This window comes from Deinococcus sp. Leaf326 (assembly GCF_001424185.1).
Lineage (GTDB): Bacteria > Deinococcota > Deinococci > Deinococcales > Deinococcaceae > Deinococcus.
The window spans coordinates 221,598-276,778 of record NZ_LMOM01000021.1 but is presented as its reverse complement, the minus strand read 5'-3'; the positions used below and the strand labels follow the sequence as shown (position 1 = coordinate 276,778).

The 55,181-nt window shown below is 71.4% G+C and carries 53 protein-coding genes and 2 tRNA genes (2 of these 55 cut by a window edge); 33 read left to right on the top strand and 22 right to left on the bottom strand.

Annotation, left to right across the window (positions count from 1 at the left end; translation table 11 throughout):
- The 3 genes in view from ASF71_RS08310 to ASF71_RS08300 are tightly spaced (at most 48 nt apart) and all read left to right on the top strand, a layout consistent with a single transcriptional unit that may run on beyond the window.
- Window positions 1-94: the 3' portion of a cytochrome c4 gene (locus tag ASF71_RS08310; protein ID WP_056297861.1), read on the top strand. Its footprint begins 602 nt before the window's first position; 94 of the gene's 696 nt are visible here — the last part of the coding sequence; its start codon lies off the left edge, out of view; it ends in the stop codon at window positions 92-94.
- A gap of 48 nt (window positions 95-142) precedes the next feature.
- Entirely contained in the window at window positions 143-1,060 is a 918-nt protein-coding gene (locus ASF71_RS08305; RefSeq protein WP_056297858.1) for a rhodanese-related sulfurtransferase, read from the top strand.
- A gap of 19 nt (window positions 1,061-1,079) precedes the next feature.
- The gene (locus ASF71_RS08300) at window positions 1,080-1,727 is read left to right on the top strand and encodes a histidine phosphatase family protein (protein WP_056297853.1); all 648 of its coding nucleotides are present in this window, start codon (window positions 1,080-1,082) and stop codon (window positions 1,725-1,727) included.
- A 57-nt stretch (window positions 1,728-1,784) separates the two neighbouring features.
- Here ASF71_RS08300 and ASF71_RS08295 read toward each other — a convergent pair whose 3' ends face one another.
- A complete protein-coding gene (locus tag ASF71_RS08295) occupies window positions 1,785-2,279 on the bottom strand; it encodes an Hsp20/alpha crystallin family protein (protein ID WP_056297849.1) in 495 nt (164 codons plus the stop codon).
- 340 nt (window positions 2,280-2,619) lie between these two features.
- Between ASF71_RS08295 and pyrR the strand changes: the two genes are divergently transcribed.
- From pyrR to ASF71_RS08270, 5 genes are all read left to right on the top strand, one after another.
- Complete coding sequence (pyrR, locus tag ASF71_RS08290) at window positions 2,620-3,168, top strand: bifunctional pyr operon transcriptional regulator/uracil phosphoribosyltransferase PyrR (protein ID WP_056297846.1); 549 nt, start codon at window positions 2,620-2,622, stop codon at window positions 3,166-3,168.
- The gene (locus ASF71_RS08285; protein WP_235514240.1) at window positions 3,165-4,124 is read left to right on the top strand and encodes an aspartate carbamoyltransferase catalytic subunit; all 960 of its coding nucleotides are present in this window, start codon (window positions 3,165-3,167) and stop codon (window positions 4,122-4,124) included. The genes pyrR and ASF71_RS08285 overlap by 4 nt, the downstream gene beginning before the upstream one ends.
- Window positions 4,124-4,522, top strand: a complete 399-nt coding sequence (locus ASF71_RS08280; RefSeq protein WP_056297845.1) for a hypothetical protein — start codon at window positions 4,124-4,126, stop codon at window positions 4,520-4,522. The genes ASF71_RS08285 and ASF71_RS08280 overlap by 1 nt, the downstream gene beginning before the upstream one ends.
- Window positions 4,523-4,529: 7 nt before the next feature.
- Window positions 4,530-4,892, top strand: a complete 363-nt coding sequence (locus ASF71_RS08275) for a hypothetical protein (RefSeq protein ID WP_056297842.1) — start codon at window positions 4,530-4,532, stop codon at window positions 4,890-4,892.
- A gap of 136 nt (window positions 4,893-5,028) precedes the next feature.
- Window positions 5,029-6,294 carry a dihydroorotase gene (locus ASF71_RS08270; RefSeq protein ID WP_056297839.1) on the top strand — a complete coding sequence of 422 codons (1,266 nt, stop codon included), beginning with the start codon at window positions 5,029-5,031 and terminating at the stop codon, window positions 6,292-6,294.
- A gap of 75 nt (window positions 6,295-6,369) precedes the next feature.
- Here the strand turns inward: ASF71_RS08270 and ASF71_RS08265 are convergent, their stop codons facing one another.
- Both ASF71_RS08265 and infC read right to left on the bottom strand, forming a co-directional pair.
- Entirely contained in the window at window positions 6,370-6,615 is a 246-nt protein-coding gene (locus tag ASF71_RS08265) for a glutaredoxin domain-containing protein (protein ID WP_056297834.1), read from the bottom strand.
- Window positions 6,616-6,764: 149 nt separating this feature from the next.
- Entirely contained in the window at window positions 6,765-7,406 is a 642-nt protein-coding gene (gene infC, locus ASF71_RS08260) for a translation initiation factor IF-3 (RefSeq protein WP_056297832.1), read from the bottom strand.
- A 261-nt stretch (window positions 7,407-7,667) separates the two neighbouring features.
- Between infC and ASF71_RS08255 the strand changes: the two genes are divergently transcribed.
- The 5 genes from ASF71_RS08255 (at window position 7,668) to ASF71_RS08235 (ending at window position 10,685) form a co-directional block, all read left to right on the top strand.
- Complete coding sequence (locus tag ASF71_RS08255; RefSeq protein WP_056297829.1) at window positions 7,668-8,351, top strand: NUDIX domain-containing protein; 684 nt, start codon at window positions 7,668-7,670, stop codon at window positions 8,349-8,351.
- Between the two features lie 167 nt (window positions 8,352-8,518).
- Window positions 8,519-8,809, top strand: a complete 291-nt coding sequence (locus ASF71_RS08250) for a YbaB/EbfC family nucleoid-associated protein (RefSeq protein WP_056297826.1) — start codon at window positions 8,519-8,521, stop codon at window positions 8,807-8,809.
- A gap of 25 nt (window positions 8,810-8,834) precedes the next feature.
- Window positions 8,835-9,449: a recombination mediator RecR gene (gene recR, locus ASF71_RS08245; protein ID WP_056297823.1), complete on the top strand. Its 615-nt coding sequence runs from the start codon at window positions 8,835-8,837 to the stop codon at window positions 9,447-9,449.
- Between the two features lie 121 nt (window positions 9,450-9,570).
- Complete coding sequence (locus ASF71_RS08240) at window positions 9,571-10,185, top strand: GNAT family N-acetyltransferase (protein WP_056297820.1); 615 nt, start codon at window positions 9,571-9,573, stop codon at window positions 10,183-10,185.
- 53 nt (window positions 10,186-10,238) lie between these two features.
- On the top strand, window positions 10,239-10,685 hold the full coding sequence (locus ASF71_RS08235; protein ID WP_056297818.1) for a hypothetical protein: 447 nt from the start codon (window positions 10,239-10,241) through the stop codon (window positions 10,683-10,685).
- Between the two features lie 59 nt (window positions 10,686-10,744).
- Here ASF71_RS08235 and ASF71_RS08230 read toward each other — a convergent pair whose 3' ends face one another.
- The gene (locus ASF71_RS08230) at window positions 10,745-11,536 is read right to left on the bottom strand and encodes a hypothetical protein (protein ID WP_056297817.1); all 792 of its coding nucleotides are present in this window, start codon (window positions 11,534-11,536) and stop codon (window positions 10,745-10,747) included.
- Window positions 11,537-11,566: 30 nt separating this feature from the next.
- The gene (tdh, locus tag ASF71_RS08225) at window positions 11,567-12,634 is read right to left on the bottom strand and encodes an L-threonine 3-dehydrogenase (RefSeq protein WP_056297814.1); all 1,068 of its coding nucleotides are present in this window, start codon (window positions 12,632-12,634) and stop codon (window positions 11,567-11,569) included.
- A 222-nt stretch (window positions 12,635-12,856) separates the two neighbouring features.
- Here tdh and ASF71_RS24710 point away from each other — a divergent pair, with 222 nt between their 5' ends.
- The 3 genes from ASF71_RS24710 (at window position 12,857) to ASF71_RS08215 (ending at window position 16,130) form a co-directional block, all read left to right on the top strand.
- Window positions 12,857-12,997 (top strand): hypothetical protein, encoded by a 141-nt coding sequence (locus ASF71_RS24710; RefSeq protein WP_200939679.1) that lies wholly within the window; start codon window positions 12,857-12,859, stop codon window positions 12,995-12,997.
- Window positions 12,998-13,050: 53 nt separating this feature from the next.
- On the top strand, window positions 13,051-13,470 hold the full coding sequence (locus ASF71_RS08220) for a hypothetical protein (RefSeq protein WP_056297811.1): 420 nt from the start codon (window positions 13,051-13,053) through the stop codon (window positions 13,468-13,470).
- A 458-nt stretch (window positions 13,471-13,928) separates the two neighbouring features.
- Window positions 13,929-16,130, top strand: coding sequence for a hypothetical protein (locus ASF71_RS08215; RefSeq protein ID WP_056297808.1), 2,202 nt, complete (start codon window positions 13,929-13,931; stop codon window positions 16,128-16,130).
- A gap of 55 nt (window positions 16,131-16,185) precedes the next feature.
- On the opposite strand, the gene ASF71_RS08210 is transcribed toward ASF71_RS08215, so the two are convergent.
- A complete protein-coding gene (locus tag ASF71_RS08210; RefSeq protein WP_056297803.1) occupies window positions 16,186-17,037 on the bottom strand; it encodes a M55 family metallopeptidase in 852 nt (283 codons plus the stop codon).
- 110 nt (window positions 17,038-17,147) lie between these two features.
- Window positions 17,148-17,426 (bottom strand): 30S ribosomal protein S20, encoded by a 279-nt coding sequence (gene rpsT, locus ASF71_RS08205; RefSeq protein WP_056297800.1) that lies wholly within the window; start codon window positions 17,424-17,426, stop codon window positions 17,148-17,150.
- Between the two features lie 253 nt (window positions 17,427-17,679).
- Here rpsT and ASF71_RS08200 point away from each other — a divergent pair, with 253 nt between their 5' ends.
- The 3 genes from ASF71_RS08200 to ASF71_RS08190 all read left to right on the top strand — a co-directional run bounded on the left by ASF71_RS08200 (window position 17,680) and on the right by ASF71_RS08190 (window position 19,282).
- A complete protein-coding gene (locus ASF71_RS08200; protein ID WP_056297798.1) occupies window positions 17,680-18,267 on the top strand; it encodes a RecX family transcriptional regulator in 588 nt (195 codons plus the stop codon).
- Window positions 18,268-18,381: 114 nt separating this feature from the next.
- Window positions 18,382-18,458, top strand: a tRNA-Pro gene (locus tag ASF71_RS08195).
- A gap of 101 nt (window positions 18,459-18,559) precedes the next feature.
- Window positions 18,560-19,282: a metallophosphoesterase gene (locus ASF71_RS08190; RefSeq protein WP_056297795.1), complete on the top strand. Its 723-nt coding sequence runs from the start codon at window positions 18,560-18,562 to the stop codon at window positions 19,280-19,282.
- Window positions 19,283-19,343: 61 nt separating this feature from the next.
- Here the strand turns inward: ASF71_RS08190 and ASF71_RS08185 are convergent, their stop codons facing one another.
- Complete coding sequence (locus ASF71_RS08185) at window positions 19,344-19,883, bottom strand: hypothetical protein (RefSeq protein WP_056297791.1); 540 nt, start codon at window positions 19,881-19,883, stop codon at window positions 19,344-19,346.
- A 274-nt stretch (window positions 19,884-20,157) separates the two neighbouring features.
- Here ASF71_RS08185 and pdhA point away from each other — a divergent pair, with 274 nt between their 5' ends.
- The 5 genes from pdhA (at window position 20,158) to ASF71_RS08160 (ending at window position 25,917) form a co-directional block, all read left to right on the top strand.
- Entirely contained in the window at window positions 20,158-21,288 is a 1,131-nt protein-coding gene (pdhA, locus tag ASF71_RS08180; RefSeq protein ID WP_235514239.1) for a pyruvate dehydrogenase (acetyl-transferring) E1 component subunit alpha, read from the top strand.
- 41 nt (window positions 21,289-21,329) lie between these two features.
- Window positions 21,330-22,295, top strand: a complete 966-nt coding sequence (locus ASF71_RS08175; protein ID WP_056298390.1) for an alpha-ketoacid dehydrogenase subunit beta — start codon at window positions 21,330-21,332, stop codon at window positions 22,293-22,295.
- A 118-nt stretch (window positions 22,296-22,413) separates the two neighbouring features.
- Window positions 22,414-23,658 (top strand): Glu/Leu/Phe/Val dehydrogenase, encoded by a 1,245-nt coding sequence (locus tag ASF71_RS08170; RefSeq protein WP_056297787.1) that lies wholly within the window; start codon window positions 22,414-22,416, stop codon window positions 23,656-23,658.
- A gap of 136 nt (window positions 23,659-23,794) precedes the next feature.
- A complete protein-coding gene (locus ASF71_RS08165) occupies window positions 23,795-25,123 on the top strand; it encodes a Glu/Leu/Phe/Val dehydrogenase (protein WP_056297784.1) in 1,329 nt (442 codons plus the stop codon).
- Window positions 25,124-25,236: 113 nt separating this feature from the next.
- On the top strand, window positions 25,237-25,917 hold the full coding sequence (locus ASF71_RS08160; RefSeq protein ID WP_056297782.1) for a hypothetical protein: 681 nt from the start codon (window positions 25,237-25,239) through the stop codon (window positions 25,915-25,917).
- 40 nt (window positions 25,918-25,957) lie between these two features.
- Here the strand turns inward: ASF71_RS08160 and ASF71_RS08155 are convergent, their stop codons facing one another.
- The 3 genes from ASF71_RS08155 to ASF71_RS08145 all read right to left on the bottom strand — a co-directional run bounded on the left by ASF71_RS08155 (window position 25,958) and on the right by ASF71_RS08145 (window position 28,123).
- Entirely contained in the window at window positions 25,958-26,647 is a 690-nt protein-coding gene (locus ASF71_RS08155) for a phosphatidylserine decarboxylase (protein WP_082505702.1), read from the bottom strand.
- Window positions 26,648-26,693: 46 nt separating this feature from the next.
- On the bottom strand, window positions 26,694-27,560 hold the full coding sequence (locus ASF71_RS08150; protein WP_369814973.1) for a peptidylprolyl isomerase: 867 nt from the start codon (window positions 27,558-27,560) through the stop codon (window positions 26,694-26,696).
- Between the two features lie 80 nt (window positions 27,561-27,640).
- Window positions 27,641-28,123: an Lrp/AsnC family transcriptional regulator gene (locus ASF71_RS08145; RefSeq protein ID WP_056297776.1), complete on the bottom strand. Its 483-nt coding sequence runs from the start codon at window positions 28,121-28,123 to the stop codon at window positions 27,641-27,643.
- Window positions 28,124-28,281: 158 nt separating this feature from the next.
- On the opposite strand from ASF71_RS08145, the gene ald reads away from it, so the two are divergent.
- A complete protein-coding gene (gene ald / locus ASF71_RS08140; protein ID WP_056297773.1) occupies window positions 28,282-29,391 on the top strand; it encodes an alanine dehydrogenase in 1,110 nt (369 codons plus the stop codon).
- Window positions 29,392-29,449: 58 nt separating this feature from the next.
- On the opposite strand, the gene ASF71_RS08135 is transcribed toward ald, so the two are convergent.
- On the bottom strand, window positions 29,450-30,625 hold the full coding sequence (locus ASF71_RS08135; RefSeq protein WP_235514238.1) for a hypothetical protein: 1,176 nt from the start codon (window positions 30,623-30,625) through the stop codon (window positions 29,450-29,452).
- Window positions 30,626-30,691: 66 nt separating this feature from the next.
- Window positions 30,692-30,985 (bottom strand): hypothetical protein, encoded by a 294-nt coding sequence (locus tag ASF71_RS08130; RefSeq protein WP_056297767.1) that lies wholly within the window; start codon window positions 30,983-30,985, stop codon window positions 30,692-30,694.
- A 188-nt stretch (window positions 30,986-31,173) separates the two neighbouring features.
- Here ASF71_RS08130 and ASF71_RS08125 point away from each other — a divergent pair, with 188 nt between their 5' ends.
- Window positions 31,174-32,478, top strand: a complete 1,305-nt coding sequence (locus ASF71_RS08125; protein WP_056297764.1) for a replication-associated recombination protein A — start codon at window positions 31,174-31,176, stop codon at window positions 32,476-32,478.
- Window positions 32,479-32,817: 339 nt separating this feature from the next.
- On the opposite strand, the gene ASF71_RS08120 is transcribed toward ASF71_RS08125, so the two are convergent.
- From ASF71_RS08120 to ASF71_RS08105, 4 genes are all read right to left on the bottom strand, one after another.
- On the bottom strand, window positions 32,818-33,273 hold the full coding sequence (locus tag ASF71_RS08120; RefSeq protein ID WP_056297760.1) for a DIP1984 family protein: 456 nt from the start codon (window positions 33,271-33,273) through the stop codon (window positions 32,818-32,820).
- Between the two features lie 79 nt (window positions 33,274-33,352).
- Complete coding sequence (locus ASF71_RS08115) at window positions 33,353-34,207, bottom strand: cytochrome c oxidase assembly protein (RefSeq protein ID WP_056297756.1); 855 nt, start codon at window positions 34,205-34,207, stop codon at window positions 33,353-33,355.
- Window positions 34,204-34,800: an SCO family protein gene (locus ASF71_RS08110; RefSeq protein ID WP_056298383.1), complete on the bottom strand. Its 597-nt coding sequence runs from the start codon at window positions 34,798-34,800 to the stop codon at window positions 34,204-34,206. The genes ASF71_RS08115 and ASF71_RS08110 overlap by 4 nt, the downstream gene beginning before the upstream one ends.
- A gap of 106 nt (window positions 34,801-34,906) precedes the next feature.
- Window positions 34,907-35,431 (bottom strand): copper chaperone PCu(A)C, encoded by a 525-nt coding sequence (locus tag ASF71_RS08105; RefSeq protein ID WP_056297753.1) that lies wholly within the window; start codon window positions 35,429-35,431, stop codon window positions 34,907-34,909.
- A 191-nt stretch (window positions 35,432-35,622) separates the two neighbouring features.
- On the opposite strand from ASF71_RS08105, the gene ASF71_RS08100 reads away from it, so the two are divergent.
- Window positions 35,623-36,615 (top strand): LacI family DNA-binding transcriptional regulator, encoded by a 993-nt coding sequence (locus ASF71_RS08100; protein ID WP_056298379.1) that lies wholly within the window; start codon window positions 35,623-35,625, stop codon window positions 36,613-36,615.
- A gap of 50 nt (window positions 36,616-36,665) precedes the next feature.
- Here ASF71_RS08100 and ASF71_RS08095 read toward each other — a convergent pair whose 3' ends face one another.
- On the bottom strand, window positions 36,666-37,307 hold the full coding sequence (locus ASF71_RS08095; RefSeq protein WP_369814971.1) for an MOSC domain-containing protein: 642 nt from the start codon (window positions 37,305-37,307) through the stop codon (window positions 36,666-36,668).
- A 60-nt stretch (window positions 37,308-37,367) separates the two neighbouring features.
- On the opposite strand from ASF71_RS08095, the gene ASF71_RS08090 reads away from it, so the two are divergent.
- From ASF71_RS08090 to ASF71_RS08070, 5 genes are all read left to right on the top strand, one after another.
- On the top strand, window positions 37,368-38,909 hold the full coding sequence (locus ASF71_RS08090) for a phospholipase D-like domain-containing protein (protein WP_235514237.1): 1,542 nt from the start codon (window positions 37,368-37,370) through the stop codon (window positions 38,907-38,909).
- A gap of 111 nt (window positions 38,910-39,020) precedes the next feature.
- Complete coding sequence (locus ASF71_RS08085; protein ID WP_056297750.1) at window positions 39,021-39,473, top strand: hypothetical protein; 453 nt, start codon at window positions 39,021-39,023, stop codon at window positions 39,471-39,473.
- Window positions 39,470-39,814, top strand: a complete 345-nt coding sequence (locus ASF71_RS08080) for an RNHCP domain-containing protein (RefSeq protein ID WP_056297747.1) — start codon at window positions 39,470-39,472, stop codon at window positions 39,812-39,814. Before ASF71_RS08085 ends, ASF71_RS08080 begins: the two co-directional genes overlap by 4 nt.
- Before the next feature lie 154 nt (window positions 39,815-39,968).
- Window positions 39,969-40,142 (top strand): hypothetical protein, encoded by a 174-nt coding sequence (locus ASF71_RS24705; protein ID WP_200939678.1) that lies wholly within the window; start codon window positions 39,969-39,971, stop codon window positions 40,140-40,142.
- 218 nt (window positions 40,143-40,360) lie between these two features.
- Window positions 40,361-50,551: a translocation/assembly module TamB domain-containing protein gene (locus tag ASF71_RS08070; RefSeq protein WP_235514236.1), complete on the top strand. Its 10,191-nt coding sequence runs from the start codon at window positions 40,361-40,363 to the stop codon at window positions 50,549-50,551.
- Between the two features lie 67 nt (window positions 50,552-50,618).
- Here ASF71_RS08070 and ASF71_RS08065 read toward each other — a convergent pair whose 3' ends face one another.
- Window positions 50,619-51,068 carry a hypothetical protein gene (locus ASF71_RS08065; RefSeq protein WP_056297741.1) on the bottom strand — a complete coding sequence of 150 codons (450 nt, stop codon included), beginning with the start codon at window positions 51,066-51,068 and terminating at the stop codon, window positions 50,619-50,621.
- 133 nt (window positions 51,069-51,201) lie between these two features.
- On the bottom strand, window positions 51,202-53,352 hold the full coding sequence (locus ASF71_RS08060; protein WP_056297737.1) for an ABC-F family ATP-binding cassette domain-containing protein: 2,151 nt from the start codon (window positions 53,350-53,352) through the stop codon (window positions 51,202-51,204).
- A 141-nt stretch (window positions 53,353-53,493) separates the two neighbouring features.
- Here ASF71_RS08060 and ASF71_RS08055 point away from each other — a divergent pair, with 141 nt between their 5' ends.
- A complete protein-coding gene (locus tag ASF71_RS08055; RefSeq protein WP_056297734.1) occupies window positions 53,494-53,871 on the top strand; it encodes a hypothetical protein in 378 nt (125 codons plus the stop codon).
- 128 nt (window positions 53,872-53,999) lie between these two features.
- Here ASF71_RS08055 and ASF71_RS08050 read toward each other — a convergent pair.
- Window positions 54,000-54,074 (bottom strand) — tRNA-Val (locus ASF71_RS08050).
- 188 nt (window positions 54,075-54,262) lie between these two features.
- Window positions 54,263-55,181: the 3' portion of an amidase family protein gene (locus ASF71_RS08045; protein WP_056297731.1), read on the bottom strand. It continues 551 nt past the right edge of the window; only the last 919 of its 1,470 coding nucleotides appear in the window; the start codon falls outside the window, past its right edge; the stop codon is at window positions 54,263-54,265.

Below are 55,181 nucleotides of genomic sequence, written 5' to 3'. Positions count from 1 at the left end.
CGTGCCGCACCCCGACGCCATGCGCATCGCCCTCAAGCCCCTCACCGATGACGACCTGAAGGCCCTGGCCGCCTACATCAGCAGCATGAAATGACCCGCGCGACATGATCCGGCCGGGCAGCGGCGGCTAGACTGGGCGGCGATGTCGGTGCCGCCCTTTCCCTTCCCGTCCGTCTCCGCCTCTCCCGTTCCCGGCTGGGTGGTAGCCGCCCTGTATGAATTCCGGACGCTGGACAATCCGGCGGCGCTACGGCACCACCTGTCGGCCCTGGGCACCCGGCTGGGTCTGTGCGGCACCCTGATCGTGGCGCCCGAGGGCATCAACGGCACGGTGGCGGGGTCGCGCGCGGCCATCGACGAGCTGCGTGCCGCGCTGCAGGACGCCGGCTTCACGCGGCTGGAATACAAGGAGTCGGGGGCGCCGGAACAGCCCTTCAAGCGGTTCAAGGCGCGCCTGAAGGCCGAAATCGTGACGCTGGGCGTGCCCGTCGCGCCGCGCGAGCAGGTCGGCCATTACGTGGAGGCCGGGGACTGGAACGCCCTGATCGACGATCCCGAGGTGGTCGTAGTGGATACCCGCAACCGCTATGAGGTCAAGGCGGGCACCTTCCAGGGCGCGCTCGATCCGGAGCTGGACAGTTTCCGCGAGTTTCCGGCGTGGCTCGACGCCCACGCCGCCGAGCTGCGCGGCAAGCGGGTCGCCATGTTCTGCACCGGAGGAATCCGCTGCGAGAAGAGCACCAGCCTGCTCCTGGAGCACGGATTCACCGACGTGCTGCACCTGCGCGGCGGCATCCTGAACTACCTCGAACAGGTTCCCGAGAGAGAGAGCCGCTGGGAGGGCGAGTGTTTCGTCTTCGACGGCCGGGTGGCGGTCGGCCACGGCCTGCGGGGCGGCACAGCCGTGATGTGCCACTCCTGCGGCTGGCCCCTGACCCCGGAGGAACAGACGCACCCCGAGTACGAGGAGGGTGTGAGCTGCGAGCACTGCGCCGCCCGAACCACCCCGGCGCAGAAGGCCGCCTTCCGCGAGCGGCAACGGCAGGTCTATGGAGGCTGAGCGTGGAACACTGGCGCCTATGACTCCGCCCGATCCCGCCGCCGCCCGCATCATCCTGGTGCGCCACGGCCAGACCGCCCACAACCTTGAGCGACGTATTCAGGGCCACAGCGACATTCCGCTCGACGAGACCGGGCAGGGTCAGGCCGCGCAACTCGCCCGGCATCTGGGGGCGCAGGGCGTGCGAGCTGACCGCATCCACAGCAGCGACCTCAGCCGCGCCTACGCCACCGCCGAGGCGCTACGCGCCGAGATCGGCGGCGTCCATGAGAGCTTTCCGGCGCTGCGCGAGATTTTCCTGGGGGACTGGGAGGGCCAGCCCATCGACGATGTGTCGCTGCGCGAGGCGGCCCTGAGCGCGCAGTTCTGGGACGGCGACCCCGAGTGCTGCGCCCCCGGCGGCGAGACCCCGGCGGCCGTCGGCGCGCGGATGCTCGCGCATGTCTACGCCCACTGGCCGGGCGAGGGCGAAACGCTGGTGGTCGTCTCGCACGGCATCGCCCTCTGGTCGCTGCTCTCGCACCTGCTGGAACTCGATTACCAGACGCACTGGCGCGGCGGCACCTACATGCACCGCAACACCGGCTACTCGGTGCTGGAGGTCGGCCCGGACCGGCAGATTCGGGGGGCGCGTCTGGCCCAGGCCGATCACCTGCCGCCGCGGTAGGTCACAACGAACGAGCGCCCCAGCCGGAGCCGGGGCGCTTGCGTGGGCAAAGGAACTTCAGGCCTGCTGGGCCGGGGCGTTGCGCTCGCTGTGGTCGGGCAGAGCGCCGGCCTCCACCGTCTTGCCGGAGGTGAGCTGACCGCCGCTGCGGACGCTCACGCTCCGCTTCTGGGCCGCCTCACTGCGGGGCACCCGCAGCACCAGGGTGCCGTGGTCGAAATCGGCTTCTACCTTCGTCAGGTCGTACTTGGCCGGCACGCTGAAGGTCCGGCTCAGGGTGCCGTAGGCCCGCTCGACGCGGTGGGCCGTGCGGCCGTCCTCGCGGGCGTACCGGCGCTCGGCCTGCACGCTCAGGGTCTGGTGTTCGGCCTCAATCTGAATATCTTCGGGCTTCACGCCGGGCAGGTCCAGCGTCAGTTCGAGCCCGTCGGCGCTCTCGTGGACATCCACCGGGGGCGCGAGGCGGGCGGTCTGGGCGGCTGGGCCACCGAAGGCACGGTCCATGCGCTGGGTCAGTTCTTCAATCTCGCGGAAAGGATCAAATCGCATCATGCAGGAACCTCCTGAAGGGTGATGTGCCGGGAGCGGCGATGTTCAGGCCGTTTTTCCCGATGACTTCAGTATAAAACCTGAGTGCTTTAGTGTCAAGTTTAGTGCTTCCTCAACCGCCCAGTCTTCTCTGCCGGACACGGCCCAGGGCACAGGCCCGGAAGTCTGTTACACTCCCGGACGGCTGAGGCCCCGGCAGGATTAGGCCCTCACCCTCTCTCGGCAGTCCTGTGAGGCTGTACCCGCCCCGTGAGGCAGGAGAAGGAGTCGTCATGTTCAGAACCGTCATTGGCCCTCAGCGCGCGCTGAGCGGCGTTTTTTTTGGATTTGTGGGAGTCGGCGCATGACCCCCAAGGCCACCATCCTCAGCGGAGACGAGGTGCGCCGGGCGCTGACCCGCATCGCCCACGAGATCGTCGAGCGCAACCGGGGCGCCGAACAGCTGGCCCTCATCGGCATCCACACGCGCGGTATTCCACTCGCGGCGCGGCTGGCCGCCAAGCTCAGCGAACTCGAAGGCGTGGAGGTCCCCACCGGCCGGCTGGACATCACGCTGTACCGCGACGACCTGACCGAAATCGCGCAGCAGCCGATCATCCGCGACACGCAGGTGCCCTTCGATCTGCGCCGCCGCCGCGTGGTGCTCGTGGACGACGTGCTGTATACCGGCCGGACCGTGCGGGCCGCGCTCGACGCCCTGATCGACCTCGGGCGGCCCGAGAGCATTCAGCTCGCCGTGCTCGTCGACCGGGGACACCGCGAACTGCCCATCCGCGCCGACTACGTGGGCAAGAACCTGCCGACCGCCCGCAGCGAGCAGGTCAAGGTGAAGTTGCAGGAGAGTGACGGCGAGGACGTGGTAGAGCTGTGGGACCGCGAGGAGCAGGCGTGAGCACCCTGGCCTCCAGCACCAGCACCTCGCCCTCCGGCCGCCCCCGGCACCTGCTGGATTTCCAGGACTGGACGCCCGAGCGCCTGGACAGCGTGCTGAACAACGCCGACACCATGCTCCAGGTCCTCGACCGCCCCGTCAAGAAGGTGCCTGCGCTGCAGGGCCTGACGGTCTGCAACGCCTTTTTCGAGAACAGCACCCGCACCCGCACGAGCTTCGAGCTGGCTGCCCGACGCATGAGCGCCGACGTGCTCACCTTCGCGGCGGGCAGCAGCAGCGTGAGCAAGGGCGAGTCGCTGCGCGACACCGTCGAGGTGCTCACCGCCTACAAGGTGGACGCCTACATCGTGCGCCACCACGCCGCCGGGGCCGCGCATCTGGTCGCGCGCTACAGCGGCAAGCCGGTCATCAACGCGGGCGACGGCCGCCGCGCCCACCCCACCCAGGCGCTGCTCGACGCCTATACCGTGCGCCAGGAATACGGCTCACTGGCGGGCAAGAAGGTTGCCATCATCGGGGACGTGCGGCACTCGCGGGTCGCGCGCAGCAACGCCGAGCTGCTGCCCAAACTGGGCGCCGAGGTCGTGCTGTGCGGCCCCGCTACCCTGCTGCCCGAGGGCCTTGCTGGGCTGCCGAGCGTGCGCCTGACCAGCGACCCCAAAGAAGCCGTGCGCGGCGCCCACGCGGTCATGGCCCTGCGGCTCCAGCAGGAGCGCATGTCGGGCGGCTACCTTGCCAGCCTGCAGGAGTACGCCGACACCTTTCAGGTCAACGAGCGCCTGATGCGGGAGGCCGAGAGCGGGGCCATCGTGCTGCACCCCGGCCCCATGAACCGCGACCTGGAAATCAGCAGCGAGGCCGCCGACGGCCCGCGCAGCCGCATCCTGAAACAGGTCGAGAACGGGCAGGCCATCCGCATGAGCGTGCTGTACCACCTGCTGGTGGGACGCGACTGATGCCGGGGCGGGTCCTGCCGGCCCTGCTGGCCGGGACGCTGCTGCTGGCCGGAGCGGGAAGTGCGGGGGCCAGCGCCCCCACGCGGCTCCAGCAGGCCTATACGCGCGCCGTTGCCGCCGAGGCCTACAGCTACGTCCTGCAGGTCCGAACCGCCCTGATGGTGGCTTTTCTGGACAACGGCCAGCGCCCCCTGAGCCTGACCCGCTGCGACGACGAGCGGCTGGCGATGTTCGTCACGCTCCGGTTCAACCAGACCGAGTCCTGCTCGGCCACCATCCGCAGTGAGGACGACTACCGCGCCGAGGTGCGTTTCTCCGGCGGTCCGGCCTTCGTGGTGGACCAGGACGGGGTGCGCCCGCTGGACCCGGCATCTTCTGCGCCGAAAGGCGGAAAATAGACCCGCCATGCCCAGAGTTCCTGCCTTTTCCCTGCTGCTCGCCCTTGGAGCGGCCCTGCCGGCCCACGCTGTGGCCGTTCCCCACCCCGACGCCGTGCTGGCCGAGGCCCGTGCCTACGCCTACACCGCCGCCCTGAGCCTGCCCGTGGCGATGGTGAACAACGAGGGCGAGCGGATCGAGGCTGCGGGCTGCAACGACCCCCGGCTCGTCATTCCGGTGACGCTGCGCCTCAACCAGATCGAGTTCTGCGCGGCCAGCGTTTCAGGCGAGAACGAGTACGAGGTGCAGGTCCGCTTCAAGAACGGGCTGGCCTTCATCGCCGACCAGAACGGCGTGCGGCAGGTCGACGCCGCGCAGGTCGTCCCCTAAAGCATTTGCCCTGAAGAGTTCTTCAGGGCCGAGCGAAGCGAGTGAATTTGACCGGAGCATTGGGAAGAATGGAGGCATCTGGGACGCCGTTCGCCAGAGGCCGTAATTTTCCCAATGCTCCAATCCAAGGAGTTCCATGACCCTGACCATCACCAACATCAAGCGTCCCGGCAGCGACCGACCCGAAAGCGTGACCCTCGAAAGCGGCGTCATCAAGGGCTGGAACCTGCCGCCCGAAGGCGAGGTTCTCGACGGCCAGGGCGGCACGGTCGCCCCCGCCTTCACCGAGCTCCACGCCCACCTGCGCGAACCCGGCCAGACCGAGAAGGAAGACCTGCGCTCGGGCCTCGCGGCGGCGGCGGCGGGCGGCTACGGCACCGTCGTCTCGATGCCCAACACCTCGCCCGTCGTGGACGACCCGGCCACCGTGCGCGCCCTGACCGAGAAGGCGAGTACGCTCGGCACCGCACGCCTGCGGCCCGCCGCTGCCCTCACGCGGGGCCAGCAGGGCGAGGCGCTGGCCGAGCTGAGCTACCTGAAGGACGCGGGCGCTGTCATGTTCACCGACGACGGCCGCACCAACGAGGACGCGCGGGTGCTGCGCCTGGGCCTGGAGTATGCCGGCAGCCTCGGCATGGTCGTCAGCGTGCACGCTGAGGACGCCTCACTGCGCGCCAACGGCGTCATGAATGAGGGACCGGTCTCCGAGGCCCTGGGACTGCCCGGCAACCCGGCCGCCGCCGAGGCGGCGCGCGTGGCCCGTGACCTCGAAATTCTGGCCGGCCTGCACGCGCAGGGGCGGCCGGCGCGGCTGCACATCCAGCACCTCAGCACGGCGCGCGCGCTGGACCTCGTGCGCGGGGCCAAGGCGCGCGGCCTGAGCGTGACCTGCGAGGTCTGCCCGCACCACCTCACCCTCACCGACGAGGCGCTGCGGTCCTTCGACGCGGTCTACAAGGTCGCGCCGCCGCTGCGCACCCAGGCCGACGCCGATCACCTGCTGGCAGGGCTGCTCGACGGCAGCGTGGATTGCCTCGCCACCGACCACGCCCCGCATACCCGCGCCGAGAAGGAGCGCGACCTGCTCGACGCGCCCAGCGGCATCGCCTACATCGAGCTGGCCTTCCCGCTCATGTGGACCCGCTTCGGCGAGACGCTGGGGCTGGAGAGACTGCTGGACCTCATGACGGCCGCCCCGGCGCGCGTCATGGGCTGGCCCGAGCCGTCGCTGGATGCGGGCGCCCCCGCCGACCTCGTGGTGCTGGACCTGGAAACCGGGCGCGCCGTGAACCCGGCCGAGTTCAGGAGCAAGGCCAAGTTCACCCCCTGGGACGGCGAGACGCTGCGCGGCTGGCCGCTACTGACCGTTGTGGACGGTCAGGTGGCCTACCGGCGCGACTAGAGTCCCCAGACAATAAGGCGGGCGGCCCTCCGGTGTGAGGGCCGCCCGCCTCTGCACCGTCTACAGGTTCGCGGCTTACAGGCCGGCTTCGGCCAGGAAGGCGTCGAGCTTCTGAGGCCGGAATCCGCTGAGGCTGTGGGCCACGTCGCCGCTCACCAGCGTGGGCACGCTGCGCCGGCCGCCGTTGACGCTCATCACGTACTCGGCCGCCTGGGCATCCTGCTCGATGTTGATTTCCTCGTAGGCGAGGCCCTTGCTGCTCAGGGCGCGCTTGGTCGCGTGGCAATCGGGGCACCAGCTCGTCGTATACATCTTGATCATGGCGAAACCTCCATAGGGCCTTCGGCCCGGTGTCTCTAGTTTATAAAGTAAAGTGGCGCTACACAACATGGGCCTGTTCACGAACGCCATAGAAAAGCGGCCCGCTGCCGCGTGGGCAGGGGCCGCCGGAACATCCGGGCGAAATACGCTCAGGCGTTCGCGACCGCGTTGGGCTCGGCAGAAGCCGGCGCCACTTCGGCGGGTGCTGTATCAGCGTCACCGTCGGCCAAGTCTGCGGCAGGCATGTCGGCGCGTTCCTTCTTGGGAACGGGCGGCGCCTTGGGGGTCATGATCATGTTCATGTCCATGCCCATCATGCTCGGGGTGCCTTCGGGCGCGCCGATGTCCGCGAGGGTCTCGGCCACGCGCACCAGGATGCGCTCACCCAGCTCGGGGTGCGTGCGTTCACGGCCACGGAACATGATGGTGACCTTGACCTTGTGACCTTCTTCGAGGAAACGCCGCACGTGGCCCGCTTTGGTATTGAAGTCGTGGTCGTCGATCTTGACCCGGAACTTGATCGCCTTGACTTCCTGCGAGCGGGCACGCTTGCGGTTTTCCTTCTCGTTCTGCTGCTGTTCGTAGCGGAACCGGCCATAGTCGAGTAGGCGGCAGACCGGCGGAACGGCCTGCGGACTGACCATCACGAGGTCCATGGCCTTCTCGCGCGCCATGTTCATGGCGTCACGGGTGTCGATAATGCCGATCTGCTCGCCCTCCGCCCCGATCAGACGAATCTGCCGGACGCGAATCTGCTCGTTGACCTTGTGTTCTTTCGCTATGTTCATCACCTCCGCCGCGCCCCGCGCGCGCTGGCGTCGTGGGCGGCTTCAGCACCCGGGCCGGGCCGCTGTGGCCTCGCCGTCTGGCGCTGGCCCTCGTTCTGTGATTGAAGTCGGGCAGTCCCCAGTCTACCACGCCCAGGGAGTTCCCGCAGACCCCAGGCCGGTTGAGCAAGCGTTGGGAGAAGGCCCGTCCCGCAGACAGCGCCTGACCCGTCACCCGCCCCGGCACACTTGACGTACCAGAGACACAAAGTCTAGCATCGGGACATGATCCGCACGGCCCCGTCCCTGCCGGCCCAGGCCACCCAGGTCGGGCTGGCCGTGGACGTGGCCGCTTTCGCCATGCACGGCGGCGAGTTGCAGGTGCTTCTGGTCGAGCGCGGCGAGTTGCCCCATGCCCGTGACTGGGCGCTGCCCGGCGGCTTCGTTCAGCCCGGCGAGGAGCTGCATGAGGCCGCCCTGCGCGAACTGCGCACCGAGACCTCGGTGGACCTCGAGCCCCGGCACCTCGAGCAGTTCTACACCTTCGGCGAACTGGGGCGCGACCCCCGGGGGCGGGTGGTCAGCGTGGCCCACCTCGCGGTGCTGCCGCACGGCACGGTCCGGGTCACGGCCGGGGGGCACACGGTCGGCGCGGCCTGGCAGCGCGCCCACCACCTGCCCCGGCTAGCCTTCGACCACCGCGCCATTCTGGACCGGGCGCTGGGGCGGCTGCAGCTGCGGCTGGAGTACGCCAATCTCGCCCTGGACTTTTTGCCTGACACCTTCACGCTGCCTGAGCTCCAGACAGTCCACGAGGCGATCTTGAACCGCAAGCTCGACAAACGCAATTTCCGCAAACGTCTGCTTGCTCAGGGCACCCTGGTCCCGAGTGGCGAACGCCGCAGCGGAGTGGGCCGCCCGGCGCAGCTCTACCGCCGGGCGAAGAACGTGCGCTCGGCCGCGTTGTAGGACACCTCCGGGGTCTCCGTAGCGGCGCGGGCACGGAAAGCCGCGCCGCTGTGAGTTCGGCCGGAGTGTCCCCCGCCCGGTCCACGCTAGACTGCCCAGACGACCCGTTGCGGGGGCTGCTCCTCCAAGGACACCGGCCGCGCGGCGACCACAGAGGGGTGACACGAATGGATATGAAGAAGCTCATGAAGCAGATGCAGCAGGCGCAGGCGGCCGCCGGCAAGATTCAGGACGAACTCGCCGCACAGATGGTCGAGGGCACGGCCAGCGGCCTGGTCACGGTGACGATGAATGGCCACGGCAAGGTGCAGACCCTCAAGATCAAGCCCGAAGCGGTGGACGGCGACGACGTCGAGGCGCTCGAGGACCTGATCCTGGCGGCCATCAACGACGCCTCGGGCAAGGCCGACGACCTGCAGCGCGACGCCACGCGCGGCCTAGGCATTCCCGGATTTTGACTTCCCCCCCGCACCAGGAGGCGCCATGAAATATCCCCCCTCGCTGGTCGCGCTCATCCGTGAACTCTCGCGCCTGCCGGGCATCGGCCCCAAGAGCGCGCAGCGGCTGGCCTTTCACCTGTTCGAGCAGCCGCGCGAGGACATTGAGCGCCTCGCCTCGGCGCTGCTCTCGGCCAAACGCGACCTGCACACCTGCCCGATCTGTTTCAACATCACCGACGCCGACACCTGCGACGTGTGCAGCGACCCCTCGCGCGACCGGCAGCTCATTGCGGTGGTCGAGGAGCCCGGCGACGTGATCGCCATCGAGCGCAGCGGCGAGTACCGTGGGCTGTACCACGTCCTGCACGGCGTCCTGAGCCCGATGAACGGGGTTGGCCCCGAGAAGCTGCACATCCGGCCCCTGTTGCCGCGTGTGCAGGGGGACATGGAGGTCATCCTGGCGACCGGCACCACAGTCGAGGGCGACGCCACCGCCCTGTACCTGCAACGGCTGCTGGAGCCGCTCGGCGCCGCCGTGAGCCGCATCGCCTACGGCCTGCCGGTGGGCGGCGCGCTGGAATACGCCGACGAGGTCACGCTGGGCCGCGCCCTCACCGGCCGCCAGCGGGTTGGCGGACCGGTAGCGAACAAAAGCTGACGCGCAGCCAACTGCTGCGCCCGTCGCCTCCGGCTCAGCAGGGCCGGAGGCGACATCCTTTTTGAAAGCTGGTCCAGAGCGCCGCGCCGCCGCCCACCCTGGCCAGTGATCTACTGACGACATGACCGACCCTGTCTCCCCTGCCCCGGCCCCGGCAAGCGAGTGGCTGCGCGCCCCCACGCTGACGGGACCTTCGATCGTGCTGGCGGCCCTTTCCGAAGATCACGCGGCCGACCTGCACGCGGGCGCCGACGAAGCCACCGTGCAGTTCCTGTCCCGCGGGGGGCCGGCCCACCACACCCCGGAGGCCTGGGCCACCTACGTCGCTGACCTGAACGCCCTGCCGAACCGGGTGAACTGGGCCGTACTGCGCGGCGGGGTGGCCGTGGGCCGCATCAGCTTCAGCGAGGTGCGCGCCGACGACCGCTGGGCCGAAATCGGGACCATGCTGCTGCCCGCCGCGCAGGGCGTGGGCGTGAATCCCGAAGCCAAGTGGCTCCTGATGACCCGCGCCTTCGAGGTCCTGGGCGCAGGCCGCGTGCAGTTCAAGGTGGACGCCCGCAATGCCCGCAGCCTGCGCGCCACCGAAAAACTCGGGGCGGTACGCGAGGGCACCCTGCGGCAGTACCAGGTGCGCCCCGACGGCTACGCCCGCGACAGCGTGATGTTCAGCGTGCTGCGAGACGAGTGGCCGCAGGTCCGAAGTGGACTGCTGGCCCGGCTGGGGACGGCCTGACTCCGGAGGCCGGCGCTCAGTTTTGCCACCCACGCCCCTGTTAGCCTGCCCGGATGAGACGCTTCCTGATGCTCCTGGCCCTGCTGTGCGGCCTTGCTCCGGCCCTGGTCGTGCCCCTGCGCGGCTGGACGCCCATCGCGGGCGACGCGTCGCGCTGGCAGGGCGGCGGCGGCGAGTGCCTGATCCGCGAGATGCGCCACACCCAGGCCTTCCCGGCGCTGCCCACCCAGCAGAGTGCGACGGCGGTGGCCAACCGTCTGCGCGCCTCGCTGAGCAAGGCCAGCCTGAGCGAAGTCACGACCCAGGCGGTCGATCGCGGCGCCACCTGGGCCGTCCTCGCGGGCTACGTGTACGCGGAGGGCGGCGCGCGGTACCGCGTCTCGCAGCTCTACCTCAGCGACGGCGGCAAGCTGCGTACTATCAGCGGTAGCAGCGCGGCCGGCACGAGCAGCCCCTGCGCGGCGAGTATGCGCGAATTCATCCGCTATCAGGCCGAATAGACAGCTTCCGGCCCGCTCCCCGCAGGCAGACACTGCGCGGGAGGCGGGCCGGGCGGTGTTCAGAAGCCGAGTTCGGTGCGCGGCCGCTGAAGCTGGGCGAGGCGCTCGGGCGTCCACAGTTCGTAGGCGTACATCGGGTACTGGCGCTTGAAGCGCCCCACCCGGTCCCACACCTCGCGCGACTCATGCGGTACGACCAGGATCAGCCGGATGACGCTGTCCTCGGCGTCGTAGATGTAGAAGTCGAAGTGAAAGCTCTGCTCGTTGCCCTTGTCCGTGAACAGCGGAAAGCTGAACGGCCGGTAGCGCCAGGCCTTGCGCCGCGTCTGGAGAATGTCGGCCGCCACACGCTTGAGGTTGCTGTCCCCGAAGGTCTGCTTTTCGCCGTCGCGGTCCACGAACACCGTCGTGGGAGCGGGCGCTTCGAGCTGCACGCGCTTGAGCTCCGGCAGGGGCTTTTTCTTGACCCCGCGCGGGGCGGCCCGGCGCTCGTCGCCGGAACGGCTGCCCGCCGCGCCGCCGGAAGCCGGGCCCCCCGACGTGGCCGAGCCGAAGCGGCGAGGGCCGCTCTTGCTGCCACTGCCCCCGGCCGAGCCGCGTTCGCCCGGACCCCGGCTTCCCGAGTTGCTCCGCGCACCCTGGCCCCCGGCCGGCCGAGCGCCGGACCGCTGTGTGGACGAGCCCGAACGGCCCTGGCCCTCGCCGCGGGGCTCCGTCTGGCCGCCCTCACCACTGGCACGCACCGGCCGGGTGGTGTCGCGCGTGGCGCCGCCCCGGCCCTGTGCCATGTTCTTCTTGGGGCCATGGCCCCGTGATCCTCGTGCGGCTGCGCCGCGTTTAGGCCCCGTCATACCGGCCAGAATACGACGCCCGGCCCGGGCCTATGCCCCTGCCGGTTCCTTTTGCACCTCCGTGGCGGGCGCGTCCCAGTCCAGGATCACCTTGCCGCTCTGGCCCCCCAGCATGGCATCGAAGCCCTGCTGGAAGTCACGAATGCCGAAATGATGCGTGATGACCGGGCGCAGGTCCAGGCCCGACTGGATCAGGGCGGCCATCTTGTACCACGTCTCGAACATCTCGCGGCCGTAGATGCCCTTGATGGTCAGCATCTTGAAGATCACGCCGTTCCAGTCGATGTCCACCCGGCCCGAGGGAATCCCCAGCAGCGCGATCTTGCCGCCGTTGTTCATCGTCTCGACCATCTGCGCGAAGGCGGGACCCGAGCCACTCATCTCCAGGCCCACGTCGAAGCCCTCGGTCATGCCCAGCTCATTTTGCGCCACCGACCACAGGTCCTCGCGGGCGACGTTCACGGCGCGGGTCACACCGACCCTGCGTGCGAGGTCCAGGCGGTAGTCGTTCACGTCGGTGATGACCACGTTGCGCGCGCCGACGTGCTTGGCCACCGCCGCCGCCATCACACCGATGGGCCCGGCCCCGGTAATCAGCACGTCCTCGCCCACGAGGTCGTAGGTCAGGGCGGTATGCACCGCGTTCCCGAAGGGGTCGAAGATCGCCGCAATATCGTCCGGGATGTCGTCGGGAATCTTGAAGGCGTTGAAGGCCGGCAGTGTGAGGTACTCGGCGAAGGAGCCGGGCCGGTTGACGCCCACGCCCTGCGTGTTGCGGCACAGGTGGCGGCGGCCCGCGCGGCAGTTGCGGCAGTGCCCGCAGGTGACGTGGCCCTCGCCGCTCACGCGGTCGCCGATCTCGAAGCCGCGCACCTCGCTGCCAACCCCCGCCACCACGCCCACGTACTCATGGCCCACGACCATCGGCACAGGAATGGTCTTGCTGGCCCACTCGTCCCACTTGTAGATGTGCACGTCGGTGCCGCAGATGCTGCTCTTGCGTACGCGGATGAGCAGGTCGTTGGGGCCGGGCGTGGGCACCGGCACGTCGATCATCCACAGGCCCTCGCGGGCCTCGCTTTTGCTCAGGGCGCGCATGGTCGGAGCATCTGGGGCGGCATCTGAAAAGGGGGAGGCGGTAGACATGTCCTGCCGTTCTACGTCGCCGGACACGGCCCGCGCAACAACGCCGCGCTCAGTCGCGCCCGGGTGTCCGGCCTGATGGGTCAGGCCCGGCCCAGGCGTGACTGGATAAGGCCGGGCCGTCCATTAAGTTCGGGGGGCTGTCGCGCCCCCAGCCCCCCCCTTTAGGCTGGGGCCATGATCAAGTACCGTAAGCAGAACGCGCTGGAACCTGAGAAGGACGCCGAGCTCAGCGTCAACCTGACCCCTCTGCTGTTCTTCGCCGTCGGCTTCCTGACCATGAAGGCCGTGTTGGGCAGCGTGCTCTCCAACCGCTGAGCCCCGGGCGTTCCTCTACCCAGCAAGCCGCTCTCCAGGATAAGGTGGGCGCCATGACCAATCCCGGTGAACAGTTCAAAAGCCTCAACAGCGGCCGTTTCGTGGTACCCGGCTGGACCAATCTTGTCCCTGGTAAGCCGGACGCCGTAGAGCTGCAACTTGACCTCGACGAAGCCGACGCCGGCCGCGAACAGGCCCTGCTTCTCGTCGAATACTGGGCTGACGGGCAGGAACTGACTCTTCAGAGCCTTCTGCCGGTGCGGGCCTTCCGTGCGGCGAGCGAGGGAGGCCCAGGCTGGTGCGTGTTCGTGCCGGCGCAGGGCCGCGTCCTCGTGCGCGCCATTGATGCTCAGCCCGACCCGCCCGTCCTGGCAAGCCACTGGATCAACGTCGAGCCGAACACGGTACCCGGCACGGTGGTTCACATCGACGTGAAGTTCCCCGACGGCGCGGTGGCCCCCGCCGAGGCCTGAGCCTCTTCACAAAACTGCCCGGACGTGCGCCGGCCCGGAGGCTCAGGACAGCAATCCTGAGCCTCCAGGCCGGCGCACTTCTGCCATGTCAGGGCTCCTATGTCCCCCCAGCCTATGCCCCTATCGGCGTAGACAGGCCGCTATGGCACAATGGTTGAACCGATCTGGTTTTCATCTGGCCTGCGTAGTTTTCCGGCCGGTCCATCTCAGGAAAACCGAGCGGTCCGGCCCGGCGGATTTGACATAACGCTCATGTAACGCCGAATTTCATACAGTGTCTTTCGGAAGGTATTCGGAGAAAAGCTGCCGCTTAGATGTAGTTTCTACGATTTGCCTTCCGGCGGGATGTTCACTTCCTGCGCCATGCCAGTACGGCCACTTGCCTCAAAACACATCATTCTCATCATCTAAACACGATCTGCTATTCAGACGTTTCTTGGAGCCTCGGGGGGGGAACCATGCCAACGCTGCATCTGCTGGGCCGGGTCTACATGACCCAGGACGATCAGGCCCTCAGCCTGTCGCACAAGGCGGCGGCCCTCCTCGCCTATCTTTCGCTGGAAGGCCGCCCACATCACCGCGAACACCTCGCCGAACTGCTGTGGAACCACAGCGGCGCCCTGCGCAACCTGCGGGTCGAGCTGACCCGGCTGCGCCAGCAACAGCTCGCGCTGTTCCCCGAACGCCAGCCCATGCTCGCCCTGAACTGTGACACCGACCTCGCGCGCCTCGTGGCGGCCGCGCCGGGACTGAGCGAGCGGCAGCTGCCGGCCTGGCTCGCGCAGTTGCGTGGCCTGCCGCTGGGCGACCTCGACGACCTCGGCTCGCCCGCCTTTCAGGACTGGGTCACGCGCCAGCGCCTCTGGCTGTGCGAGCGCCTGGAAGACCTGCTGGGCGAGGTGCAGCTCCGCTTCGCCCAGCGCGGCCAGATGCAGGCGGTCGATCAGATCCGGGAGCGCGCCGCGCAGCTCGACCTGCAGCTGCCGCCCATTTCGGCCGGGGACGCCCCCGCCGCGCGCGGCAGCCACTTCGCCTTTCCCGCGCAGGAGGCCGAGCTGCGCCGGGTCCTGGACCGCAGCGACCGCAGCCCGCAGATCGTGTACCTGAGCGGTCCCAGCGGAGCCAAGCGCTCCATGATCGACGCGGCGGCCCGCGGCAGCGAATGGAAGGTCCTGCACCTGCAGGTGACGGGGGACCCCAGACTGTTTCAGGCGACGCTCGTGCAGCAGCTGGCCCAGGCGCTGCCCCGACTCTCGGGAGCGCTGCTGGACACGCTGGAGCGGCTCCAGCGCCACCAGAGTCTGGACCTCATCCGGCTGGCCCAGGTCCTCATGCAGTCCGACACACCCCTGCTGCTCTCGCTGAATCTCAACCAGGCCGAGCCGTGGTTCGCCGGCGGCCTGCACTTCGCCCTGAACGGCCGCTGCCCGGTGACGCTGGTCCTGACTTCCGGTTCGACCGACGTGCTCGAGGACGTGCGCCAGCAGCTCGGCCCCGTCAATCTGGAGCGCATGCACCGGCTGTCGCTCCCCCCGGTGGGAACTGCCGGGCTGCTGCCGGCGCTGGCCGAACAGGCCACGCCAGGAAGTAGCGGGCCTAGCGAGGACGACCTGTACGGCTGCGCCGCACGCCTCAGCGCGCGCACCGAGGGCTGGCCGCTGTACCTGCGCAGTCTGCTCGGCAGCGCCGCAGGGGGCGACCCAACACCCAGCGCCGCCCAGACCTCCGAGATGGCGAGTGCCCGACTGGCCGAACTGCAGCACCTCGGCGCGCCGGTCCGCCGAGGCCTGAGCGTGCTCGCGCAGGTCCACGACCGCTTCGACCTGGCAATGGCGCGCGAACTGCTTGGCCCACTGGCCGAGGAAGTCATGCATGTCGGGGCGCAGCAGGGCGTACTGGTGCCTGCCCAGCTTGAAGAGGAGGTCCAGCTGCCGGGCCTGCTGACCTGGGTCAGCGACGCCGAGCCGCACGTCTCGTTTGCCTCCGAGATCACCCGCGCGGCGCTGGCCGGCCGCCTAACCCCTGCCGAACGCCAGGACCTGCGCCGCCGCCTAGCCGACCTGGCGTGGCCGACCTCACCCGCCCTGGCCGCCCACTACGCCGAGCGCGCGGGCTTGCAGGACCTCGCTGCCCAGGCCCGCGCCGCACTGGGTAGCCCAGCCGTTTCGCCGGCCCGGCTACCGGCTCCCCAGCCCGCCACTGGCCCGCTGGGCAACGCCGCGCCCCGGCGCGAGGTCCGTACGCCGGGCGGTTACCGCGTGGCGCTGGAACATGGCCGACTGGAAGTGCTGCGCCGCGGCCGCCCCGGCCCCACCCCCCGGTTGCGGCTGAACTTCGGGGAGGTCAGCGCCGGGCCCTGGAGCATGACCCTGCGCCTGGACCTGTATACCCACCTGCTCCCCGGCGAGGTAACCGGCCCCTATGCGCTGGGCCTGGGCCTGGGGCACGAGCCGCAGAAGGTCTACGCGCCCGCCCCTCTGAGCACGCCCATCGCCGCTGGCCTCGACCCCTGCCTGGGTCTGTTGCCCGTGGGCCACTGGGTGCAGATCAGCGGACAGGGCGGCGCCGGGCGACTGACCCTGAGCACCCGCGCCACCGACCTCGCCCTGACGATCGGCGCCCTGAGCTGGAACGGTCAGCACTTCCTGCCCGAGCGCTGAGCCCCGGGGGGCGGGAAAGGAACACTCATCGGGGCCCTTTCCCGCCCCCTCTTGCCTAGCCGTCTAGCCGGACTTCGGCCACCTTGGCGAGCATCCGGAAGGTCTGGAACAGGTGGTAGGCGTCGGGGCTCTCCCAGCCCACCGTCAGGGGGTCAAGCCGGGTGACCCCCGGCACACGCTCCGCAGCGTCGGCGCGGGCCTGATGGTTGAGCGACAGCTGACAGGTGGCCGGCCAGCGGGTCGTGTAGGGCCTGGCCTGGGCCGCGGCCCGCACGGCGGCCTCGGCTCCGGCACGGATGCGGCGCTGCGCCTCACGCGGATGCAGGTGGATCGCCGCGAAACTGCTCAGTCCCTCCTTGACGGCCACACATACGACCTCCTCGCCCAGCTCGGCACGGATCTCGGCCATCGCCACGTCGTCGCCGCTGGCGAACACCACTGGCACGCCGTAATGCCCGGCCAGCAGCGCGTTGAGGCCGTACTCGCCGGTGTCGCGGCCGTTGATCCGCACGTTGCGCACGAAACCGTTCCAGGTGTGCGCCAGCGGGCCACGTGGGCTGCCGGCGCGGGCGTGGTAACCCACGAAGAGCAGCGCGCCCACCTCCCCTTCCTGCACGCCCTGCACCATGCTCAGCGGTTTGTCGTTGCCGCTGGTGAAGCGCGCCGCCTCGGGCAGTAGTTCGGGAATGAGGTTACGCATGGTGTCGTGACTGTCGTTGACGAGCACGCCGGTCGCTCCAGCTGCCAGCGCGCCCTCGGCGGCGGCGGCGGCTTCCAGGGTCATGCGCTCGCGGGCGGCCTGGTACTCGGCGCCGTTGACCAAGCCCCCAAACTCGGGTGGGCTGACCTGCACCCACGACGCCACGCCGCACACCCCTTCCATATCCACACTGATGACCACGTTCATGCACCCAGGGTAGACGCACCGGGGAACACGTGGCGCATACCGGCGCCGGGGCGGGCTCCGGCGCCACGAAAAAGCCGCCCCGAAGAGCGGCTCAGCGTGAGGCGTAAGCCTCAGCCCTGCTGCGTGGCCTTGGCCCTGTTGATGGCGCGGGCGAGGCGGCTCTTGCGGCGCGCGGCGGTGTTCTTGTGCATGGTGCTGCCCTTGGCGGCCTTGTCGATCAGGCTCTCGGCCTTGCTCTGGGCAGCGGCCACATCTTCGGCGCCGGTCGTGGCAGCGATCATGGCCTTCTTGGTGAAGGTCTTGATGGTGCTCTTGCGGCTGCGGTTGATCAGGCGGCGCTTGAGGCTCTGGCGGTGGCGCTTCTGGGCGGACTTGTGACGTAAGGCCATGTTCGTAACTCCTTTGTTCTCCCGCACGTGCGGGGCGGTTTCGGGCCTGTTCCTGCCCGGTGAAGCGCGGGGGTGGCAGGGGGCCGGCAAAACGCGATGCGTCCTTCACCGCTTGCGGCGAGGCGCGCCTGCGCCGGCTTGGCGCCGGGGACAGGGTCGGTCCACCTGAAGTGGGCAACCTGCACAGTATGCCCGCGCCCGGGCTGCCCGGTCAAGCTGTGGGAAGCGGACCGGGGGTGACATACTGCCGGCCATGACCCGAGCACGTCGTCCCCGCCCTGGCCCGAGACCCAGTTCTTCCGGGGACGGCGCGGAAACGGACGCCGCGCCGCGCGCTCCCCGCCGCGAGCGCACACCCGAGGAGGAACGTGAGGCGCTGCTGGCCTACGCGTTCCGGGCATTGGGGGCCAGGGCGTTGAGTGCCGCCGAACTGCGCGCCCGGCTGGAAAAACGCAGCGAGCAGCCCGAACTGATCGAAGAGGTGCTGCGCCGCGTGCAGGAACTCGGCTACCAGAACGACGAGCAGGTGGCCCAGATCGAGGGCAAGCGCCGGGGCGTGGGCACGTTCCGCGTGCGCCAGACGCTACGGCGCCGGGGCCTGGACAGCGAGTTGATCGAGGAGACGGTCCAGGCCCGCGACCCGGACGAGGACACCCGGTCGGCGACCGACTTCCTGATGCGGCGCTGGCCCGCGCTGGCCCGCAAACGCGATCCGCGGGCGAGCGCCTACGCCCTGTTGGCCCGCCGGGGTTTTGGGGGCGCCGCCATCCGGGCCGCCATTGAGGAAGTGCAGCAGGCGCAGGAGTCGCCTGGGGACGAAGAGGAGTCGCCCGAGGATTGAGCAGGACCGCCCCGGAGTACGGAGCGTGCGGCGCGGGACGTGGCCTTGCTTGACACCCCGGGACCGTGGCCCGTAAACTACCGCCTGCCCCACTTTGGCGGGGTCGTGGTTCGGCGGGGCGTAGCGCAGCCTGGTAGCGCACGTCGTTCGGGACGACGGGGTCGGAGGTTCGAATCCTCTCGCCCCGACCACGTTCAAAGCGGCCTCTCCTTCGTGAGAGGCCCTTTTTTTGTGGCCCTCCGTCGCCCCGCCCTCATGCCGACCGCCCTGTCCCCGCCCTCTAGGAGCCTCCATGCGCGTCTTTGCCATTGCCGACCTGCATCTGTCCAGCGTGACGCCCAAACCCATGACGGTGTTCGGCACCGGCTGGGCCGGGCACCCGGAGGCCATCTGGGCGCAGTGGCGCGAGGTGGTGGCGCCCGGCGACCTCGTGCTGCTGCCCGGCGACCTGTCGTGGGCCATGCGCCTGCCCGACGCCCTGGTAGACCTGCGGCTACTGAGCAGCCTGCCCGGCACCAAGGTGCTGCTGCGCGGCAACCACGACTACTGGTGGCCCACCGCCAGCCGGCTGCGCGCCGCCCTGCCGCCAGACCAGTTCGCGGTCGTCAACGACGCCGTGCGCATAGGCAACGTCGTGGTGTGCGGCTCGCGCGGCTGGACCACTCCCGGGCACGAGGCCCTGGGCGCTGAGGACACGCGGCTGCTGGCCCGCGAGGGCGAGCGTCTCTCCCTGAGCGTGGAGGCGGCCCAGAAGCTGCGGCGGCCCGGCGACCACCTCATCCTGATGCTGCACTACCCGCCCGCCTCGCCGCCCTATCCGGCCAACCCCATCACGCAGGTCATCGCGCAGGCGCGGCCCGATATGGTGCTATACGGCCACCTGCACGGCGTTCCGCCCGAGCGGGCCATGAGTCATGTGGGCGGCGTTCCGGCGTATCTGGTGGCAGCCGACGGCCTGCGGTTCCGGCCCAAGCTGGTGCTGGACACAGGGAGGGCAAACAGCGCGGAGAGCTGAAGCCCGGCCGGCGGGGCCAGCACGCCTACGACTGGGCTTTTTTCTGGCCCTGCCGCCTACTCTATTTCGCCTTGTGCGTCGCCTTCCAGGCGAGCGCGAAGGCCTCGTAGTACTCCCGGGCCTGCGTGGCCGCGGTATCCTCGATATTCGCGCGGCTGATCAGGCCGTAGCTCTGGTCTCCCCACAGGCGCAGCCGCTCGGCGGTCAGGGTGCGGGCAGCGGGCGCCGCCTGTGGGCGGGCGGGAATGGGGGCAGAGGCCGGGGGGCTCAGCGTGACGCGGGCTTCGCCGCGCAGTTCGAGCTCGAAAGCGGCCGTGAACACGTACCGGCCACCCGCCGCCTTGAAGGTGTCCACCGTGAAGGTCTGGTAGACCGTGCAGGTGCGCGGGTCGCCGTAGCTCAGGCCGTACAGGGCGGCGTATTTGTCGAGCTGGGCGTCCAGGGCGGCGGCGAAGTCCCCGTCCTCCTTCTCGTCCACGTAGACGTAGGCCTGGGGCGGGCAGAGATCGGCGTTGCCCAAGCCCCGCAGGTTGCCCTGCGCGTCCTGGGCGGCCGCCGCCCCCAGGACCAGCAGCAGCGGGGCCAGGCGGGGACGGGTCATGTCGCCAGTGTACGCGGCCCCCAGCGGTGGGCCGGGCATCTGCGCGGCATCTGCTAGGCTGAGGTCACCTAGTCATCCCGGTGGCCGCACGCAGTGGCCGACCGACCCCGGAGCGCCGTGCCCATGCCTGCCCCTGCCCTGCCCCGTCATGCCCATCATCTGCCCCGAGCAGAGGGCGCAGACAGGCTCCTGAACCAGCGTCGCGCGCCCTGAGACCTGAACACCGGCCCCGCTCCTTTTTTCCCGCTCCACTCCGTGTACCCCAGGAGGGTCCATGACACTGTCTTCCGATTCTCTGCCCCAGGCGGGCCTCTCGGCCGAAGGCGCCGCCGCCTCCGAAGCCGCCTACGACGCGGGTCAGGCCGCCGGCCTCTTTCAGATTCTCGCCCCGGACGGCGAGGTCGTGCGCCCCGACCTGATGCCCGACGCCGACACGCAGCTGCGGCTGTACCACCAGATGCGCCGCGCTCGGCACTTCGACGAGCGCGGCTGGGTGCTCTACCGCCAGGGCCGTCTGGGCGTCTTTCCGCCCTTCGGCGGGATGGAGGCCAGCCAGGTCGGCACCGCCGCCGCCCTGACGGCGGACGACTGGCTCTTTCCAACCTACCGCGACACGGGCGCGGCCCTGACGCTGGGGCTGCCTATCGCCCGCACGCTGGCCTACTGGCGCACGAGCCCGCACGGCTGGGCCATGCCTGAAAACCTCAAGGTGCTGCCCTTCTACATTCCTATCGCCACCCAGTACCCGCAGGCGGTGGGCGCCGCCCTCGCCGAAAAACGCAAGGGCACCCGCAACGTGGCGCTGGCCTACATCGGGGACGGGGGCAGCAGCGAGGGCGACTTTCACGAGGCGCTGAATTTCGCGGGCGCGCTCGACGCCCCGTGCGTGTTCATCCTCCAGAACAACGGGTGGGCCATCAGCGTGCCGACCCGCAGCCAGACGCGCGCCGTAGACCTGTCGCGCCGCGCCGCGGGCTACGGCCTGCCCGGCGTGCGCGTGGACGGCAACGACGTACTGGCGACGTGGCACGTGACCGCGCAGGCGGTCGAACGCGCCCGGAACGGCGGCGGCCCGACCCTGATCGAGACCGTGACCTACCGCGTCAAGCCGCACACCGTCGCCGACGACCCCAGCCGCTACCGCACTGAGGAAGAGAGCGCGCCCTGGCGTGAAAAGGACCCCGTGACCCGCCTGCGCGCCCACCTGCTGCGCACCGGCGTGCTGAACGAGGAGAGCGACGCCGCGCTGCTGGCCGAGGTCGCCGCCGAGTTCGAGGCTGCGCTGCAGGAGGCCGACACCTACCCCGACCCCACGCCTGCCGAGATTCTGGACCACGTGTTCGCCGAGCCGACGCCGCAACTCCGGCGCCAGCGCGAGGAACTGCTCGCGGAGGTGGAGGCGTGAGCGCTCCGGTGACTCCCGAATCCGCGACCCGCACCCTGACGATGGTCGCGGCCATCAACGACGCGCTGGACATGGCCCTGGCCCGCGACCCCGACGTGCACATCTTTGGCGAGGACGTGGGCGTGATGGGCGGCGTGTTCCGCGCGACCGACGGCCTCCAGGCCAAGTACGGCGTGGACCGGGTCTTCGACACCCCGCTGGCCGAGGCCGGCATCGTGGGCATGGGCATCGGCATGGGGCTGGCGGGCCTGAAACCGGTGGCGGAAATCCAGTTCGCGGGGTTCCTGTACCCGGCGCTCGACCAGATCCTCTCGCACCTGGGGCGGTTCCGGCACCGCACGCGCAGCCGCTATCACCTGCCGATGGTCATCCGCGCGCCCTACGGAGGTGGGGTCCACACGCCCGAGCAGCACGCCGACAGCCCCGAGGCGATCCTGGCGCACACGCCGGGCGTCAAGGTGGTCATTCCGAGCACCCCGGCCGACGCGCGCGGGCTGCTGCTCTCGGCCATCGCGGACCCCGACCCGGTGTTCTTTTTCGAGGCGATCAAGCTGTACCGCTCGGTGAAGGAGGAGGTGCCGACCGACTACGTGACGGTGCCCCTGGGCAAGGCCCGCCACGTCACGCGCGGCGACGACGTGACGGTGGTGTGCTACGGCGGCATGGTCGAGGTCGCCACCCGCGCGGCCGAGGCGGCGGGAGCGGCGGGCATCGGGGTGGAGGTCATCGACCTGCGCACCCTGGTCCCGATGGACACCGACACCGTGCTCGAAAGTGTCGAGAAGACCGGCCGCGTGGTCGTCGTGACCGAGGCCCCGCGCACCGGGGGATTCCACAGCGAGATCAGCGCGACCATCGCCGAGGAAGCCATCGAGTTCCTGCGCGCGCCCATCGTACGCGTGACCGGCTACGACGCGCCGTACCCGCCCTTCACGGCCATCGAGGACGTGTACCGCCCGAGCGCCGTACGGGTGGCGCGGGCCATCCGGAAGGTCATGGCGTACTGACCCCAGGCCAGAGGTGTCCCGGCCGCGTAGACGTCCGGGACCCGGCGGCGGCCCGCAGTTGTCTATGCGTGTATGCTCGGCGCATCAAGGTTTTCGCACGTCTCAAGGAGAAGAACGGATGAGGGCAGCAGGACTCAACTGGCAGGGACTCATGGAGCAGCTCCAGGGGGCCCTTCCGTATGCCGAAGTGACCGAGGCGTCGCTGGCGTACTTCAAATACCCCAAGCGCACGGTGAGCGTGAATCTGCCGGTGCGCATGGACGACGGCCGCGTGCAGGTGTTCCGGGGCTACCGCACGGTCCACAGCACGGCGCGCGGCCCCAGCATGGGCGGGGTGCGCTTCAAGGTAGGCGTCAGCGCCCACGAATGCGAGGTGCTCGCCGCCATCATGACCCTCAAGGCGGCGGTGGCCGACCTGCCGCTCGGCGGCGCCAAGGGCGGCGTGGACGTGGACCCCGACCTCCTGAGCCCGCACGAGCTTCAGGGCCTGACGCGGCGCTACACCTCCGAACTCGTCGAACTGATCGGCCCGGGCGAGGACGTTCTGGCCCCTGACGTGGGCACCGACCAGCAGGTCATGGCCTGGGTGCTTGACGCCTACGCCGAGAACACCGGCGAGACGCAGGGCGGCGTGGTGGTCGGCAAGCCGATCATCCTGGGCGGCAGCTACGGCAGCAAGGACGCCCGGGGCCGCAGCGCCGCGCTCGTCGCCGCGCGTGTGCTGGAGCACAACGGAGTGCCCCTGCACCGCTCGCGCGCCGCCGTGTACGGCTTCGGGGACGTGGGCCGCAAGGCCGCCCAGACCCTGGCCGACCAGGGCGCCCTGGTGGTCGCGGTCAGTGACCAGCACGGCGCGGCTTACGCCAGCGGCGGCCTCGATCTCGACGCCCTTTCGGCGTGGCGCGAGGAGCGCGGCAGCGTAGAAGGCTTCGGCACAGCCATCACGCCCGACGAACTGCTCGGCCTGGACGTGGACGTTCTGATGCTCGCCTACGACTACGGCACCATCAACGCCGGCAACGCCCACGCGGTGCGCGCACGCTACGTCGTCGAGGCGACCAACCGCGCCGTACTGCCCGAGGCCGAGCGCTTTCTGGCCGAGGAGGGCGTGACCGTGCTGCCCGATCTCGTCGCCTCCATCGGCGGACTGGTCGTCAATTATCTCGAATGGGTGCAGGACGCCAGCAACTTCTTCTGGACCGAGGAGGAGATCGAGGCGGCCATCGACCAGCGCGTGAACGCCGCCGTGGACAGCGTGACCGAGTTCATGCGGACGCGGCAGGTCGGAATGCGCACGGCCGCCTACGCCATCGCCCTGAACCGCCTGCACGGCGCCACGGTGATGCGCGGGGTGTACCCATAAGCGCGTCCCCGGCCCCTGCCCTCCTGCCGACCCGGAACTCTGCCGCAGGCGTGAGAGGGCCGAGCCGGCAACGTACAGCCCAGGTCCTCTCCGGACCGATGACCCACTTTCCCTACCCCTCCGAAGGAGGCCAGACGTGACCACCACCCCGGAACCGGCCAACCTCACGCCGGATCAGAAAAAATACGGCGCCCACGACATTCCCAGCTACCTCGACCCCAACAACATCGGGCCCTACGAGATCTATCTCGAACAGGTCGAGCGCGTCACGCCGTACCTGGGCAAGCTGGCCTACTGGGTCGAGACCCTCAAGCGGCCCAAGCGCATCCTGGTCGTGGACGTGCCGGTGCACCTCGACGACGGCAGCGTGGCCCACTTCGAGGGCTACCGCGTGCAGCACAACACCTCGCGCGGCCCCGCCAAGGGTGGCGTGCGCTACCACCAAGACGTGACCCTCTCGGAAGTCATGGCCCTCTCGGCCTGGATGACGGTCAAGAACGCCGCCGTGAACCTGCCCTACGGCGGCGGCAAGGGCGGCATCCGCCTCGACCCGCGCAAGTACAGCCAGGGTGAACTGGAGCGCGTGACGCGGCGCTACACCTCCGAGATCGGGCTCATCATCGGGCCGGAAAAGGACATCCCCGCGCCGGACGTGAACACCGGCCCGCAGACGATGGCCTGGATGATGGACACCTACTCGATGAACGTGGGCCGCACGGCGACCGGCGTAGTGACGGGCAAGCCGGTCGCGCTCGGCGGCTCGCTGGGCCGCAGTGACGCCACCGGGCGCGGCGTGTTCGTGGCCGGCGCCGAAGCGATGAGCAAGCTGGGGATGCCACTGGAAGGCGCGCGCATCGCTGTGCAGGGCTTCGGCAACGTGGGTGAGGCCGCCGCACGCATCTTCCACGAACACGGCGCGAAGATCGTGGCGATCCAGGACGTGACCGGCACCATCTACAGCGACGCCGGTATCAACCCGGCCGTGGCGCTGTCGCACCTGCGCGCGACCGGCAGCATCCTGGGCCTGAGCGGCGCCGAGGAAGTGACCCGCGACGAGTTCTGGGGACTGCCCTGCGACGTCCTGATTCCGGCCGCGCTCGAAAAGCAGATCACGCTGGCGAACGCCGGGCGCATCCAGGCCCGCCTGATCGTCGAAGGCGCCAACGGCCCGACCATTCCCGCCGCCGACGACCTGTTGGCCGGCAAGGGCGTGACCGTGGTTCCCGACGTGCTCGCCAACGCGGGCGGCGTGACGGTCAGCTACTTCGAGTGGGTACAGGACTTCAGCTCGTACTTCTGGACGGAAGACCAGATCAATGAGCGGCTCGACCGCATCATGCGCGACGCCTTCCGCAGCCTGTGGGACGTCAAGGAACGCCACGGCGTCACCCTGCGCACGGCCGTGTACATCGTGGCCTGCACGCGGGTGCTCGAAGCGCGCGCGCTGCGCGGCCTGTACCCCTGAGCTCCTGAACCGGGGCATCTCCTGTCCCGCCGAGCGAGGCCCTCTCCCCCTGTGGGACGGGGCCTTTCGCGTTTTCCCACTCGGGGGCGCGGGCCAGGCCCTACCCTGGGGCCGTGCCCGACCTCGCCCCCGAACTGACCGAACTGCTGGAGTATTTCGAGCCGTTTTCTCTTCTTCGGCGCGACCTGCGCGGAGTGGCGACGCTGCTCACGCCGGGAGTGAACGTGCTGGCCCTGAACGCGGCGTATCTGCCGGCAGGCGGCGAGGCTCTGCTGTCCCTGCTGGGTGTCTGGCAGCGCGAGCACGGCACACCGCCGCTCGTCGCCTCGGTCACGGCGCTGCCCGGCGAGGACCTGGGCGGCGTGCGGGTCGGCACCTACCTGCCGCAGCCGGAGCCGGGGGTCATCGTGGTCGAGCAGGTCTCGCGCCTCGGGATCGCCACGTGGGCCGGCGTCCTGGCCGAAGCGCACGGCACGCCCGAGTGGGCCGGCGCGCTGGCCAGCCATTTCGGCGCGCGGCTGGAGGGCATGAAGGGCGCGGCCCTGCTCATGGCCTACGCGGGCGGCGAGGCTATCGGGGCACTGCTGTGGCAGGCGACCCCGGACGGCGGCGCGGCGCACCTGTGGGGCACGCTGGACCCCGCCGCCGACGCGCCGCTGCTGAATATGGCGGCCGAACTCGGGGGCGGGAACCTGCGGGCCAGCCTGCCCGATACCTCGCCGCTGACAGTCACAGACGAGGCGGTGGTGGTCTTCACGCGCCCAGAGGGACAGGCCGGGCCGACGCTGGACTGAGCCGAGTTCCGCTCTGTTGGGGCAGATAGGCTGGGGTGAATCAGCTCAGGCGGGCCAGAACCGTCTCGGCACCGGTCACGTGGTCGCCCACGCTGACCTGCGGAGTCGTTCCTTCGGGCAGCGCGACGAGCACCAGCCCCCCGCCCTCGGCATAGGCCGCCTTGTTGCCCACGCGGGCCGGGTCGCCGGGGCGCAGGAAGTTCAGGGTTTCGGCGTCACCTCCCTGGTCGGGCAGGGCGACCGTCACCTCGGTGCCTTTCTCGACCCCCGCCGGCGCGCGCAGCGTGAAGGTCAGGCGCGGACGGCCCAGCGCGGGCAGCTCGGCGGGCTGGCCCAGCAGGAGGCCCAGGCGGGCCCCCAGGCCCAGGCTGCCGGCTCCCGTTCCCCCCTGAAGGGCCAGCCCGTCGGCGAATTCCGCGCGCACGACCTCGCCGCCCACCGGCTGATAGAGGTACTGCACGTCCAGCGGCCCGACGTACAGGCCCAGCAGCCAGCCCGCTGCCGGAGCCTGCGGCCAGCCGAGCAGGTCCGTGACCGCGCCGTAGCCCTTGACCTGGCCGTCCGTGATCCGGCGCACGAGGAGTACCCGGCCGTCGGCGGGACTGAGAACGGCGCCGGGCTGAGGGGCCGGCAGGCGCACGGGGTCGCGGTAGCGGTAGACCCCACGTACATAGAGCGCCGCTCCGGCGACGACGGAACCCAGAAACAGAAGGCGGCGGGGAACACGCATACCCCAGTGTAGGGCACGGTTCCCCGCCGTCCTCATTGCCTGAGGTTTACTGCGAGACGTAGATCTCGACGGTGTTCAGCACGTCCGGCTGCCCAGCACCCGCGCCCTCGGTGCGCGTCAGGCTGTTCACCACGTCCTGCCCCGAGAGCACCTGCCCGAATACGGTGTACTGCCCACTGAGGAAGTCGGCGGGCGCCAGCGTGATGTAGAACTGGCTGCCCTGCGAGTTGAGGCTGGCGGAGCGCGCCATACCCAGCACCCCGGCCCTGTCGAACCGCAGGCCGTTGCTCACCTCGGCGGCGAAGTTGTAGCCGGGACCACCGGTGCCCCACTGGGCCTGCCGGACGGGGTCGCTGCTGAGCGGATCGCCCCCCTGCGCCACGAAGCCCTCGATCACGCGGTGAAAGCGCGTGCCGTCGTAGAAGTGGTTCAGCGCCAGGAACACGAAGTTGTTCACGGCCACCGGCGCGGCCTTGGCGTTCAGTTCCAGCACCACGTCTCCCTTGGCGGTCTTCATGACGGCGCGGTAGGTCTTGGCCGGGTCGGTGACGTTCTGACTGCCCGAGAAGGTCGTCACGCGCGTGGCGCTGAGATAGGGCACGGCCGTAAAGCCCGGAATGGTGGCGGTGCTGGCGGCAGGGGCAGCAGTGGTGGCCGGCGCGGTCGCCGCAGGCGTTGTCGTGGCTGGCGTCGTGGAGGTGGCCGTACTGGAGGCTGGTGTAGTCGTAGCCGGAGCCACCGTACCCGCCTGGGCATCCGTTCCTGTGGGGGCGGTCACCGCAGGCGTACTCGTGGCCGTGGCGGCCAGGGTTCCGTTGGGCTGCAGCGTGTAGGTGCGCGTCACGGCGGGCATCATGGGCGCGCAGGCGGCGAGGCTCAGACCGATCAGGACCAGCGGCAGGCGTTTGAACATGCCCCCCAGCCTACGCGCCGGCAGATGTGGGGCGTGGGAGAGAAATTGTGAGAACGTCCATGCTCCCGGGCGCGTGGGGGTCACTCCAGCGGCAGACTGGTCGTGTATTTCTCCTGCTTGACGATGATGGTGCTGTCGGTGTTGCGCACGCCCGGAATGGCCGCGAGCACTTCGACCAGAAAGTTCTGATAGGCGTCGAGATCGGCCACGCACACCTTGAGCAGGTAGTCGGTGTCACCCAGACACAGGTAGCATTCGAGGACCTCGGGCCGGGCGCGCATCTTCTCGGCGAAGTCCTCAAAGCCCTGTTTGGTCTGCTTGTCGAGCGTCACGCGCACCATGACCATGAGGTCGCGGTTGACCAGTTTGGGGTCCAGCAGCGCGACGTAGCGGTGGATGACCCCTTCTTCCTCTAGCCGCCGCACCCGGCGCAGGGTGGGCGCGGGAGTCAGGCCGATCTCGTCGGCGAGTTCGGTGTTGGGAATGCGCGCGTCGCGTTGCAGGATGGCCAGAATGCGGCGGTCGGTGGCGTCCAGATCAGGGGAGGAGTGGCGCTGCATCATGGAGCCACATTCTAGCAAGCCGGCGCAATTCTATTGCTGACATCGGTCCAGACATGGCCCCAGGCGCAATCCTGATGGGAGCTGCCCCTGCTAGCATTGCGCCACACCGACAGACATCTCGCCCGCAGGAGCCCTGCGCGGCGTGAAGGAGCACGCTCATGCAAATTGGACTTCCCAAAGAAATCAAGGTCAAGGAAAACCGTGTCGCCCTCACTCCCGGCGGGGTCGGCACCCTGGTCCGGCGCAGCCATGCGGTCGTGGTCGAGCGCGGCGCGGGCCTGGGCAGCGGCATCGCTGATCACGAATACGAGCAGGCCGGCGCCACCCTGGGCAGCGCCGCCGACGCCTGGGCCGCCGAGATGGTGGTCAAGGTCAAGGAGCCGGTCGCCAGCGAGTACGGTTACCTGCGCCCGGACCTGCTGCTGTTCACGTACCTGCACCTCGCCGCCGACCGCCCACTGACCGACGCCCTGATGCAGAGCGGTACGGCCGCCGTCGCCTACGAGACCGTGCAGCTCGCCGACGGCAGCCTGCCCCTCCTGATGCCCATGTCCGAAGTCGCCGGGCGCCTGAGCGTGCAGGCCGGCGCATACCACCTGCAAAAGCCGGTAGGCGGGCGCGGCGTACTGCTCGGCGGCGTGCCGGGCGTGCAGGCCGGCCACGTGGTCATCGTGGGCGGCGGCGTGGTGGGCACCAACGCGGCCAAGATGGCGATGGGCCTGGGCGCCAAGGTGACGGTGCTCGACGTGTCGCACCGCCGCCTGACCTACCTCGACGACGTGTTCTTCGGCAAGTTGACCACCATGATGAGCAGCGAGGCCAACATCCGCGCCCTGCTGCCCGAGACCGACCTGCTCGTCGGCGCGGTGCTCATTCCGGGGGCCAAGGCCCCGCATCTGGTGACGCGCGACATGCTGCCCCTCATGCAGGAGGGCAGCGTCATCGTGGACGTGGCGGTCGACCAGGGCGGCTGCGTGGAGACCATCCACGCGACCACCCATGACGACCCCACCTACCTCGTGGACGGCGTGATCCACTATGGCGTGGCGAACATGCCGGGCGCCGTGCCGCGCACGAGCACCTTCGCCCTGACCAACCAGACCCTGCCCTACGCCCTGCTGCTGGCCGACCACGGCCTCGGCGCCCTGAACCGCAACCCCGCCCTCATGCGCGGCCTGAACACCCTGCGCGGCCAGCTCACCTACGCGGGCGTGGCCGAGGCGCTGGAGCTGCCAAGCGTGACCCCCGAAGCGGCGCTCGCGGGCTGAGCACAGGCAGGGGGCGGGCAGGGAGGGACGTGGTCGGTCTCTCCTCGCCCGCCCTTTTTCAGTCCACCGCCGCGCGCAGTTCGCCGGGCGTCACCGGTTCAGTGAGCAGGCGCATGAACCCGGCGGGTCCCTCCTTCGCCACGTAGCGGCGCACGAGGTCGCCGCCGACGCTGTAGGTGAAGATGTACGAGCGCATGTTCGGCACCGATATGAAGCGCAGCGTCTGGCGGGCACGTTCCTCGCTGGCGACAGCATAGGTGCGGATGAATTCCAGGACCTCGGCCTCACCCGCTCCCTCACCGTGCAGCATCCGGGCCGCCTCGCCGCTCACGGCGCCCAGACCCCGGCGGGCGCGCTCGGCCGCCAGATAGGCGCGGATGTCCTCGGGGTCCAGATCTGTGAGGGGGGCGAGCTCGCCGGTCAGCCACGCCTCGGTTTCGGCCTCGCTCATCACGGCGCGCAGGGCGTTGACGGCGATCCCCTCGCTCACCACGCACTCGGGCGCGTTGATGAGCTGGACGCTGTGCTCGCGCCAGCCCTTTTCACGGACCAGCCGGGCCTCTTTGGTCGCGTGCTCGGTGTGGTGGCCGGGGTAGCCCTCGTGCGCCAGCAGGTCGGGCAGCGCGGGCAGCAGCACGGGCAGGTCGGTGTTGATCTCGATGAGGCTCTGGAGGTTGCCCAGCGGCCAGTTGTACCCGCCCCAGGGTTTGTCCGTCACCAGCCCGATGCTGAAATTCTCGCCGTCCGGTAGCCCGAAGCGCTCGCGGGTGCGCCGCCGCAACTCGTCCAGAATGGGCGCAGCGACCCGTAACAGGTCATTCTCGCGCACGGCCAGCCGGCCGCGCAGCGCCGCGTCGCGCTCGGGCAGAGTGCCGCTGCCGGGCAGCGCGGCGTCCAGGTCGCTTAGGGCCGTGTCCAGGGCCGCGCGGTCGGCGACCGGCACCTCGATGTCGTACAGGCCCGTCGCCTCCTCGGCGTAGGGCATGGCGGCCCCGGTCAGGCGGCGGGTCATCGTGTGCATGGCGCGCGCCTGCACGAGCAGGAAGGCGCGGCGCGCCTCGTCCTCGACCTCCCCCACCTCGTCAATCAGGGCCTCAGCCTCCGCGCGCAGCGCCGCCGGGTCGCGCGGGGTGCGGTCCGCCCACTCGGCCGGGCCGCCGTAGCCGTCGATAAAGCCCTCCGAGTGCGCGTTGATGGCGTGGGCCAGCCTGATGTAGCGTTCGGCGATATCCATGCGCCGGAGCATAGGGTGTGTGGCGCTGGAGGGTCCCTGCAGCCGGGACAGGCCCCAGCCCCCGGTTCAGTCGCCTACGAACACCGTCCGGGGAAACTGGCCGTCCTCGCCGGGAATTCCCAGCCCCGCCTCGGCTCCGTCGCGCAGCCTCTTGAGGGCCAGAGCCACACTCGGCCCCTCGCCGTACATCTCGGCCGCCTCGTCGGTGAGCAGCAGGTCCAGGCCCCGGCCGTCTGCCTCGGCGCGCAGGAGCCGGCCGCCGCGCACCGGCTGCTCAGTCACGGCCACGCCCGCCGGAAAGCCGGCCAGCTCCACCTGGTGCGCGAAGTCGGGATCGGGCTGGCCGGGCACGTGGGTCATCGGGCCTATTGTGCGCCCTGCGGCCCCCCCGCCGCACCTGGGGGTCAGGAATGGTCAAGACCGGGTTCACCTGAGAACGAGTGTGCCCGCCGTGCCTGCGCCGGAGCGCGGTGGGCCGCTACACTCGCGCGCGTGAACAGCCTTCCGTTTGTTGCGCCGAGGCGCCGGGCCGGCGCGGGGCGGTCCGCATGACCCTGTTCGACCCGCCCGCCCCACTGGCCGAGCGCCTGCGTCCCCACAGCGTGGCCGAGGTGGTGGGCCAGAGCAAGCTGCTGGGGCCGGGCCGGCCGCTGACCCGCCTGCTGGCCTCGGGCCGCCTGGGCAGCCTGATCCTGTGGGGACCGCCGGGCGTGGGCAAGACGACGCTCGCGCGCCTCATCGCCGGGGAGGTCGGGGCCCACTTCGTGCCGCTGTCGGCCGTCACCGCGGGGGTCAAGGACGTGCGCGAGGCGGTGACCGAGGCCGAGCGGATACGCGGGCGCGGCCAGAAGACCATCCTCTTTCTCGACGAAATCCACCGCTTCAACAAGGCGCAGCAGGACGCCCTGCTGCCCCACGTCGAGTCGGGACTGCTCACCCTGATCGGCGCGACGACCGAGAATCCCAGCTTCGAGGTAAATCCGGCGCTGCGTTCGCGCGCCCGGACCCTGGTGCTCGAGGCCCTGAGCCAGGAGGAGATTCGCGGCCTGCTGGACCGCGCCCTGACCGACCCGCGCGGCCTGCCGGGCGTGGGGGCCGAGCCCGGCGCGCTGGACCTGCTGGCCCGGCTGGCCGACGGCGACGCCCGGCGGGCCCTGAGCACCCTGGACATCGCCGCGACCCTGAGCGACCCCGTGACCGAGGAGGCCGTCACCGAGGCCTTTGGGCGGCACCTGCCCCAGATGGACAAGAACGGCGAGGACTTCTACAACCTGATCTCCGCGCTGCACAAGAGCGTGCGCGGCTCGCACGTGGACGGGGCGCTGTACTGGCTGGCCCGCATGATCGAGGGCGGCGCCGACGCCATGTACGTCGCCCGGCGCGTGGTACGCATGGCCGCCGAGGACATCGGGCTGGCCGACCCGCAGGCGCTGCGGCTGGCCGTCGCCGCGCGCGACACCGTGGAATTTCTGGGCAGCCCCGAGGGCGACCTCGCGCTGGCGCAGGCGGTCGTGTACCTGGCCCTCGCGCCCAAGAGCAACAGCGTGTACGTGGCCTGGAAACGCGCGTTGGACGCCGTGCGGGAGGGCGAGACCCTGCCCATTCCCCTGCACCTGCGCAACGCCCCCACCGCCCTGATGCGCCAGCAGGGGTACGGCCAGGGCTACGCCTACTACTTCGACGACCCGCAGGGATCCTTCGCGCAGGACTACCTGCCGGGGGGCGCGCAACTGGGCCTCTATGCCCCGACCGGCGAGGGCTGGGAAGCGCGGGTGCAGGAGCGCTGGCGCAAGTTGCAGGAGGCGCACGGCGAGGGGGCCGGGCCGGAGGCGCCGGAGGACAGCGGCCCGTGAAATCCATACGGGAGGGCAGGGGTCGTCTGCGCCGCCTGACCCTGGACCTGCCCGGAAAACGCCCCGCCTCCTCCGGATGGAGAAAGGCGGGGCGGGGCGCGGTACCGGCCCGCGTCGGAGCCGTGGTCGTGAGGGGTGCGGGGTGACAGGTCAGCAGTGAGAAGTGCTGGGCTGCCGGGTAAAAGGGGGTGACGCGGCCCCGCGCGTCGCAGCCTCCGACTCGACGAACCCCGCCGGAGGAATAGGGTTTTGGCCCCCGCCCGCGCGCGCGGCGCCGGCCCACCTTCTACTGTGCCGTCCGCCGTACCCGGCGGTCAAGAGCCGGGTAGGCCGGAGCACTCAGGGCAGCTCGGTCTGCCAGTTGGCCTGCTGGATCTGGACTTCGAGTTCGCGGCGGGCCTTGGCGAGCGCGTCGGCCTGCGCCTGCAGGTCGCGGGCGGGCAGGGTCGCCACCAGCCGCAGTTCGCTGCGGGCATACCGCTCCTGCGAGGTGCTCACGCCGGCGACCAGCTGACGCAGGGTGTTCAGCCGCAGGTCAAGCAGATCACGGCTGACCAGGACGTCCGTGAGGGTCTGCCCGTTCGCCAGCGTGGTCCCCAGATTCGCCCGGTGAATACGCGGCAGCAGCGTTTCCAGGGCCGCCGCCACGTCGTAGAACTCCTGAAGCAGTTGGCGGGGGTCCTCGGCGGGGACCTCGCCCTCCTGCACCTTGAGGTTGTTCTGGAGACGGACCTGAAGCTGCGCGGCGCGTTTTTGCAGGTCGGCGCGTTCGATGAGGGCCTCGGCGAGTTTCATGCAGCCCAGCGTAGAGCATGGCCTGTCGGGCGCGGCCCCGGCATAAGCGGGCCGGGGAGACGCGGGCCCTGAACGCTTCTCAGCGGGCGGGCGGCTTGGGCATGGAGTCGCCGTCGGCCAGCCGGATCAGCCACGCCATGAGCTGCACCAACGCTAGTGCCATCGCCGGGATGCCCGCCACCATCATGATCCAGCCCGAGAGCTGCTGGTTTTGCAGCGGGGTCAGGTCCCACAGGCACAGGGCATTGACGTAGGGGGTATACAGCACGCGCGGCGAGTAGAGCCACACGGCCGCGACCGACATCATCGGCAGCGCGGCGAGCAGCCCGAACCACCCGCGCGACCCGATACTGGCCGGCTGCACGGCGGGCAGGGGCCGCAGCACCACCGCCCACACGAGCAGGCTGCTGAGCAGGTACAGCGCGGGCAGAAGCTGCGTCGCCGAGTTGCTCACGACGCTGGCATTGAAGCCGGCCGGCACGTTCCAGAAGATGACCACTGCCGCCCACAGCGCCAGGGCCACCCAGGGGTCGAGGAGCAGCCCCAGCGCGCGCCCCAGCCCCCGCCGTGGGTCCAGGGCCACGCCGCCCGGCAGCCCCAGCACCAGCAGGGGCGGCACCACCTCGGCAAGCACCATCAGGCGGCCCATGTACAGCGCCATGCTCTGGCCCGTCAGGGCGCTGGCGCGGCTCTGCGTGACCAGCAGCCACAGCAGCGTGCCCAGGCCGAACAGCACGGCCTTCCACACGGGCCAGCGCGCCCGGCCTGCCTCGCTGCGCCGGGCGGCGGCGAAACGCCAGAAGTACAGCGCCCCCATCACAAGTGCAGCGACCAGCATCGGCCAGTCGGGGGTCAGGGCCAGAAGTTCGCCCAGGCCGGGGCGCAGGTTCACGCCGCCCGCTGCTCCCAGCCCCCCCACTCCGGCGGCGCTCATGGTGCGGGGTTCTGCATGACGTAGCGCACGTCGGCCGTCACGCGCTCCACCTGTGGCAGCTGGCTGTAGTCCCACAGGGCGCGCAGCTTGCCGTTGCGGTCGATGAGATACGAGGCGGTCGTGTGGTTGATCTGGTACTCGTCCGGCGACTTCACGTCGGCCTTCTCGTAGCCGACCCCGTAGGCGCGGGCCACGGCGGCCAGTTGCGGCTCGGGCACGTTCACGGCGGTCGCCTTGCCGAAAAAGGTCGCGTACTCACGCAGCCGCGTGGGCGTGTCGCGCGACGGATCCACGCTGACCATCATCACGCGGAAGTTTTCCTGCTCGGCCGCAGGCAGGCTCTGGCGCACCTTGGTGAGGTAGGTCAGGCTCAGCGGACAGATGTTGGGGCAGTGCGTGAAGCCGAAAAACAGCGCCGTGGTGGTCTTGCCGTCCGGCGTGAACGAAAAGGCCCGGTTGTCCTGGTCGGTACCCGTAAAGGCCGCAGCGGCCGGGCGCGCGTCGTAGGCCGTGCCGAAAAAGGGATACGGACTTTTCAGGCGGGTATACCCCCACACGCCGCCCAGGAGCAGCGCGACGGCCACCGCCGCCATCAGGGCCGAGACATACCACGGCCGCCTGGCGGGAGCGGTGTGGAGCGCGGCGGGTTCGGGGGCCACGAGCTCGGTGGTCAGGGGGTTCGGCGTATGGGCGTCCATCTCAGGGCTTCCGGACCGTGGCGCTCACCGTCAGGCGACGGCCGTCCGCAGTGGAGAGAACCACCTTCAGCGTCTCGCCCACCTTCAGGCTGCGCTTCAGGTCCATGAGCATGAGGTGGTCGCCGGTCGCGCTCAGGACCAGCTGGCCGCGCGCGGGCACCACCAGGGCGGCCGTCATCTTCATACCGGTCATGGCTCCGGACTTGACCGTGTTCATGAGCATGGCGCGGCCCGCCACGTCGCTGCGCGCCCCGGTGATCTTCAGGGGCTGGGCGCCCGTGTTGGTCAGGGTCAGGAACACCGAGGTCTCCCCGATGCCCGGCGGCACCGCGACGACGGTCGCCGCGCTGGCCCGCAGCGGCAGGGGCGCGCTGGACGCGGGCGCCGGGGCCGTTTTGGCCGGACCGGGCATGGGCATCGTGTGACCCGCGTGCTGGGCCAGTGCCGCCGGCAGGAGGGTCAGGGCGGCGTAGGCCAGGGAAGCGGCCAGGACGGACCGGCGAAGGAACAGGGGCAATTCGGACATGCACAACCTCGTTTCGGTGGGGCGGAGGCGGACGGGCACGGAAGAGGTTTCCTGCCCTGGTGCCGCACTCGGAGACGTTGGAGGGCAGTCTACGGGGCTCCCCCGGCCGGATTGTCCCCCTGAACTGGCCGGGCGCGCGGGCCAGTTCTGGAACCCGTTCCATGCGGCGGGGTATGGTAGCGGCGAGCGACATGCGAAAACCCACCATTCAAGACGTGGCCCGGACGGCGGGCGTGGGCGTCGGCACCGTGTCCCGCGTGCTGAACAACCACACGGCCGTCAAGGACACCACCCGTGAGGCCGTGCTGCGGGCCATTGCGGACCTCGAGTACACGCCCAATCCCCACGCCCGCCGCATCGCCGGGGGCAAGAGCTACACCATCAGCGTGCTGCTGCCGGTCGTGACCACCGAGTTCTACGTGCGCCTGCTCGACGGCCTGGAGACGGCCTTTCAGGCGGCGCGCTACGACGTGGCGATCTTTCCGCTGCTTGACCGCTCGCGTCTGGAACGCTACCTGGGGTCGCACACCCTGGCCTATCAGGCCGACGGCCTGGTCATGGCGACCTACAACCTCACGGGGCTGTTCGACCAGCACCGGCTGCGCACCCAGCAGCCCACCGTACTCGTGGACGCCTACTCGCCGGCGGCCGACTGCGCCTACATGGACAACGTCAGCGGCGGGCGCGTGGCGGGCGAGTACGCCTGCACGCTGCCGGGCACGCTGTACGCCATGTGGGTCGAGACCGAACTCGACCAGCTGTTCACCACCCGCGTCTTCGAGGACCGCCGCAGCGGCTTTTGCGAGGCGCTGAGCGCCGCCGGGCGTCCCCTGAAGGCCGAGTACGTCTCCAGCTTCGACAACCTCGCCGCCCGCCGCACCGCCACGCGCCTGCTCGACGAGGCCGAGCTGCCCTGTACGGTCTTCGCCTCGGCCGACCTGCTGGCGGCCGCTCTGATCGACGAAGCCCAGGAGCGCGGCCTGGTTCCCGGCGAGGACGTGCGGGTCATCGGTTTCGACGACCAGCCCTGGGCCGAGAGCCGGGGCCTGACCACGCTGCACCAGCCGGTCGAGAAGATGGGTCAGGAGGCGGCCGCCCTGCTTCTCTCCCGTCTGAGCGGCCACCAGGGGCCCCCACGCGCCCGCAAGTTCTCGCCGGTCCTGGTCAAGCGCAGAAGCGCCTGAAACTGGCGGGCCGTGGGAACCGGGCAGGTACACCGCCCTGGTCCCACGGTCTACTTCCCGGCCAGCCAGCCCTCGACGTCGTCCCGCAGGCGCGAGGCCAGCGGGTACGCGAGCAGGGCGCGCAGGCGGTCAGGGTCGCGCTGCCGGGCGAACCACAGGTCGAAGATCTCGCCCACGGTGGGTGCTCCCTCCGCGGCCGAATGAACGGTCACGGCGTCGTCCGCGCCCAGCGTACCGGGGCGTAGCACGCGGGCGTACAGTCCGGGGCGGCGCACGGCGGCAAAACGTTTGACGAACGTGGGGTCGCCCATACGCGCGGCCAGCGTGGCGCAGGGAATGCGCGCCGCCGTGACTTCCAGCCGGGCGTCGCCGCAGTCGAGCTGCGTGCCGATCCTTACCTCAGCCGATTCCAGGCCACTCAGGAGCACGTTCTCGCCGAAGGTGCCAGGGGCAGGCCGCTCGCCCAGGACCTCGGCCCAGCGGTCATAGTCGGGGGCCGTATACAGGTACACCGCCTGGTCGGGGCCGCCGTGGTGACGGGTGTTGAGCACATGATCACCGCCCAGCCCCAGGCTACCCACCGGCACGCGCCCCGGCACCGGCCGTTTGTCGATTCCGCTCGTGACGGCCCGGCCGCCGATCTGAACGGATGCGGGACGGCCCACCTGTACGCTGAGGATTCGCACGTTCATGACCCCAGGCTAAAGCCTGCCGGGGCCCGGCGAGGCGCGAAGAGCGTGTAGCCTGCCGGGGTGCGTTTGGTGTCGGTGCTGGGGCTGCTGCTGTTGATCGCCGGCCTGCTGCCGAAGCTGCCGGGCGGCGCGGCGTGGTTCCTGCCCGCCGGGGTCACCATCCTGACCTCTCCCCTGCCGGCCCCGGACCTCGCTGCCCTGGACGGCGCAGGCCTGAACACCTGCCCCCCGCCGGAAGCCCGGCTTGACCGGCTGCTCTACATGCGCACGCGCGGCGAGGGCGCGGCCCTGAGCTGCGGCAACGAGGTTCTGGGCCTGATCCACTTTCCCAACCCCGACCCGGCCTATAGCGACCAGCCCGCCAACCCGCAGGGCGGCTTCGCGCTGGTCGAGGCGCAGCTACGTACGGCGCGGCGCGAGATCGTCATCGCCAACATGCTGTGGGAAGAGGGTCAGGACTCGCCCGGCGCCGCCATTGCCCGCACGCTGGCGGAGCTGCGCCGCGACGTGCGGGCCCGCCCCGAGCACTATCCCCAGGGCCTGACAGTACGCGTACTGCTGGGCCACTCCATCCGGCTGGGCGACCTGACCGACCCCGCCGCCAACGCCTTCACGGCCGCGCGGCAGCTGCTGGCCGCCGGGATTCCCCTGACCGGCGACGACGTGCCCGGCTGGCGGCTGGAGCTGGCCGACTACCGCTACGCCGCGCCGCACCAGCACGCCAAACTGGTGGTCGTGGACGGTCAGGACGTCCTGGCCGGGGGCTTCAACCTGAGCTGGATGCACCTGCCGTCTACAGTCCGCGCCCCGGATGCCCCGCAGGGCGGTGGCCAGGACCTCACCGACCTCGCGCTGCGCGTGCGTGGCCCGGTCGCGCGGCAGGCCCTGGCCGCCTTCGCCGACGGCTGGTCCCACAGCACGGTCCTGAAGTGCCGCGCCGTCCCCACCCCCCAGACCGTGCGGGAGCTCTGCGCGTTTACCGCAGAGGGCCGGATGCCACTGACCTGGGACGCCCCCGCCCCCGCCCAGGGCACAGCGCGCGTCTACGGCCTGTACCGCCGCAGCGGATACGAGACCCAGGACGAGACGGTGACCGAACTGTTCGGCGCGGCCGAGCGCAGCATTGACGTGATGCAGTCGCAGGTGAGCGGCACGCTGGGATGCAGCCTGAGCCTGACCCTGCCGGGCCTGTGCCGCTTTCCAGAAGATCAGCTGCCGGTGTGGCGCGCGGCCGTGCAGGCCGTCCGGGGACACGGCGTGACACTGCGGCTGCTCCTCGACCACGACCCCCTGCTCCAGGTCGAGGGGCTCTCGCTGCTGGGCAGCCTGCGCGCGGCGCTGGCCCCGGAGGGCCTGGCCGGGCACGTCCAGGCACGCTGGTTCGCCGGAGCGGGCGGCCTGCACGCCAAGGCCGCCCTCATTGACGGCGAGATGCTCACGGTGGGCAGCCAGAACCTGCACTTCAGCGCCTTCGGCCCGAGCGGCCTGAGCGAGTACACCCTGGCGACGAGTGACCCAACCACTCTGCGCGCCTTCGGGCGGCAGTTCGAGTACGAGTGGGCACGCGCCCGGCCGGTGACGCTGCCGGTCTGGTCGCCCTGAAGGAGGGGCAGCCGCGACCCTAGCCCGGCAGTAGCCGCCCTCCGACGCTCTGGCCAGCGCAATTGGGCGCCGCGTCCCGGCACCTGCGCCGCGCGCGTGCTGAAATGAGGTGTGAGCACGCCTGCCCCCCGTCCCTCCTCGCCGCACGACCCGGCCCTGGCCGGCGCCGGCCGCGTACCGACCCAGGTCGTGCTCGCGGGCCTGTTCATGATCAGCACGACGCCTTTTCTGGCGGGACTGCTCCAGGGACAGACGGGCGATTTCGCGCGCAACGTGCTGTATACCTGTGCCACGGCCGCCCTGCTCGCGCAGGTGTGGCTAGGCAGCGTGTGGGCGTGGCGCGTGACCGTCGGCCTGAGCATGTTCACGGGCATTCTGGTGTTCATCGTCGGGATGCTCACCGGCACCGTGAGCTGGCAGGGGTGGGTCATCAGCGTGGCGGGGCTGGCGTACATCGCGCTGGGGTTGCTGCTCGTGGGGCAGCCGGCCATCCGCTCCTTTCTCGACCGCCGCTGGGACGAGCGCCACGCGCGCCGTGACCAGCGCCGGGGGGGGGCGCGGTGAGCGGCCGGCGCTTCACGGTGCAGGGCACTAACAACGCCTTCACCTGCCAGTCCTGCGGAGGCGAGGTGCGGCCACTGCGCAACGGCTCGGTGCGCAACCACTGCCCGCACTGCCTGCACAGCCTGCACGTGGACGTGCTGCCCGGTGACCGCGCCAGCGAGTGTCACGGCGACCTCGTGCCGGTGGGGGTCGAGCACAGCGGCAAGAAGGGCTGGATCGTGCTGCACCGCTGCGCCAGGTGCGGTCATCTGGGCCGCAACCGCGCCGCCCTCGACGACCCGGAGCAGCCCGACGACTGGGAGGTTCTCGTCGCCCTGAGCAAGGCGGTCAGCCGGGACTAGGCCGCGCGCAGGGGCGGGAGGGTGCCTGTACCCACCTGCCCTGGCCTGCTCCTCGGCCGCCCGCAACTCCTTCCCACGTCCTGCCCGGACTGCCCCACCCCTTTCAAGGCGAGGTCAAGAGCGCCGGCCGGGACCTGACGGTATGCTGCGTTACATGGAAGGACACCAACTGACCCACCGCGCGGCGACACCGCCGCTCTCCGCGAGCATCTGGGTGCTGGCGGTGCTGGGGATCGGCGCGCTGCTGGGCATCGGCACGGCGGCGGCGCTGCTGGCCCGCAAGGACCGCCCCCTACCCGACGATCCCGACGAGCCCCTGTTCATCTGAGCCGCGCCGCGTCCGGGACCCGGTTGTCCTCACGGGTTGCCGCCGTCCCGGCGGGGCGAACGCATACCCCTCACCTGACCGGCAGCGCAGAGGACGCCGCGCTCACGTCCCTCACGCCCAGGCTCTAAGATGACGCGGATGGTCGGCCGTTCTCTGCCCTGCACGTTGCTCGCCGCGTCCCGGTTTCCTCGGGGCGCGGCGAACTGTGCGGGGCGGCCATGAGCGACCGCCAGCGCCGGGCCGCCCCCGCCTCTACGCGGCCGCGCGCGGCCCGGCGCTGGCCCTGGGTGCTGCTGGGCTCGGGGCTGCTGCTGGGGGGGGTCGTGGCGTACTCGCCGGCCCTGTTCGGCGGGCTACTGCTCACGCGACTGGGGGGCAGCGGCGTGCAGGCCGGGCGCGTCACCGGACCGCTGTGGGCGCCCCGGGTCGAGGGCGCGCGGGTCGACCTTCCGGGCGTGAGCGCGACGGTGGGAGCAGGGGGCGTGACGGTCACGGGCGTCAATCCCGCCACACGCACCGTGCGGGTCGCCGTGGCGGTCGACCGGGCGAACGTGGACCTCAAGCTCAGCGAGCTGCTCGGGGGGGCGACCGGGGGCGGCGGGGGGGCGGCGAGCGGCGGCTGGAAGGTCGTGGTGAGCGGCGTGGACATCCGCGACTCGGCGCTGCAGGTGGACGGCCAGGGCGTCAACGTGCCCAACCTGCGCGCGAAGGTGGACCAGGGCGAAGGCGGCCGCCTGAAGGTCGAGGGCGAGACCGACGACGGCGCGTTCACGGCCGGGGTCACGGTGGCCGAGACGGCAGCCGGCACCAACCGTTTCACGGTGGACGTGGACGCCGACGCCCGCATCGCCCGGCACTACTGGAAGGGTGTCGAGGGCGGGCGCATCACCGGCCGCTACGTGGTAGGCGACGGCCCCCTGAAGGGCGACCTGCGCCTGAGCGGCGGCGAGCTGCGCGTGCCCGAGGCCCGGTTCGTGCGCGTGACCGGCGTGACGGGGCGCGCCACGCACCGCGGCGAGCAGATCAGCTTCACCCTGGCCGGGCAGGGCTGGGACGGCCCCGTCACTGCGCGCGGCGGCGTGGACCTCGGGGCCCAGAACTGGACGGTGAGCGCCGACGCCACGCCCACCGTCGCCGGGCTGGCGCGCGCCGTCGGCACGACCGGCCAGGGCACCCTGAAGCTGCGGGTCACAGCCGGCGGCTGGACCACCGTGCGGGTCAAGGGCTACGCGCAGGCACAGGGCACGGTGGCGGGCGTGCCCTTTGAGGCCGCCAGGGCCGAATACACCTTTCTCAGTGCCGACAGCACCTCCGCGGCCGGAGAGACCGTAAACGGGCAGACCAACGACCTGGCCTTCAGCGCACGGACCCGGCTGGCCGGCGCGCAGACCCTCACGGGCCGCTTGGCCCTCGGGCGGGCGGGCACGGCGGCGTGGAAGGGCGACTTCGCGGGTCGGCCGCTGGACCTCACGGCGGGCATCAACGCGCGCAACGTCGTCACGCTGGGGGGCGCGGCGCTCGGCGGGCCGCTGGAGGCCCGCTACGCGGTCAAGGGCGGAACCCTCTTGGCCACGCTGAACCCCGACTACGGCGCGGCGCGGGCCCGCGTGGCCCTGAGCGGCACCGCCGAGAACCTGCGGGCGACCGTCAGCGGCGGGCAGGCCGGGCCCTTCGCCCTGAACGGCAGCGCCCGCTACGACCGCTCGGGCCTGCGCGCGGACCTGGGGACGGTCCGGCTCGACCTCGACCGGCAACTGCGCGGCACCTGGGCAGTCCAGAATCTCGTCGGCGCGGGCGTCACGCTGGGCGGCACCGGCACCCTCAACCTGCCCGGCGGCGCCCTGAGCGGCAACGTGAGCGCGCGGGTCCCCGGCCTCGAGAAGACGCTCAGCGGGCCTCTGAACCTCGACTTCCTGCGGCGCCGGGCCACCTTCCGCTCGGGCGAGCAGGCGCTGGGCTGGAACGGCGAGACCTTCACCCTGCGCGCGCGCGACCTCGCGGTGACGGGCGGCGCGGCCGTGAGCGGCGACCTCTCGGTCAATACCAACCTGGAAGCCGTGGGCGAGCTGCGCGCCGAGGGCAACGGCTACGACCTGCGCGCCGAGGCGCTGGGCACGGCGGCCCGCGTGCGCGGCACGGTCGGCGGCGTGACCGTGCTGGCCGACACCGACCTGCGCGCGCCCTACCGCACGGCTGCCCGCATCGAGGGCACCGATATCCGGGGCAGCCTGAGTGTGCAAAGCGGCGTGCGCTTCTCGCTGACTACCTTGGGCGACACGGCCAGCGGCCTCATCGACGGCGCCGACTGGCAGGCGACCGGGCGCGTGAACCTCGCGGCGCTGCGGCCACTGCTTCCCACGGTGGCCAGGCTGGGCGGCACGGTGGACCTGAACCTCGCCGGGCTGGGCGGCTCGGCCCAGGTGCAGGCGCAGGCGGCGGGCGCCACGGTCGCCGGCACCCTGACCCGCCGGGGCGACACCGGGCAGACGCCCATCGGCACCGTGACGGCCGACCTGCGCGCCGGGCTGCCGCTGGGCGGCGAGGCGGCCGAGGCCACCCTGAGGGGCCGGGTCTATCCCGACGTGCAGGCCAGCGGCGCGGCGACCTTCATGGGCCAGACGCTGCGGGCGACCGTCGCCGGTCCCTACGGCGCGCTCGCAGCCCGGCTGAGTGGGCGCACGGGCGAGCTGTCTTTCGGTGGGGTCAGCGTGCCGGCGCAGGACATCAACGTGACCGGCACCCTGACCCCCGCCCTGAGCGCGCGCGGGCGCTGGGGCGACCTGGGGGTCACCTATGACGGGCGCAGCGGTCTGGTGCGGGTGGCGGGCGCGCAGACCCTGACCGCCTTCGGACAAACCGGGCAGGTGCAGGGGCGCGCCACCTGGGGACCGGGTCAGGGCGGCCGTGAGGCCTTCCGGGGCGCGGTCGAGGCACGCGGCACGCTCGACCAGTACACCGTGGCCCTCAACGGCCCCTGGGACCGTCTGAATGTCCTCGTGACCGACGGCGAGGGCCTGCGTGCCGAGGGCCGGGCCTCGCTGCCCGCCGGGCGCTACGACGTGAACGTGCGCGGTCCCCTGACCGTACCGGGCGCGGGCGGCGACGGACGACTGCTCGTCGACGGCAACATCCAGGGCACCGGCGCCAGCCCGCGCGGCACCCTGAGCGTGCGCGACAGTGCGGGCGGCGCCGCCACCGTGACCCTGCGCGGCTTCGGTGATCTCCAGGTGGACGCCCGGCGCCTGACCCTGGCGGGCCAGACCCTCGAGGGCCGCCTGAGCGCTTCGGGCGGCGTCCTGAGCGGTCGTCTGCGCGCCGGGCCACTGGACGTGATCGCCGCTGCCGGGCGCATCTCGGCCTCGGGGACGGTGGCCGGCCAGACGGTCCTGGCCTCGGGCCGCCTGACCCTGCCCGCGACCGTCTCGGACCTGAACCTGCGCGTGGACGGGCCGTACCTGAGCGCCCGCGCCACGGGCGGCGTCTCGAACCTCAGCGGGACAGTCCGGCTCAAGGCGCAGCGCTTCGGGTCGGGGGCGGCGGCGCTGGTCGTGCCGGCCCAGACCCTGCCGCTGAGCGGCTCGCTGACCGGGGCGCGCGTGCGCCTGGGCGGCCTGACCTACGCGGGCGGGGCCTGGGCCGGGCGCTTGGGCCTGCGCTACGCCCTGGAGAGTGCGGCGGGGACGCGGCCCGGCACCCTGAGCGTGGCCGGCGACGGTCCGCGCCTGAGCGCGGTACCCTCGGGGCCGCTGAGCGGGCGCCTCCAGGTCCTGCCGAGCATCGGTGGCACCCTGAGCGCCGACCTCACGCCCTTCACGGGCCTGTTGCCAGAGAACCTGCGCGCCGTGATCCGCCCCGGCCGACTCGTGGCCGAGGTGCGCGCGACCGGCGCCGACGTGTCGCTGACCCAGACCCGGTATGCCGGCGCGCCGCTGGGCCTGGACGCCCGGCTCGACTGGCGCGGCGGTGTGGACGCGCGGCAGATCGTTGCCCAGGGCGTGCTGACCCACCCCGGTACCCGCCTGCCGGTGCGCCTCGCGGGCGGCACCCTGAGCGTGAGCGGCGGCCGGGTGGACGCCCGCGCGCTCTCGCCCCTGCTGGCCAGCGCCGGGCTGGCCGACGCCGACCTGGCCGGAACAGGGCTCGGCGACGTGACGGGCTCGGCCGCCCTGGACCTGAACGTGCCCGACCTGGACTTCGCGCGGGCCAGTGGGCAGCTCGGCGTGGACCTGCGGACCAGCGGCGAGCTGCGCAACCTGCGCGGGAACGTGACCCTGCGCGCCGGGCAGCTCGCCGCCGACCTGGGGGGTACGGTGTCGGGCATCTCCGCAACGGTGCGCGGGCCGGTCTACCCGCAGGCGGACGCGGCCCTGACCGTGCGGTCCCAGGCAACTGATGGCCCCCGACTGAGCGCCACCCTGCGCGGCAGCGCGGCCGAGACCCTGACCCTCACGGCGACGGGCGCGTATGCGGGCCGCGACCTAACGCTGAACGCCAGTGCCCAGGCCATCGCCACGGAGGCGGCGCGGGCCACCGTCAGTGCCTCCACCTCGGGCGCCACCCTCGACCTCGGGCTGACGCGCAGCGCGGGGAACGGCCTCGGCGCGTGGCGGGTCGCCGGACAGCTCGCCGCGCCGGACCTGCAACCCCTGGCGGGCGTGCAGGGCGCCCTGAGCGCCACGCTGGGGGGCACGCTGGCCGACCTGCGCGCGCAGGCCAGCGGCCAGGCGGCCGGGGCGCGCTTCACCGTGCCGGCCCGCTACGTGGGCGGCGCGCTGCGGGTCGACGGCGCCGTGGCGACCCTGACGGGGAGCGCGCTCGCGGGCACGGTCGTGCGCGTCTCGGGACCGGTATACCCGGCCCTCGCCCTGAGTGCCCGCGCCGACGTGAACAAGGTGGTACCGGGCCGCTTTACGGCGCAGGTCGGCGGCGACTTCGCCAAGCCGGACGTGAACGTGCAGGGTCTCCTGACTGGGGCCATCGGCGGCGAGCACGGCGAGGGTCTGGCGGTCGCCGGCACGCGACTCACCGCGCGGCTGCTGGGCCAGGACTGGAAGGTCGCCCTGACCGGCGAGACCGTCAACGGCCCCCTGCGCGGCCGCCTGGGCAGCGGAGCGCCCGGCGGCCTGCTCAATGCCCGGCTGAACCTGAACACCCGCTACCGCAGCGGCGAGGCCGACGTGGCCCTGACCGGCGCGACCGGCTGGAACGCCCGCGTGGGCTGGCTGGGCCGCCTGCGCGCCGTGGGGCCGGTGCCGGGCGGGGCACTCGACGCCGCCCTCAGCGGCGGCGGACCACTGAATCTGGCCGGCACCCTGGGCAGCGGCGCAAAACAGGCCAGCTTCAGCGGCGCGCTGGGCGCGGGCCTGCCGCTGCGGCCGGGCGGCACCCTGACCCTGAACCGTCTGGACGCTGGGGCCTTCTGGGGCCGGCCCGGACAACTCGGCGTGGGCGGCACACTGACCCTGGGCGGCGCGGCCTGGAACCGTGTCGAGGCCACCTTCGCCGGGCGCACCGAGGACACCCTGGGCGAGCTGAGCGGCGACGTGCAGGCCAGCTACCGCGCGGGCGACGTGGCCCTGAGCCTGAGCGGCCCGGCCCTGAGCGGCGCGGCCACCCTACGGGGCGGGCGTTACGACGCGGCCCTCAAGACGCCCTCGCTGCGGCTGGCACGGCTGCTGCCCGCCACGCTGGATGTGGACGCCCTGACCTTTGCGGGCACGGCCGAGGCCCACGGCACCCTCGCGGGCGGTCCCGAGAGCTTCAGCGCGCGCAACCTCGCCCTGCGCGGCGAGCAGGGGCAGGTGGGGCCGTTCAGCCTGTACGGCTCGGCCGAGTACCGCCCCCAGGGCGAGGTGCTCAAGGCCGACCTGCGCGGCAGCCTGCGCGGCGGCCTGCTGAGCGCCCAGGGCAGCCTGCCCCAGGGCCTGAAGGTGCAGGTCAATGGCGTGCCCACGGCCTACCAGGGCGCGGCCTCCTTCGGGACGGGCAAGGTGGACGCGGCCCTGACCCTGACCGGGCAGGCGCGCGACCCCAGCGTCTCGGGCACCCTGAACGCCGTCACCGACGCGCTCGCCGCCCGCCTGACCCTGAGCGGCCGGGCCAGTGACCCGCACCTGCTGGCCCGCGCCGAACTGCGCGGCCAGGGTCAGGGCGGCGCGCTGTACGCCGACGTGCAGGACATCGACCTCGCGGCGGGCACGGCAAGGACAAGCGTGTACGGCAGCGTGCAGGCCTCGGGCAACCGCGCCGACGTGAAACTCCAGGGCCAGTGGCCGCAGCTCTCGGGCACGGTGCAGGCCAAACTGGGCGCGCTGGCCGACCCCCTGACCCTGCGCGGCGACGGCCGGGGCGGCTATGCCTTGGACGCCGGCAGACTCGGCGGCGGTGACGTGACCCTCACGCGCGCGCAGGGCTTCATCCCCACGCTCTCGGGGCGGCTCGATCTCACCCCGCTGGGGCTGGTCGCGGGAAGCAGTGGCCGGGCCACGGTCGCCGCGACGCTGGGCGGCACGGTGGCCGCCCCCACCCTGGCCGCGACCGTCACGACCACCGGGGCGGCGGTGTCGGGCGTCTCGCTGGCCGACCTGACCGGCACGCTGAGTGGCAGAGTCAGGGGCCTGAGCGGCGCGCTGACCCAGGACGGGGCCGAGGTCGCCCGCCTGACCGGTCAGACCGTGACCCTGCGCGACTTCGCACTCGAGGCCGCCGGAAGCCGTGTGCGTGTCAGCGGCGCGGCGGGCCTGAACGGCGTGGCCGACCTGGCCCTCACAGCCGCCGGCAACGTCTCGGGCAACCTCAAGGCGAGCTACCGCGCCCAGGCCCTCGCGGTGCAGGGCAACGTGTCGGCGCAGGGCCTGAACGCCGCCCTGAACGTGAAGGCCGACCCCTACACCGGCTGGCACGGCACGGCGCGCGTGACCGGCGGGCCGCAGGGCGTGCTGACCCAGCCCGCTGACCTCACGCTGTCGGGCGCCTTCGCGCGGCCGCTGCTGACCGGCACGGCGGGGCTGCTGGGGGCAGGGGCGCGGCTGATAGCCGACGCGCGCGGCGTGCAGCTCCGACTGGTGGACGGCCCCGGAGCGACGGCCAGCGGCGCGGTCGAGCTGCGCCCCATTCCGGCAGGCCAGAGCGGCGCGGGCCAGTGGCAGTGGCTGGGCGCCACCAGCCTGAGCCGGCCCGAGCTGAGTCTGAGCGTGACCCCCAGCGGGCTGCTGGCCGATCCCCGGCTTGTCCTGAGCGTGCGCCGGGGCGAGTGGCGCGCGGCGGGAACGGCGAGCCGCGCGGCGGCCGACCTGAGCGTGAGCGACGGCGAGACCGCGGGCCGCGTCCTCTGGAACGGCGAGCAGGTCACGGCCGACCTGCCGGGCCTGGACCTCGCACGCTTAGACGTGGGCGGTCTGAGCGGCCGGCTAACGGCGAGCGGGTCGGTCGGCTCGCAGACCCGCGACGGGGCCTTTACGTTCCGGATCGCGGGGGTCCGTGCGCCGCAGGAGATTCCCTACCTGGGGCTGCCCCTGGCCGGCGACGTGAGCGGCGAGGTGCGCCTGGACGCCGGACGCCCCCGCGTGCAGGCCACGGCCGCCCTGAGCGCCGGCACCCTGAATCTCACGGCGGCGCAGTCGGCGGCCGGACCCTGGACCGGCACGCTGGCCGGGCAGCTCCGCAAGGACGCGGGCGCGCTGAACGTAAACATTCGCGCCGCCGACTCGGGGTTGACCGGCACCGTGGGCGTGACGAGCTACCCGGTCGAGATCTCGGGGCAGACCCTGACGGTGGGCGGGCAGATCGGGCTGACCGGCCAGAGCTTTACGGGCAGCCTGCGCGCGGGCAACGCGATGGGCAGCGCGCAGGTTACGGCCGAGGGGGGGCTGGCCGACCTCGTGCCGGCGCTGGGCAGCGTGCTGGCCGTCAGGCCCACCGGCGAGGGCTACAGCGCCCGCGCGATCCTGAACGAGGTGGACCTGGGCGAGCTGAAGCTGCTGCCCGGACTGGGCGGCCAAGTAAGCGGAGAAGCCAACCTGAACGACGGTGGCGGCACCTTCTTCGTGCAGTCGGCGGGCCTGAACCTCGGCACGCAGACTGAGGCGGCGCGGGTCGAGGGCACCCAGGTGGCGGGCAACTGGCGACTGCGCGGCTACCTGGGCCGGTCGCAGTTCACGGCCGGCCTGGGCGGCGGCGAGGTCTTCGGGCAGGCGACGTTGCAGGCGCTGCCGCTGGGCGCCCTGGTGGGGGCCGCGACCGGCACCACCCCCGGCGAGGGCGTCGTGACCGGCATCGCGCGTTTCCGGGTGCCACTGGCAAATCCGGCAGCGGGCACGGCGACAGTGGTCGCCGAACGTATCCGCGTGAGCGCCAGCACCACCGCGGCCGAGGCAGCGGCCCTCGCCCAGACGAAGACGGTGGCCCCGGCAGCGGCAGTCGCCGCCGCACCCCTGACCCCTGCCACCACCCCCGCGACGAGTCCGGCGCCGGGCACTACGGTGGACGCCGCCAGCGGCGTGCGCACCGAGACGCTGGTGGGCAGCGGCACGCTGGACTACGCGGCGGGCGAACTGCGCAACATCAACGTCCAGCTCTCGGGCGCCGGCACCTGGGACGTGCGCGGGCAGTACACCCGGCAGAAGGTGGACCTCAGCGCGCAGTTCACGGGCACGACCTTCACGCCGGTCCTGCGCCTGATTCCGGGCCTCGCGGAGTTGCAGCCCAGCCTGCGCGGCAGCCTGACCCTGAGCGCGGCCGGCACCTACGACCGCCCGCGCGGCCTGCTGCGCGCCCAGAACCTGGTGGGCAGCGTGGCGGGCCTGAGCGTGCAGGTGCCTGAATTTGCCGGCGACCTGCCCGACAGCGGGGCCTTCACGGGCGGCGGGCGCGTCCTGACCGGCGGCACGGTGGGCACCGACGGGCGCGTAGACCTGAAAGGCCAGCTCACCCTGGGGCGGCTCTCGGGCACGGGACTCACCTTCAGCGGGTTGGTGGCTCCCGAAGCGCTCGGCGCGCTGCCGAACACGGTCGTCACCCTCTCGCAGCAAAGCGCGGAAGCCGGGCAGCCCGAGCGCTGGACCGTCTCCGGCCAGAGCACGAGCACCAACCCGGCCACGGGCGCGGGGACCCTGGCCCTGAGCGGCACGCTGTCGCCGCTGGACCTGAGCCTCGCGGCGCGCAACTACAACCTGCCCCTCGCCGCGATCTACGGCCGCGACAGCGCCCTGACCGGCGACCTGCGCGCCGTGACCGAGGGCCAGCTCATCCGCGTGAGCGGCGCGGCCGATTTCGCTCGCCTCACGCTGGGCCGCGTCAATTCGCCCACCACCATTCCCGGCCCCGGCGAGAGTGCCCAGGCCGGTACCGACGGGCGCACCACCGACAACTTCGCCAGCCCGCTGCCCGAGCAGTACACGACCTTTCCGCAGCCGCAGGAGGAGGGCAAGGAGACGCCGACCCCGCAGCGGCCCTTCCTGGAGCGCCTGGTGCTCGACGACGTGCGCGTGACGGCCCCCAACGGCATCCGGGTGGACGAGAACCTCGCGCGCGCCGAGTTCGGCACGACCGGCCTGACGATCTCCGGCACGGGCGCGCGCCCCCGCATCCGGGGCGAGATCCTGGCCCAGCGCGGCACCCTGTTCCTGCGCGAGAACGAGTTCAACATCACCCAGGGCCGCGTGGGCTTCGGGGGCGAGGGCCTGTATCCGACCTTCAACATCACGGCGCGCGGCACGGTGCCGGGCACCGTCATGGTGAACGGCCGCTCGGTGCAGCAGCAGGTCCCCATCGCGCTCTCGGTGGCGGGCGACTTCCGCACGGTGGCCGGCCGCCCCAACGTCCTGAACCTCGAGACCACCCTGAGCTGCCCGGAAAACAGCGGCGCCGCCTGCGTGAACCCGGCCACGGGCACGGCCTACGGCGAGCCGGAGCTGTACGCGCTTGTCGTGACCGGCGTGCCGGACCTCGCCAGCCTGCCCAGCAACCTGGGCACCCTGGGGGCCAGCGCCCTGCGCACCGCCCTGAACGTGTTCGTGCTGGGCGAAATCGAGCGCACCCTGGCGCGCGCCCTGGGCCTGGACGTATTCCGCCTGACCCCGACCCTCTCCACGGACGGCGACGTGAACGCCACGATCACGGTGGGGTCGTACCTGACGCGCGAACTGTTCTTGCAGTACCAGACCGACCTGAGCGGCAACGGCCTCGTGGACGCCTCGTACAGCACGCCCGACGGCCGCTTCACGTTCCGGGTCAGCACGCCGCTGCGGGGACTGAATCTCGAGAGCATCCGGCCCAATTTCAGCGCTGACTACAACGTCAGCCGCCGCGCCAGCCTGAGCCTGGGCGTGACCACCACCCCCAGCACCGGCTCGGACCCCGAGAGTACGCGCGTGCGGTTCGGCGTGACCTACCGCTTCGGCGTGCGCTGAGGCCGGGGAGTCGCGAAATACAGACGCCGCCCCGGCACGGCGGCCGGGGCGGCGAGCACACGCGCGTTTAGGCGCTGACGCTGGCGCGGGGTTCCAGGGCGTAGAAGGCCACGACGGCGACCAGGGTACCGACCCAGCCGGGAGCGCTGCCCAGTTCCAGCTCGAAGATGCGGCCCAGGACCGTGCTGCCGAGCTGCCCCGAGAGGTGCTCGCCCTGCTGCTGCGCGACCACGTTCCAGCCGACGATAGGCTGGCCGAAGAATCCGGTCACCCGGTCCACGCCGCGCAGGGTCAGCTTCTGGCTGCCGACGTTGCCGCGCAGTTCGCCGGCTTCCAGCTCGATCTTGACGCTTTCGTTGCCGACCGTGCCCTGCACGCCGCGCTCGGTGATCTCGAGTTCGATGTCCTTGCCGTGCAGCTTGCCGCCCGCGCGGCCCACGATCTTGTCGCCTTCGATGGCGCAGCGGATGTCATAACCGTCCGCGCCCCCGAGGCGTCCCTTGATGAGATCTTCCATAACCGCGAGTATAGCGAAAGACACCTTCGGCGGAGGGGCAGCGTTCTGCCCCTGTCGCCGCATGAGGGGGGCAGGCAGCGACTGCTGGACTGGACCTGAGCAGCCGCGAAAGCGCGGCCGGACGAATCCGGGCCTATCCGGCCTGCACGCTGGGCTCCAGTTGCGGTTCCTCCGGCGGGCGTACCGGGCGTACCACACCGGTCCGCTCGAAATACTGCCGGCGGGTCAGGACCAGTCCTCCTTCGCCCAGTTCCGCGCGGCCCACGTTCCAGCGTTCGAACAGCACCCGCAGCGCCCCGGCCAGCAGCGCCGCGCCGTACCACGCCTCCACGGGGGCCGAGAAGCGCAGGGTCCGGCCGTCCCAGGCGAGATGCGGGCAGGTCTCGTCGTGGGCCGCCCAAAACATCCCGCCTCCGCTCCCAGCGGCCTCCCAGTCGCCCAGACGCTGCGCCCGCACGGTCAGGGGCGGCTCGCGGACCTCGGCGTCCCACTGCGGAGCCGCGTGGACCTCGGCATATAGGCCGTACAGCTCCTGTTGCAGCGCATGGGCCTGGGACCGCAGCCGGCCCTCCTCGCGGCCCGTGAGGCTGCCGGGCAGGGCATCGAGCTCGCGGCGCACCTCGCCCAGACAGGTTTCCAGTCGCCCCAGACGCTGCCGGGGCGTGGGCGGAGGGGGCGGCGGCGGCGGGTCGCCCTCCAGGCTGCGGGCCGGGTCCTCGTAGCCGCGCGCGCCCCAGCCGGCGACCTCGCGCAGTTCGCGGTCCTCGATAATCCACAGCCGCGTGGCGACCTCGCGCGCGAACCGGCGGTCGTGGGTCACGATAACGACTGCGCCCGCGTAAGCCTGCACCGCGTCCTCCAGCGCCTGCAACGCCTCGACATCCAGGTGGTTGGTCGGCTCGTCGAGGAGCAGCACGTCGGCGCGCAGCGCACTGACGAGGGCCAGCCCCGCCCGCGCCCGCTCGCCGCCCGAGAGCTGCTCCGGGGTCTTGGGCCAGTCGGCCTCGGTGAAGCCCGCGCGGCCCAGCAGGCCGTTCGTGCGGTTCCCGAAGCGGCGAACGAACTGCGCGTGCAGGCCCTCGCCGGGCGTCAGGCCGTGCCAGATCTGGTCGAGACTGGCCACCGTGACCCCGCCCGCGAAGTTCAGCGTGGGGGGCGCGGCCCGCTCGGACGCGGGCGGATCGGCGAAGGTCTCGCCCGACAGCAGCCGCATCAGGGTGGTCTTGCCGGTGCCGTTGGCGCCCATCAGGGCCACGCGGTCCCCCTGGCGCAACTTGAAGGCGGCGCCCGTGAGAATCAGGTGCTCGCCGTAACTCTTGGACAGGTGATCGCCCCAGGCCACCACGCGCGCGCGCGCCGTACCCGCCAGCAGCCGCATCCGGACCCGGCGCTCGGGCAGCGGCGCCTCGGCGACTTCCACGCGGCCGGCCCGTGTGCGCAGCGCCGCCGAGCGCCGGCCCCGCAGGTCCAGCCACTCGGCGCTGCCCTCCAGCCGCCCGCGCTCCTGCCCGCTCAGGCGGGCGGCGCGGGCCTGGGTCCGCCGCTCCAGGTCACGCTGCGCGGCGGCGCGGGTATAGCCGCCCGCGTACTCGGTGGCTTCGCCGCCCGCCAGCCACAGCGAGCGACCGGCCACTGCGTCCAGAAAGTCGCGGTCGTGGCTGGTGAGTAGCACCCCGCCGGCGAAGGCCCGCAGTTCACCTTCCAACCACTCCCGCATCCGGATGTCGAGGTGATTGGTCGGCTCGTCAAGGACCAGTAGGTCGGGTTCCTGAGCCAGGGCCAGCGCCAGCGCCAGCCGGGTGCGCTCGCCGCCCGAGAGCGTGGCGGCCTCGCGGCCCTGAAAGCGCGTGAGGTCGAGCATGCCCAGGATGCTCCGCGCCCGCGCCGGCCACGCGTAGGCCTCGGCGGCGTCCAGCCGGGCGTGCAGGGCGCTCCAAGCGGTAAGGCGTTCGGGGTCGCCCAGGTCAGCCTCCAGGGCCAGCAACTCTTCCTCGGCGTCGCGGTAGGGGTGCGCGGCGTCCACCAGTTCGCGCACGCTGACCCCCGGCGGGTGGGCGTGGTGCTGCGCGAGGACCGCCACGCGCAAGCCCGGCGCCCGCCACACCTCACCCTCCTCGGGGCGCAGGTCGCCGGTCAGAATTCGCAGCAGTGTGGTCTTGCCCGCGCCGTTGCGGCCCAGCAGCGCCACCCGCTCGCCCGAGGCCACACCCAGCGACACGTCCGCGAGGACCGGGCGCTCGCCGTAGGTCAGGGAGAGGTGTTCGGCGCGCAGCAGCGTGGACATCAGCAAGGAGGGTAGCAGCCGGGCACGCCGCAGACTCTGGCCCTGGCCCCCATGCCGTCCCCACGAATCGTTGAGACTTCCGGCGCGTGCAGGCTTCCCGGAACCTGTCCCGGCGACCCCGCCGGCGTGTTATGTACAGGCATGAACCGGCGCTCCGCTCTTCTGGCCCTGTGTCTCCTCGGCGCCGCCTCGGCGCGGCCCAACCCCGACCGCCTGGGCATCTGCTACGTCTTCGCCGCGGGCAAGCTGTCGCTGCGCGCGCCGTGCGTGGTCAGTCCCGGCTACGGCGCGGGCGCGCAGTACGTCGCCCTGACCATCGGCACGCGGCAGTACAACCTCGAATTTCCGAACCTCAAACCTGACCAGCCCCCCACACTCGACGGTCGCGCGGCCCTGGCCTACCGGCGCGACGCGAGCTTTCTCGCCGTCCTGAAGGGAAAACCGGAGGAAGGCGAGGAGTACGTCGACTGCGTCAAGACCCGGGACGGGCGGACCGACCTGTGTTACTCCGTGCCATAGAAAGCCGCCACGGAGAAGGCCACGTCACAGAACCCCTGGGAAAACGGCGTGAGGTGTATCCAGCCGGTGTACGCAGAGCGAAGGCCACCCGTGAAGGTGGCCTTTCTGCTGTCCTGCCTGCATGTTCATGGTGGGCGGTGAGGGATTCGAACCCCCGACCCGTCGCGTGTAAAGCGAAAGCTCTACCGCTGAGCTAACCGCCCCTGTCCATGCAGCTTGCCACTCTAACCGCCCACGCGGCCGAGTGCAAGCCATGTCCGCTGGGCGCTGGCCTACCAGCCGTCTCTTTAGACCGGGCCTCTATGTCTTCAGCTGTGGCTGCTGCGTGTCTCCCGGACCCTGCACAGATCATGAGGGACCAAAAGCGCCGCAGCGCCGGAGCATGAAATGCCTACGGCACGCTCACCGGTTCACTGTCGCCCTCATCCACGGCCCAGTCGGGTGGGAACTGCACACCACCCAGCGCGCGGTTCAGGCCCGAGGCGATCGAGAGCAACCGGGCGTCGCTGCCCTCGGGGCCGACGAGCAGCACGCCGCCGGGCCGGCCGCCCCGCGCGAGTGGCACCGGAACCGCCACGCTGGGATAGCCCGCCCGCGCCGCCTCGGCGCAGCCCCGGATGCCGGGAAACACGGCGGCGGCGAGGCCCTGCGCGAACAGCACGTCGAAGCCCTCGGTGCGTGAGAGCCGCAGGTCACGCTCGCGGGCCTGCCGGTACGCCTTCTCCGAGAGGTCGCCGCGCGTGCCCTGGGCGGCGTGCAGCAGCGTCTGGCCGTAGCGCAGGGTACGGGCCGGATCGGCGTCGTTCGCCGCAACGACTTCCGCCAGCGACCGCGGGCCGTCCGTCACGCCGCCCAGGTAGGCGTCGAGCCCCGGCCGGAACTCGTAGACCAACACCTCCAGCTGCCAGCCCCCGGCTCCGTCGGCCGCCCGCGCCGGCCACGCGAAATCGTGCGGGGCCGCGCCCGCCGCGCGCAGGGCCTTCGTCACGGTCTGGAGGGCCTCCTGCTCGGCCGGACTCAGCCCCGGCTCGTCACTGACGATGCCCAGGTGCGCCCCCGAAAGGGCCCACGGGTCGAGGGTGAGGTGCAGCGGCCCGAAGCGCCGGCTGGCCTCGTCGGCCGCGTGGGGGCCGGCGATCACACCCAGGATCAGGGCGGCGTCGCGGGCGCTGCGGGTGATTGGCCCAGCAGTGTCCTGGCTGTGGCTGATGGGCACGATCCCCGTGCGCGGCACGAGTCCCAGCGTGGGCTTGAGGCCGATGACGCCGTTCTGGTGCGCCGGACTGACGATACTGCCACTCGTCTCGGTG

Bases quoted from the DNA above. Each gene is read 5' to 3' on its own strand.
- ASF71_RS08305 (WP_056297858.1), top strand. From the start codon at position 143: ATGTCGGTGCCGCCCTTTCCCTTCCCGTCCGTCTCCGCCTCTCCCGTT.
- ASF71_RS08300 (WP_056297853.1), top strand. From the start codon at position 1,080: ATGACTCCGCCCGATCCCGCCGCCGCCCGCATCATCCTGGTGCGCCAC.
- ASF71_RS08295 (WP_056297849.1), bottom strand. From the start codon at position 2,279: ATGATGCGATTTGATCCTTTCCGCGAGATTGAAGAACTGACCCAGCGC.
- pyrR (WP_056297846.1), top strand. From the start codon at position 2,620: ATGACCCCCAAGGCCACCATCCTCAGCGGAGACGAGGTGCGCCGGGCG.
- ASF71_RS08280 (WP_056297845.1), top strand. From the start codon at position 4,124: ATGCCGGGGCGGGTCCTGCCGGCCCTGCTGGCCGGGACGCTGCTGCTG.
- ASF71_RS08275 (WP_056297842.1), top strand. From the start codon at position 4,530: ATGCCCAGAGTTCCTGCCTTTTCCCTGCTGCTCGCCCTTGGAGCGGCC.
- ASF71_RS08270 (WP_056297839.1), top strand. From the start codon at position 5,029: ATGACCCTGACCATCACCAACATCAAGCGTCCCGGCAGCGACCGACCC.
- ASF71_RS08265 (WP_056297834.1), bottom strand. From the start codon at position 6,615: ATGATCAAGATGTATACGACGAGCTGGTGCCCCGATTGCCACGCGACC.
- ASF71_RS08255 (WP_056297829.1), top strand. From the start codon at position 7,668: ATGATCCGCACGGCCCCGTCCCTGCCGGCCCAGGCCACCCAGGTCGGG.
- ASF71_RS08250 (WP_056297826.1), top strand. From the start codon at position 8,519: ATGGATATGAAGAAGCTCATGAAGCAGATGCAGCAGGCGCAGGCGGCC.
- recR (WP_056297823.1), top strand. From the start codon at position 8,835: ATGAAATATCCCCCCTCGCTGGTCGCGCTCATCCGTGAACTCTCGCGC.
- ASF71_RS08240 (WP_056297820.1), top strand. From the start codon at position 9,571: ATGACCGACCCTGTCTCCCCTGCCCCGGCCCCGGCAAGCGAGTGGCTG.
- ASF71_RS08235 (WP_056297818.1), top strand. From the start codon at position 10,239: ATGAGACGCTTCCTGATGCTCCTGGCCCTGCTGTGCGGCCTTGCTCCG.
- ASF71_RS08230 (WP_056297817.1), bottom strand. From the start codon at position 11,536: ATGACGGGGCCTAAACGCGGCGCAGCCGCACGAGGATCACGGGGCCAT.
- tdh (WP_056297814.1), bottom strand. From the start codon at position 12,634: ATGCGCGCCCTGAGCAAAAGCGAGGCCCGCGAGGGCCTGTGGATGATC.
- ASF71_RS24710 (WP_200939679.1), top strand. From the start codon at position 12,857: ATGATCAAGTACCGTAAGCAGAACGCGCTGGAACCTGAGAAGGACGCC.
- ASF71_RS08220 (WP_056297811.1), top strand. From the start codon at position 13,051: ATGACCAATCCCGGTGAACAGTTCAAAAGCCTCAACAGCGGCCGTTTC.
- ASF71_RS08215 (WP_056297808.1), top strand. From the start codon at position 13,929: ATGCCAACGCTGCATCTGCTGGGCCGGGTCTACATGACCCAGGACGAT.
- ASF71_RS08210 (WP_056297803.1), bottom strand. From the start codon at position 17,037: ATGAACGTGGTCATCAGTGTGGATATGGAAGGGGTGTGCGGCGTGGCG.
- rpsT (WP_056297800.1), bottom strand. From the start codon at position 17,426: ATGGCCTTACGTCACAAGTCCGCCCAGAAGCGCCACCGCCAGAGCCTC.
- ASF71_RS08200 (WP_056297798.1), top strand. From the start codon at position 17,680: ATGACCCGAGCACGTCGTCCCCGCCCTGGCCCGAGACCCAGTTCTTCC.
- ASF71_RS08190 (WP_056297795.1), top strand. From the start codon at position 18,560: ATGCGCGTCTTTGCCATTGCCGACCTGCATCTGTCCAGCGTGACGCCC.
- ASF71_RS08185 (WP_056297791.1), bottom strand. From the start codon at position 19,883: ATGACCCGTCCCCGCCTGGCCCCGCTGCTGCTGGTCCTGGGGGCGGCG.
- pdhA (WP_235514239.1), top strand. From the start codon at position 20,158: ATGACACTGTCTTCCGATTCTCTGCCCCAGGCGGGCCTCTCGGCCGAA.
- ASF71_RS08175 (WP_056298390.1), top strand. From the start codon at position 21,330: ATGGTCGCGGCCATCAACGACGCGCTGGACATGGCCCTGGCCCGCGAC.
- ASF71_RS08170 (WP_056297787.1), top strand. From the start codon at position 22,414: ATGAGGGCAGCAGGACTCAACTGGCAGGGACTCATGGAGCAGCTCCAG.
- ASF71_RS08155 (WP_082505702.1), bottom strand. From the start codon at position 26,647: ATGCGTGTTCCCCGCCGCCTTCTGTTTCTGGGTTCCGTCGTCGCCGGA.
- ASF71_RS08150 (WP_369814973.1), bottom strand. From the start codon at position 27,560: ATGTTCAAACGCCTGCCGCTGGTCCTGATCGGTCTGAGCCTCGCCGCC.
- ASF71_RS08145 (WP_056297776.1), bottom strand. From the start codon at position 28,123: ATGATGCAGCGCCACTCCTCCCCTGATCTGGACGCCACCGACCGCCGC.
- ald (WP_056297773.1), top strand. From the start codon at position 28,282: ATGCAAATTGGACTTCCCAAAGAAATCAAGGTCAAGGAAAACCGTGTC.
- ASF71_RS08135 (WP_235514238.1), bottom strand. From the start codon at position 30,625: ATGGATATCGCCGAACGCTACATCAGGCTGGCCCACGCCATCAACGCG.
- ASF71_RS08130 (WP_056297767.1), bottom strand. From the start codon at position 30,985: ATGACCCACGTGCCCGGCCAGCCCGATCCCGACTTCGCGCACCAGGTG.
- ASF71_RS08125 (WP_056297764.1), top strand. From the start codon at position 31,174: ATGACCCTGTTCGACCCGCCCGCCCCACTGGCCGAGCGCCTGCGTCCC.
- ASF71_RS08120 (WP_056297760.1), bottom strand. From the start codon at position 33,273: ATGAAACTCGCCGAGGCCCTCATCGAACGCGCCGACCTGCAAAAACGC.
- ASF71_RS08115 (WP_056297756.1), bottom strand. From the start codon at position 34,207: ATGAGCGCCGCCGGAGTGGGGGGGCTGGGAGCAGCGGGCGGCGTGAAC.
- ASF71_RS08110 (WP_056298383.1), bottom strand. From the start codon at position 34,800: ATGGCGGCGGTGGCCGTCGCGCTGCTCCTGGGCGGCGTGTGGGGGTAT.
- ASF71_RS08105 (WP_056297753.1), bottom strand. From the start codon at position 35,431: ATGTCCGAATTGCCCCTGTTCCTTCGCCGGTCCGTCCTGGCCGCTTCC.
- ASF71_RS08100 (WP_056298379.1), top strand. From the start codon at position 35,623: ATGCGAAAACCCACCATTCAAGACGTGGCCCGGACGGCGGGCGTGGGC.
- ASF71_RS08095 (WP_369814971.1), bottom strand. From the start codon at position 37,307: ATGAACGTGCGAATCCTCAGCGTACAGGTGGGCCGTCCCGCATCCGTT.
- ASF71_RS24705 (WP_200939678.1), top strand. From the start codon at position 39,969: ATGGAAGGACACCAACTGACCCACCGCGCGGCGACACCGCCGCTCTCC.
- ASF71_RS08070 (WP_235514236.1), top strand. From the start codon at position 40,361: ATGAGCGACCGCCAGCGCCGGGCCGCCCCCGCCTCTACGCGGCCGCGC.
- ASF71_RS08065 (WP_056297741.1), bottom strand. From the start codon at position 51,068: ATGGAAGATCTCATCAAGGGACGCCTCGGGGGCGCGGACGGTTATGAC.
- ASF71_RS08060 (WP_056297737.1), bottom strand. From the start codon at position 53,352: ATGTCCACGCTGCTGCGCGCCGAACACCTCTCCCTGACCTACGGCGAG.
- ASF71_RS08055 (WP_056297734.1), top strand. From the start codon at position 53,494: ATGAACCGGCGCTCCGCTCTTCTGGCCCTGTGTCTCCTCGGCGCCGCC.